The following is a 55740-nucleotide window of genomic DNA, read 5'->3' as shown; positions in this document are numbered from 1 at the left end:
ATCCGGTAGCTGCCTCCCGTCGCCCACTGCCAGGGCAGCGACCAGCGCCCTTCGGGCGAGAGAGTGGGGTGCACGTGTCGAAAGTAGGCGCCATCCGCGCGGACGACGATCAGGTGCAGCTGCTTGTCGTGCTCGGTGGCGAAGTCGGTGACCGCGGCCCCGGCGGCGTCGAGGATCTCAAAGCTCAGCGGTGCTTGCATCCCGGGCGCATGGGGTGCCACCACATTTCCCAGGATGAAGCCGCCTGCTGCCAGCGAAACCCCGCGAACCTGATCGGCACCGGGGGACGCAGATGATGACGGTTGGGCAGTGTGGCCGACATGGGTGGACTCGGCCGACGACGGTCGTGGCCGATCGGGTGCGACACCCGCGGCGATGGCATAGGCCGCGGCGAAAACTATCAGCAGAGCCGCAGCGAAGACGCCGAGCTTGGTTGGAACATTCATCGCTGGATTCCTGTCATCGGTGGTGGCGACACACACGCCGCCCGGAGAAGGGCTGAAGTCGCCAGTGGGCAGACACTTCAGCCCCTCATCGGCTACTGCGCCAGGTGGTAGCCGGCCTCTTCGACCGCGACGCGGATCGCGTCGGGCTCGATCGGGGCCGAGCTGGAGATGGTGACTTGCCCGCTGGCCACGTCGACCTCGACGTCGGTCACGCCGGCCAGTGCTCCGACTTCTTCACGCACCGACGACGCGCAGTGCCCACACGTCATTCCGGAGACGATCACTGTCGATGTGCTCATGAGATGTGCCCTTTCGGTACAGCAGTGGTGCCGACGACCCTCAGGAGGCCTGTCGCTGTGGCGTCTCGCCACACCACCTTTATACCCTACCCCCCTAGGGTAATCAATGGGTGGAGGTGGGTTGAGCTTCGGTGGGGGCGGAGACGCTGAGCCATCCGCGGCGGTGCAACATCAACAGGGCGGACGCCGCCGCTATGCCGGTGAGGACCAAAGCGATCCACACCAGTTCGGGCATGTCGCGGGTGGTGGCTGCGCTGAACAGCCACCCGGTCGCGGCATTGCCGAGCAGAATCCCGATCCCGACGATGGTGTTGTAGAGCCCGTAGTGGGTGGCGACAAGCGTGCCGCGGGCCAGTCCCACCACAGTGTCCATTTCGAATGGGAACACTGCTGCGGTGGCGGCGGCGAGCAGGGCTGCGGTGAGTAGCAGTGCGGCGATGTTGAGGGCGATGTTGCGCTGATGCGTTGCGGCGCTGGCGACTAGGGGCAGGAAAGCTGCAGCCATCAGTGTCATTCCCACGCTCAGGCTGCCGGTACTGCCCCAGCGGTTGCCGAACCATGCGGTGATGCGTAGCTGTCCGGCGATGGCCACCAGACCGGTCACCACAAACATTGCGGTGACAATGCTGGTGGCGAGGGTGGGGTTGTCCGCTATGCGGTCGGCGTGCAGGGGCAGCGCGAGGTAGACCTGAAAGGACAGCACATACGAGCTGGCCATCGCCACAGCGAAGAGCAGGAATCGCCGGTTACGTACGACGCTGCGCCAGTCCTGAATGATCGAGGTGTTGCTTGGGGCTGGTGTTGTTGCGGGTAGCGCTTTGATCTGCACGAGGGTCAGGACCGCGAAAACTGCTGCCGCACACAGGGAGGTGAGCCGAAAATCCAAAGCGGTCAACGCCAGTCCGACCAGCGGCCCGAGCAGGATGCCGGCCTGGTAGAAGACGTTGAACACGGCGAATGCTTCGATGCGACGTTCACCGGCGTCGGCGGCCAGGTAGGCGCGGACGGCGGGGTTGAACAGCGCCCCGGCGAATCCCGTTGCCGCCGAGGCGATCAGGATCGCGGGCAGCGAACTGGCCAGGGCCAGTAGGATGAATCCGATGACCCGCATCAGGCATCCGGCGATGATGAGCGGTTTGTACCCCCAGCGGTCAGCGAGTGTTCCCCCGATCAGGAACATGCCCTGCTGGGAGAAGTTGCGTATCCCCAGGACCAGGCCCACTGCCCATGCCGCCAGGGCCAGCGGGCCGGCGAGATAGGCGGCGAGATAGGGCATGAGCATGTAGAAGCCGAGGTTGATGGTGAACTGGTTGACCATCAGCACTTGGCTGGGGCGATCGAAGCTGCGGAAACTGCGGTAGAGGCGTCGCATAGGTCAGCTCGTGGGCTCGGTGTGCGGCATGTGAGTGGGGTCGATGATGGTGGGGCACCGGGTCCAGCTACTCGCGACCTGGGTCAGCGGATCGTTGATGGTGTGGGGGGCAGTGGGCGCTGGGGCGTCCATCAGGTCGTGAGCTTGGCAGTACTCGTCGTTGTAGATGGTTCCGTAGTAGCGGGCGGGGCCATCGGGGAAGACCGCCGCGATGCGCGTATCGGCCGAACGAGTGCGAGCCAGCCAGCCCGAGACCAGGGCCACCGCGCCCACGCTCCAGCCGCCGGTGGCGTACTGCGTGGCGGCCAGGGTGCGGCATGCCCAGACTGCTTCGGCCGGCGCCACCCAGTGCACCTCACTGAACTGGTCGTAGGCGACGTTGCGGGGGTAGATGCTCGAGCCGAGTCCCCGCATGATCCGTGACTGTGCGGGCTGGCCGAAGATCGTCGAGCCGATGGTGTCTACGCCCACGACTTCCAGCTCAGGGTTGAACTGCCGCAGAGTATGAGCCACACCGGGGGAGCAACCACCATCACGCCGACGGCCGCACTCACGGCCACCGCACACGAAACAAGCGCCCGCCACGCCTCCCCACCTCGATCCGGCTGGCGGGCAGCGGCGACACCACACGCTACGACCGCACCGAACAGTCCCAGGAGTGTCCCTTGGGCCACAATGTTTGCGATCACCACGCCTCCAACAGCCAACCTTGAAACTATGCTAGATAGTAGTTTAGGTGGGCTGGAGGGCGCTGACGGAGGGGGAGTAGCTCTATCTTCTTCGTCGGTGGGACCGCCGCCTGCATCGATGAGTTGGTCCTCGCCCCCGATTTGGAAGCCTGGGACATCGAACTCGACCACGAATCATGGCTCACGACGCGTTCAACCCGCTGCCACCCGCTACGCGCTGACTTCGTTCCTAGCCCGTCCTACCTCACGATCAACGTTTTCGCGACGTCTCCCCGCGGAGCTGTGACGGCTACGGTTAAGCAATGTCGTCGACGGGCGTTGTGCGGGTATGGCATTTCAGTAAAGGGTGGGGTGTGTTCGACTCACCGGACACTCCCGGCGGGGTGTACGCCGACGCTCAATCGCTCAGACTCCTAGCGGTAGCCGATCTGAACGATCCACTCGCTTCGATGGGTTTGCGTCCGGGGACGGAAGTCGAGTTCGTTTGGTCAGATGCTGCGGATGACCCGCTCGAAGGTTTGCGCTACGAAGTACAGCAGGCGTGGCCGATCGGCGTGGCCGCTACTCCGCCGTCGCCGCCGGCCGGGGCGTTCTCCACCAACCTTTTGGACCAGCGAGGGTGACGCCGGCCCAGATGGTTTGACATCGATGCGCGAGCACCGCCACGAGCAACACTTCAGGTCCCCGCGATCTCTCGATGTTATGTAAGGAGCGCTTGAAAGATACTCTCCCCCAGTGATTTACAAGTGCCGATAATAGTAATTATGTCAAGTAGTCGGTAGCGAGTTGCATCATCCGCGAACTCGAGGTCATGCTCCGATTCGTCCAGTCACTCCTCGTCGACCCCGGCGACCCTCCTCGTTCGCCAGAGGAACTACGCGCATTCCTGCATCGTTGGGTTGGAACGCCCATTGAGGCGAAGATCCCGACGTCCTAGTCGGCTCGCCGATGGCCCGATCAAAGACATTGCCGCAGAGGGGGCTTCACCTCTCTGGACCCAACGCGCCGAAAACACTGTGCTCGCAGTCGTGGCCGACTCCGGCACAGCACCCACGCCACATCAAGCGACGGCCGACGCCGTGATCGCAGCGTCTCTGGCCAACGTTGCTGTCGCTCAGGCGACTCTGGCCGCGGCGCGGGCAGCCGGGATACCGACGCCCACGCCCAACCGACGAGCCTTGAGCCGAATCGCCGCACTCAGGTTCACCGACTCCCTCCCAGGGCTGGGCCGCGACGTCATTGCCGAAATACGTCACATAGTCGCCGGGCAACCGCGTTCGATACTGCTGCGTATCGCCATCACCCTGGCTCTGAGCGCGGCGCTGGTGGTGAGTTACCACACCCTGGGATGGAGACGGTACGACGACGCCGCATCACTGACCCTGTATGTGTTCTCGGTGATCGTCGGAAGCGTGGTGTGCACCAACGCTCTGTGCTTCGAAGCCGGCCGAGTACGCCGCCGGCTGACAGGTGGTCAACGCCTTTGGCAATTGCTGATCGTCAAGAATCTCGCAATGGCGGTCCTGGTGACGGCAGCCGGCACGCCGGTGATGGCCGTGCTCTCCCTCACCGCCGGCACCAACCCCATCGCGATGGTCGACCAGTTCATCACGATGGTCTTCATCTGGCTGGGAGTGGGCAACGTACTCTCGGTGGTCTTCCCCCTACGCCAAGAGCCCTTCTCGGCTCGTCTGCGAGACGGCACCTGGGTCCCGTATCTGCTGTCCTACGGGATCGGGCTCACGGTCAACCTCATGATCTACTGGCGGCTCTAGGCCCGCCACAGCGCCGGCGACCACATCACCGGCGGCAACACCACAGCCTTCGTCGTGGTCGTCGCCAGCGCACTGAGCAGCTGGATACTACTGACACTCCTCGCGGTCGCCTGCAGTCACAATCCACGAATACGCCAACTCCTCTCCCAAGAAATGGTCGAATACCAGGCCCAGCGCACGCGACCCTGACACCACGGCCCGTCCCCTATTCCAGACGCGCCGCGATCCGTTCGATGCGCGGCAACGCAAAGGCCATCACCGGCAGATACGCCGCTGCCCAGACCGGCGCGCCGAAGCTGAGAACGCAGCCGCCCGCCATCGGAATCACCTCGTGCCGCGTCGCGTTCACACCTGCCACCCTCCAGGCCCACAACCGTCCATCCACGAACTCGGTGACCTCGAAAGGCAGCGGCACCCCAGCGATAGTCGTGATCGTCCCGCGTGCCCCGGACGCCAACTCGACGTCTCCGTTCACGCGTGCCCCTGTGACAGTGGGCCCCCATCTCGGCCAGGCGTTCACATCGGTGATCGTTGCCCACACCGCTTCGGGGGGCAGGTTCATCCGCAATTCGGTCGTCGGCATGCCGTGGCGGAACGAAGTGCGGACCCGCAGAGCCGACATCAGCGACGCTGGAGTCGCCGGACAACTCATCGTTCGGCCCGACCGAACAGCTCCCGCGCCCAGTCGACGTCTTGCAGCAGCCGTTTCCACCCCCGCGGTGCAGGACTGCCGTGGTCGAAGGTGTTACGCAACATCGAACCATCGTCGCAGAACGTGGTCGGGACGGCACTCGTCGCCACTCCCGGACGTGGCCGTCCATCTGGGTTGCGCGAGTAGGGTGCGCCTGTGAACGAGCGCCCCGGGTTGTCTACGTGAGTGCCGGCCAAACCTGACGACGAACCGATCGCGCCCAGGCGTCGTCACCGCGATCCCGGGAGGACCCGCAAAGGCTACGCGCGTTTCAACGTGCCCCGGATCAGGGAGCCTGTTTCCACCACGCGACGACATACAGCGCGAGCGACGCGACGAGACCACCGAGGACCCAGAGAACCACCGAGTAGTCGACCCATGATCCGAACGGGGGCGAACCGGGGAAGATGTTGCGCAGGGGTAGCACGGCAAACAGCATCACGGCGAACCAGGTCACCATCGGAGGCTGAAACGCCTTGCGGTGGCGGACCGTCTGGATCGAGACGAACAGGGTGCAGATCGGCAGAACGACCAGCATCGCGCACAACGCGAGATCAAAGGCCAGCGATGCGGCCGCCCTGGACGAGGTGACCGGGAACGCCTTTCCGCCGGCGACGGTGTCCCCGGCTTTGATGTCCCAGCCGATCAGCGAGTCGATCAGCACGACCTCTGTCGGCAACGCGGCATCGTTCGGACCGAACGCCTGTACCGTCACCGACTCCGCGACGTATCTGTCGAACGGCCAGAGCCGGATGTCGCCGTCGCTGTACAACGACACCGGCAGAACCCCGGGGCGTGTACCGGCGGGGAACGTCAGCTCGGTGTCGGAGACCGTCGGCGAAACGTCTACGGTCAGATCCTGTTTGAGGTCGCCTCGACCATCGAGCAGATCACCACCGGCATCGATCGAGACGGTGCCGGCCACCTCGAAGTCGGCGCCGTTGACCGTGTTGATATCGAGGTACACCACGACGCCGTTCGCCACTGGTCTACTTGCTTCCGCACCGTCATCGGTTCCACCTTTGGCGTAGACCACCAGGACGGAGACATAGGCGATCATCAGGCCGACCACGATCGCCAGCGCCACAACCCACGAGAATCTTCTACCGGTCTCCGCCATACTCCAGCCTCCACGCTCATCTCCCGTTCGGCGGCCGTAAGCAGGCGCCGGCTGCCGGAAAGTCTATGGGTGCACGCCAATACCGCTCCGGGCCGGGTGGAATTCGGAATGCAGAGCACGTCAGCAGCAGCAACCGACTATTCCGGGCAAGATCCCGCGGCGGGCGCAGCGGTTCCGAGGAGGCGCCCCAGTGGCACACTGGTCGGAACGCACTACTTCCGACGAAGCGAGCACGCGTGAGGAGTTCACAATGGTCATCGCAGGTTTGGTACTCGCCGCGGTCGCGGGGCTCCTCCACGTCCTCATCTTCTATCTGGAATCCATCGCCTGGACGAGCGAGCGCGCCCGCGCGACGTTCGGCACCGGGACGGTGGAGGAAGCGACAGTTCAGAAGGAACTCGCTTTCAACCAGGGGTTCTACAACCTGTTCCTCGCGATCGCGGTGTTCGTCGGAATCGTGTTGTACGCCATTGGATCTGACGCCGTCGGGGCGACGCTGGTCTTCACGGGCACCGCGTCGATGGTCGCTGCGGCATTGGTTCTGGCGCTTTCGAGCCCCGACAAGATCGCGGCCGCACTCAAGCAGGGCGTGGTTCCCTCGCTCGCAGTGATCGCGCTCGCCGTCGGCCTGATCGTCTGAACCCGGCGAACTCCTCGCCTACGCAGCCGCCGCTCACTTCAGGCCCGACGGAACGACCTTGCCGTTGACCGTCACGATGACGTCGCCGGTTGCTGTGTTCTCCGAGATGGTGCCGTACTCGAAAGTCACCACTTCGAGGTCACCGTCGGTGGTCACGTCGCTCGTGGGCACACCGAGCGGCCCGGCCGAGCCGTTCTTGCCGGTGAGTAAAGGCACGCCGTCCGGGGCACGTTCGGTATTCCATGCATCCCGGATCTTTCCCGAGGTGACGATATACGCGGGTGTCCCGGGGTTGGCGTTCTTCGCGATGATCACGCCGCGTTGGAATTGCTGGTACACGACGCCGCTGTCTCGGGTTCCGGCATTGTGATCCCCGGTCAGCGGTATGCCGATGGCCCGCTTCTGGGCGTCGGTCGCCGCCGCGTATTTGACTGCGAGCGGGCCGACCAGAGTCACCGCGACGTCGTCCACCCCCGTGATCGTCACCGTAGCGGGCGTCCCCGGGGTGCTGGTCTCCGCAACCGTCCGATCGTCGGCGTCTGACGGGGAGACGGAAGCCTCGGCCGATGATGCCTTCGATGACGTGTCGTTCGCGTCGGCACCACCGCAGCCGGCAGCGATCAGCGCGACGACGAACATTCCAGCAGCAAGGTTGGCAAGACGGAGAGCCACACGCGTCATGTTTTCCTCTCGGACATCGACACGTAGCGAATCCGGTACGCGCGAACCAGTGTCGTGTCGGAGTCTAGCGGCTCGACGCCCCACGTCGGCAGGTCCTCATCGTAGGCGGACACGATTCGATGCCATGTCACCAGGTGAGACGTTTTCGATGCAATGTCCCAAATCGGTCATGGCAGGTCGCCAGACCTGCTCCAATGGCGATGAGAGCAATGACTCGTCGACGGTGACTGAGAGGTCGGGATGGCGCACTACTACCCAGAACTGGCGGAGCGGGTCGCACGGCAGGCCGACGAGTTGCCCGAGCTGTATGGCGACTTCGACTTCGACACGACCCCGGAACGTTTCACCACCGACCCCGATGTCGAGTCTGCGCTGCCGAGTCGATTGGGCGATCGCAGCAAGTATTTGAACGACCCGCGTCTGATGGAACTGGTCCACACATCGACGTTTCTGGCCGACGTGCCCGCCGATCGGGTGGCTGCACTGTCTGCGCAGTATCCGGTCTCCGAACTCGTGAGTCTCGTTCGACGCGTATGCCGCGCGGGCGCGGAGAATGTTCCGGACGCTCCCCCGGAGATCGGCGAACTCATCGCCGTGATGCAGGAGAAGCCCGACTGGATCGACTTCGATCTCATCGACGACGGCGCCGCATACTCCCGTCTGTATGCCGCGCTCGTGTCACCCTTCATGACCCGGGGCGCATTCCTCGCGACCTTCACCAACAGCTATGCGGCGCTGCCGATGACGATCACCGGCGCGCTGTCGGGCACCCGAGCCGCACACCGTGTCAACGAGACCACCGCCTACTTCGCGGTCACGGCGCTACCGGGCGGTCTCAGGCGTTTCGGTCCGGGCTTCGAGGCGACCGTGATGGTGCGCCTGATGCATTCGATGGTCCGGTTCAATGCATTGCAGCGGACCGGCCACGGCAACAGCAGGAAACGAACTTGGGACACCAGGATCTACGGCCTGCCGGTCCCCCAGATCGACCAGTTCCCCGCAGGCATGATCGGCCCTTATCAGAAGGCAGACAAGGCAGTCAGGGCCAACCGTGAACTCCCTTACGACGAGCGGGCGATGGTCGAGTTCCATCGCTACCGCGGGTTCCTGCTCGGACTCCCCGAGGAACTGCTGCCCGGTTCCGCGCAGGAGATCGTCGACCTGTTCAACGCGCGGGCCGCAACCCTGCGCCACGGCTACGACGACGACTGCCGCAAACTCGTCAGCTCCACGATGGACGCCTACCTGCGCCCAACGGAGAGCCCCTTCGACCGTGTAGCCGACGCCGTCGAAAAGAGCTACAGCAAGCTCGCTTTCGCGGCCGCCTTCTGCGAGGGAAACCTCAGGAAGGCTGCCGACATGGGCGTCGACCTCTCGATCGCCGACCTCGCGCGTGCAGCCGCGACCGCGCCGTGGTTGACCGGCCGGTTCGCCGCGGTCCGCATCGCCGGCAAACTCCCGGTTCTGCAGAATCTCGCCGATCAATACATCACCGAACTCGTCAGGAGGCGCCTCGACGACTACGGAATCCCTGAGTACACAACCGATTCCCGTGAATACGCACACTGACGGACCCGTGCACAGGGCGGCCGGTCAGCGGTGCCGGGGCGACCGATACCGGACGACTTGCAGAGGCTTCATCGCCAGAGCACCGGGGGCACCCCTTCGGCCGTCAGACTTCCGCCGCCGGCGCGCCACAGTCGGCCATCTCGAGAACCGGTACCAACAAAACCGAAGTCAGGCGAGTTTCAGGACTGCCGGTTCCGCACGCGGGAGTTGGTCGGGACATGGCGTCGTGGCGCCGGCCTCCGACGCCGTGTCGAGCGAGTCGCGTCGCCGATTGCCGCCGGGATACTCCATGCGGCGCTGGAAACGATCCATGCCGACAGTGAACACCGTGAGCCCCACTGGGGCGAACAGTCCCACGATGAGTGCGACCATGCGTCGTTCCTCCTGGTGTTCCGATACGTTGACCGGGAGGGAATATAGCCATTCGTTCGTATCGGTAAACATCGCATCGCCGTCGTCGGCGACCGAAGGTCACCACAGCCCGGCGGCGCGGGTCAGCGGGGGTCGATTCGGAACACCCCACAGCGTCCCGCAACGGCGGCGAAAGCGTCCGGGGTGACGTCGGTGACCACGCCGGCATCCTTCATCATCTTCGGTCCGTCACTGCCCGACAGTTCAGGCCAGGCGCGGAGTACCGGCACCGCCTGGTCGGCGGGCAGTTCGACAAGACGGACATCGGTCACGTCCCCGCGAATCGACAGCTGCGCCAGCCCGTCGGCGGCGCGGACGTTGCGAGCCCAGTCGGCCCCGGGGAATCCTTCGAGGAGGTAGCGGCCCCCGTCCACGGCGACGACGGTCAGCGGCGTCCGCCGAGGCTTCCCGCTCTTTCTGCCGGGCACGATCAGGACCGGCAACTCCTTCATCCCACCGAAGCGTTGCAGGAACAGGAACACCTTGTTCATCGGCTTGAGCCAGCGCGGCGGCGTGACAGTTCGCGGTGACGTGGGCATGCTCGCTCCTTCCGGCGCCTTACTCCGTACACCGTACTAGGTTTACGGCGGCGGGTACACCGGCGGTCAGCGCTGCACGTCGATGACGAGTCGCGTCGGGTTGGTCAGCACGTCGACGGTGAAAGGAGCTCCGCGTTCCGACACCCCGATGAAAGACTGTGTGACACCTTCGAATACGAGCGCGCCCCGCACCTCCACCACCGACCCGCCTGGCTGTGCACGAATCGGATCGGGACCGGCATACGGCTCGACCCCGCTGTCGAAGGGGTACGCCGACCCGGTGATCTGGACTTCCAGGATCGCTCCACCCGCGACATCGACCGGGAAGCCGCTTCCGTCCTGGAGCGCCTCGTCGACATAGGCGACGCGCCAACCGGGCCGGCCGCTGCCCCCGAGCTCGTAGACGACCCGATCGAATCCGTCGTGCGAGCCGGTACGGATGTCGGTGACGGTTAGTCGAGCGCCCTCACCTGCGGGCGCGGTCTTCGGACCGGCGCTCTCGCCATCGGTCGGCACATCGGACGCCGTCGAACCGGTCTCGGACGGCGGCGTCGACGTCACCGTCTCGGTCACCGTCGGGGCGACACCGACGTCACTGTCACGCTCACCGTCGGCAGCCGAACAGCCCGCAACGACGAGAGCAGCGGCGACCAGGACCACCGCGGCGCGCACACGCATCATGAGCGCCCACGCTACCCGGGGATCAGGGCCAGAAGATGGTGCCGTTCTGGAAGTCCTGGGCAAAGCGGCTGCCGATGCGGTACTCGCCGCCGAGCGGAACGCCGTAGTACCCCTTCGCGGCCCCCTGCGCGCGCCACTTCTGCAAGATCCCGCCCCAGACGATCTGGGCGCCGCCGTTCTTGGACCAGGTGATCGTGCCGCCCTGGAAGTCGCTGGTCCGCCCCTTGCCCGACTTGTACTCGTTGGTCGTGGGGAAGCCCAGCGCGCCGCGCTCGGCGCCGATCTTCTGCCAGCGAGTCCGGATCGCGCCGCCGACCTGATGAGCCGTTCCGGCGTCGACCGTCGGGTGCCAGTAGAACGACACGTCGCGGGAAAAGGTTTGGTACCGGCCACGCTTGGCGGACGCCCGTTCGGGACCGGTCGGTGCGCCCCACTTCCAGAAACCGCCGGTCTTGGAGTAGGCCTCCTCGATCTTCCCGCCGACGACGATCCCGTTGATCACCCGATCGGCCTGGGCGTTCGGAGCGAGAACGACGAGAGACATCGCGGTGGCCAGGATCGCCAGTCCCACCGAGGCAAACCGCGACCGGTTACGGCCGGCGGCGGGGCGGGTGTCACGTGAGGCGCGTCGAATCAGGGACGAGAGACCAGACATGGGCGTGATCATACGGATGCAACGGGTACATCGTTAGGGCAGCTCACGAGCGTCGTCACGAATCAGTCGCATGGCGGGGATCACAGCGGGTAACAGAGCAACTGCTCTGTTACCGTTTTCTCGTGCCCCGGCCCAGAACTCATGACCTCGAGCAGTTGCTCGATGCCGCCGAGGCGCTGGCGGTCCAATCGGGCGCTGCTGCAGTCACGGTGCGAGCCCTCTCAGAGTCGACGGCAGTGTCCAACGGTGCGATCTATCACGCCTTCGGCTCGCGAGCGGGTCTCGTCGGGCGGGTATGGCTGCGCGCCGCACAGCGTTTCCTGACCGCGCAACGCGAGGCAGTGGAGGCGACCCTCGACTCCGGGCGGGGCCGGGACATCGCCGTCGAGGCGGTCGTCGTTGCCGCCGACGCCCCGGCGCGCTTCGCTCTCGATCAGCCCCTGTCCGGGCGATTCCTGCTCACCGTGGACCGAAGCGAACTACTCGGGAACGCCGATCTACCCGACGATCTGGCCGATGAACTCCGGGACCTCGATCAAGCTCTCGTCGACCTGTTCCGGACGCTGGCGCACGCGGTCTGGGGACGCACCGACCGCCAGACGGTGGAGGTCATCAGAGATTGCGTCGTCGAGCTCCCGACCGCCCTCCTTCTCCGCGGCCGACGTACCGCCGACGCCGCGGTCCGCGAACGCCTCGCCGCGGCCGTCCGCGCCGTGCTGTCACTCGCCCCTCCTGGAACCAACTGATCAGCCGCTGCGACAACAACTCTCCACGGACAAGGAACCGAACATGACCGCAACACTGGAATTCCACGACGACATCGCAGTCCTGATCCTCGGCGAGGACGAAAACCGTTTCTCCCCCCGCTTTCTCGAGTCAGTCAGCACCCATCTCGACAAGGTCGAATCCGACGCCCGCGGTCTGGTGACCGTGGGCTCGGGCAAGTTCTACTCCAACGGACTCGACCTCGACTGGCTCCTCGCCAACGGCGACAAGGCCGACTCCTACGTCGGACAGGTGCAGGAACTCTTCGCCCGGCTGTTGAACTTCCCGCTGCCGACAGTGGCCGGGGTCAACGGTCATGCGTTCGGCGCCGGCGCCATGTTCGCCCTCGCTCACGACTATCGCGTGATGCGTGAAGATCGTGGCTACTACTGCTTCCCCGAGGTCGACATCCGAATCCCGTTCACCCCCGGCATGGCTGCGCTCATCCAGGCCAAGCTGACACCCCAGGCCGCACTGACCGCCATGACCACCGGACACCGTTACGCCGGACCGGAAGCGGTCGCAGTCGGACTGGCCGACTCGGTGGCCGACGAGCACGCCATCGTCTCCAGCGCGCTCGATCGGCTCAAGCCGCTCGTCGGCAAGGACTCGAACACCCTCGGCGCCATCAAGTCCACGATGTTCCGCTCGGTCACCGAAGTGTTGCGTGAGGGCCACACACACTGACCCGTCCGAGGCCCTCGCTGTTCGTGCACCCGTTCACCGCGTAGGCCGACCGGAGGACGTTTCGGCGTTTTGCGTCGTTCGTGACCGTCGCTGTCTAGGTTTGATCTGACCTGAGCGGCGGAGGCCAGATGAGCAATCAGTCATCCCACAGTGATGCGAACGAGGTGTCCGCCGAGTTCGGCTACACCCCAGAGCTCAAACGCACGCTCGGCTCGTTCCAGGTGTTCGCCGTATCGTTCGCGTTCATCTCCGTCGCCGTCGGGATCTTCGGCACCTACGGCATGTTGCTGAACAACGCGGGCCCGGTGGGCATCTGGACCTGGCTGATCGCGCTGGCCGGTCAGATGCTGGTGGCGTTGGTCATCGCCCAGTTCGCCGCCCGCATCCCGCTCAGTGGATCGTCGTACCAGTGGGCGTCTCGGCTCGCCAACCCTCGCGTGGGTTGGATTTTCGGCTGGCTGACCTTCTGTTACCTCGTTGTGGGACTCATGGCAATCGACTTCGCGATGGCCAGCCAGTGCCTGATGCCATTGTTCAACATGACCCCCGACGAGCAGACCGCCCGCATCCTCACCGTCGTGATTCTGCTGGTGCAAGCGGCGCTCGCGATCGCATCGACCCGACTCGTCGGGCTGATCAACTCGCTGGCAGTGGGCGTCGAGGTGACGATCGTGGTGTTGCTGGTGGTCGCGCTGCTGGTGGCGGTCGCCGTGACCGGCGACGGTTCGGCCGCCAACCTCGGATCACGTGGCGTCGCAGCGGATTCAACAGAATACTTCGCCTTCGGCGGCGGCTTGATGGCCGTGATGATCGTCGGCCTGGCAACACTGGTGGGCTTCGACTCCGCGGCGAACATGGCTGAGGAGGCCAAGGATCCGCACCGCACGGTGCCGCGGGCCATCGTCGGCTCGGTCGCAGCGGCCGGAATCCTGGGAATGCTGTTCCTCATCGGACTGACCGTGGCGATCGACGACATCACCAAGGTGACCGCGTCGGAATCGCCGGTGGCGACCATCATGCGGGATCAGTTCGGAGCTCCGATGGAGCGAATCCTGTTGGTGGTGATCGCGATCGCATTCTTCGGCGGCGGACTGGTGTCGCTGACGTCGTGTGCACGCATGGTGTTCGCGATGTCGCGTGACGGGCGGTTCCCGGCGCATCAGGTGATGCGACGGGTCAACAAGCGGTCCCAGACCCCGATCCCGGCCACCGTGCTCCCGTTGGTCATCGGGATCGTCGTGATGATCGTGCTGCCGGGCGACGCGCTGATCGAACTCATCACCGCGGGCACTCTTTTCCCCGCGATCACCTACGGACTCGTCGTCATTCTCTATCTGGCCGTCCGCAAACGCCTGGACCGCAAGCGCGGTGCCTTCGACCTCGGTCGGTTCGAGTTGCCGGTGGCCGTGGCCGCCCTGGTGTGGTCGGTGTGTGCTGTCGTCATCCTGCTCTCCCCCATCGACGCGACCGTCCCCATGATCATCGTGGGCGGGCTGATCCTGGTCGGCTGTCTGTATTTCGGCTTCATGCTGATGTTCCGGCGGGAAGTCCTCGACAGCGAACCCGGACAGGACGTGTTCTCCGACACCGACCGTCGTACCGACCCCGACCCTCAGGACGCCGAGGTCTGATCCGGCCGGGCGCCCGCGGTTTCGGTCACGATTTCCCCACCCCGAGACCGCCGCCGGCATGATTGAATTCGGCGTGCGCGTACATCATTTGATCGCAACAGCCGCAGCGGCTGTGTTCGTCGTCGGATCCGCCGGATGTTCCACCGATTCCGGCGAATCCCCGCAGCCCTCGTCCACGGCGGCAACCGAGACCACCCACGCGCCCACCGCAGCTCCGCCGGTCCCGCAGGGTTCCGACGGAATCGACATCGAACGCATCGAGTATCTCGATCCCGCCGACGCCGACCCGGCCGAGAACTGGGCCAACCTGTACCTACCCGCGGGCGACCACGGGGACGGAACCGTTCCTCTCGTCACCATCATTCACGGCGGCGGCTGGGAGAGTCGCGCCGGCGCAGAGCAGTTCGACGACATGGCCCGTGATCTCGCCGCCCGCGGACTCGCCGTCTACAACGTCGAGTATCGCCGCGTAGGCACGGGCGGCGGCTGGCCGACGACCTTCCACGACGTGGCCCGCGCACTGGACCACGTACCCGCGATTGCCGAGGCACATCCTCAACTCAGCATCGACGACGAGCTGGTGATCGGCCACAGTGCCGGTGCGCAATTGGCCGTCTGGGCAGGCACGCGACACCGCCTCGACGACGATGAAGTGGGCTCACGTCCGGCATTCGGCCCATCCCGAGTGGTTTCCATCTCCGGCCCCTTGGACATGCGTTACGCCGTGAACCACGGCAACGGACGGGTCATCAAGCAGATCCTCGGCGGCACACCGGAACAGGTGCCCGATCGGTACGCATCGGTGGACCCGATCCAGAACCTGGATCCCGCAATGCCGGTGATCCTCTTCCACGGTCTCGCCGACGACGACGTCGACCCGGACAACTCGCGGCACTACACCGCCGCAGTCCGGGCGGCGGGCGGCAGCGCCGAGTTGCACCTGGTGGCCGGCGAAACCCACACCTCGCTGGTGCATCGACGATCTCCTGCGTACGAGCAGATCCTGGACCGCCTCTCCGTCGTGGCCACGACCGACCTCGACAGGCTTCGCAGCGAGTAGGGCTCGACCGATCTGGCCGCCCCTTCGCCCCCGGGTGCGCGAGTAGGGTTGTCCCCCGGGCAGTCCTGAGGTCACGAGGACCGCAGATATGACCGGGAGGTGCAGATGGCCGCAGAATCGACCCGGCGCGGTCGAGGTAGACCACCGGGACCCCCGGTCGACCTCGACGCGCGACGGGAGATGTTGCTCGACGCCGCAGAGGCGACCATCCGCCAGTCCGGCGCCGCGGTCGGGCTCGCGGAAGTCGCCAAAGCTGCCGGCCTCACCCGCTCCGCGGTGTACGCGGCGTTCAACGACCGCGATGGGGTGGTCGACGCGCTCGCAACCAGACATGCACGACGGATTGTCGAGCGACTCACCTCGGTCGTCGGCGGAACCGCCGATCCCGCCGAACAGACGCGCGCCGCCATCGACATCCTGGCCGCCTGGTTCGACGACGAACCCCAGCTGGCCCACCTACTGACCGGACGGCTCGATCAGACGGCCGAGAACACTCCCGGTGCCATCGTCGAAACCGTCGCAGACATCCTGCGAGCCGGTTTCCGGGCGCGCGGCGCAGACGACTCCCCCGCCGAACCTTGGGCATACGCCCTCGTCGGAGCGGTTTCCTCGGCCGTCGGATGGTGGTCACGAACGCGAAGCATCCCTCGTGCCGACCTCGTCGACCACTTGCATCGACTCATCTGGTCAGGCTTCGAAGGCGCGGGAGGCGCAGCACCGAGCAGCAGACCTTGACCGACGCCCACCTAAAAGACACACTGTATTTTATGACCTCGGTGTGGACAGTCAGTCCCGAACGCGCAGCCGCCATCACCGGCGCGCGCAACTGGACGGACGTGAGAGCCGAGCATCCCGACGCCGTCGACGCGATGGCCGACGGCCTGATGCTCGGCGACGCCGCAGCCGATGCGGTGATCGCGGAGATGTATTCCGGCCGGGGTTGGGCATGGTCGGACATCACCGCGGCCCTCGACAGCCCCACCGAGATCTCCGATGCACCACCCGCATTGCGTCATTTCCTCGAGGTGGCGACGGACCTTCCCTCCTGGTTCGATCCCGCCCTCGCGCGTGCGGGTGCCGAGGCCTGGTGGCGCTTCGGGTCACTCCAGTCGAGCACGTTGTACCAGTCACTGATCTACGGATACCGGGCACGCGGATTCACCCGGCCGCTGGTCGCCACGGGCCGCTTGACCGAGGGCACCTGGGATCGCGTCGTCGCCACCGGCCGATGGGTCACCCTGGCCACCGCCCCGGGGATGATGGACCCCGGCGAACCCGGATGGTCGGAGACGCTACGAATCCGGCTGGTGCATGCGATGGTTCGGCATCACCTCCACATGCACGGCCACTGGGACGACGAGCAGTGGGGCGTCCCGATCAATCAGACCTACTCCCAATTGACCATCACCGCAGGTTTCCTCGTCTTGCCGCTGCGAGTCGCCAAAGACTTCGGAATCCATTACACGCGCGCTGACATGGAAGCGATGACCCACCTCTGGAGGTGGGTCGGCTGGGTGATGGGAATCGAGGAGCACCGACTCCCCCGCAACTTCGGCGACGCTCGCCGCACTGATCGGATCGCGCAGGACTTCCGCCTGGAACCGCCGCCGGAGTCCAGGGAACTCGTCAAAGCGCTTCTCGACGACGGCTATCGCACCAACCTCGGACTACCTGGTCCACTGAACGACATCGTCCACGTCCTGTCGCGTCCGTTCCTACGGACTCTGTTCGAATCGGTGTCCGCGAGATGGGTTGACGACGAGGTCGCCACCGCAATGGGTTTGCGCTCCACACCGATGCACCACCTCGTGACCCTGGCTCGGCCGGCAATCCGGTCCAGGGAGATCGCACGCTGGTTCGGTCTGCTCGGCTCTGAGCACGCGGTGGCCCGCCGCGAACTCCGTTTCGTCACCTCGAGATTGGGGCTCGACCTCCGCCGTATCGCCTCGAACCGTTATGACTCCGCTGACAAAGGACACCTGGAGACCGTTGCATGACCGCCACTTTCACCCTCCGGCAGAACCTCGACTGCACCCCGGAGGCCGCCTGGCATCTACTCACCGACCCTGACCAGATGTGCCGGTGGTCGACCGCGCCGATCACTCCTATCTCACTCGGCCCGCAGGATCGTCCCGACACCGCCGGTGCGCTGCGGATGGTCACGCTCCCCGGCGGAAGGATCCGGCTCCGCGAAGTCGTCGAGTACGCAGAGTTCCCACGAACCTTCCGTTACCGGGTCTACGACGGGGGTCCGCTGCTGGTGGAACATCGGGGCGAGCAGCGCGTCGTCGAGACCTCGGAGGGTGTCGAGGTGCAGTGGACGGTGGACATGACGCTCTTCCCCCGTCCGTTGTCGCATCTGATGGCTTGGCAGATCCGACGCGAGGTGCAGCGCTCGCTGACGGAGATGGAGTCGCTGGCCCGAGACCTCGACACGGCGACGCTGACCTCTCCGGACGAACTTCCCCGGAGGACCGCTCACAACCTGGACGACCTCGTCTCCTCAGCCCTCGAGATCCGTGTGTTGCAGCAGGAGATCGCCGACGAGCTCGCCGGCGCGGACGACCCCAAGCAGTGGTTCGCCAGGGTCTATCAGTACGTCACCGAAACCATGATCGAGGCGGCCACCGGAAGACTGGAACTCGGCCTCACACACCCTGATTGGGTCCTCGCCCTGATCCCGGTCTTCCACCGGTACTACGCCGGCAACCTCGACGCCTACCGCAACGGGGGTGTAGTCGAGGACGCATGGCAGGTCGCGTGGTCGACGTGCGAGATCGTCGATCCGGACCGGCCGCACGAGCCGGTCGTGAAAGGACTCCTCGCGGGAGTGGCCGCGCACATCGACGCCGACCTACCGCGTGCGCTGGCCGCGCTTCACCTGGACCGATACCCCGACCGTGACCTTCGCGAGTTCCGTCCCGATTACCTGCGACTCGCACCGGTGTTCACCGTCGCCTCCGACCGTTTGCTCGCGGATCTACCCCGTAGTCACAAGCCGTGGTGGACGAGTATCGCCGGCCGGGTCAACACCGGGATGCGCGACTCACTCCTGGCCAGGACGGGATACGACGTGTCCCGCCACCGGGTTCAAGCGTTCGAAGCGGCAGTGCAACGAGCGTCGTCGCAAACCGGGCCGGCCTAGTCGCGCTCACGTACTACTGGGCCGACATCGCCGAACTCCTGCCGGCTCTGGCGCTTCTGGTCACCTGGCGGTCGGACCACTGCGGATTCGCCGAACGCTCGAGGTCACGAACCCTCCCGGGATCGTCGCCGCTACGACGCCGCCCGAACTGCGGGCCTCAGCGACCGGTACCCGCCGTCAACTCCGGTTCGGTGGGTCGAAAGGGCTGGACGATCTCGGTTCGCCAGCCCGCCGGATCGGTGGAGGGATCACTGAAGTAGACCTCCCAGGGATCGCCGGCCTTCCCGCCGTGCTCGTTCACCCACGTCTCCAGAGCCTTGTACGCCGGCTCCATCGCGTCGTAGGGTCCGGCGTGGGTGGTGACGGCGACCTGCCCGCCCGGTAGTTCGGAGGGCCCGACGTCGCCGACCGGGTCGATCGGCGACGTCGTGGGAAACCCTGCCTCGATCTCGAATCGGCCTTCACCGAGCATGCGATAGCGAGCGAAGGGCGGCCCGGTGGGACCCGCCTGACGTTCCGACAGCACGCGATCGATGTCCCCGTAGGTCTTGTTCAGCCAGGGCCCGATCTCCTCGACTGCCAACGTGGACCTCGCAACGGCTGTCACCTGGGCGGTCCGGGACTCCTCCATGCACTTCATAGTCCTGCATTCTCACAGAATCGCTCTGCGGAGCCCCCTGTCACAGGGCCATTGGTCAACTGTTCGGGAGGTCTTGTCGACTTCGATCGCCAACGAGGACCTCAGCGACATCCCCCGGACACTCGAAATCCCGTACACCAACTGAAAATTCGGTGGGACCGAGCCCGGCCCCGCGTCACCGTTCCGACCGTTTGCGACCGGCGTCAGAACCCTCCGATGGCAGCGCCGCCGAGGACAACAGCGACAGCTTCTCCGCAAGACGTCGTGCGAGCCCACAGCTCGCGGAACCACGGGCTCACCAGGGACGATTCGCCCACCAACTCGACGAACCGTGGGTCGCCGACGTCGGTTCCTGGGGTTACGCTGAGGCATGGTCTTCCAACGCGACGTCGCACCGGGAATCCATCGCCTGGAACACGCGTACACCAACCAGTACCTGGTCGAGGACGGCGACCGACTCGTGATCGTCGACGCCGGACTGCCCCGCTCGTACGGTCCCCTGGTCGACGCGATCCACCATCTGGGCCACGACGTCGATGCGGTGTCTGCATTGATCGTCACCCACGGGCATTTCGATCATGTGGGCACCGCACGACGCCTGGCCAAGCAGTGGCGCATCCCGGTCCACATCCATCGCGACGATGTGTGGCTCGCCGCTCATCCCTATCGGTACGCGCACCAGAACGCCACGCGCGTCGGAGTTCCGCTGCGCAACCCGCCGTCGTGGAAATTGCTCAGTCGCATGGCCTTTGCCGGAGCCTTCAGGGTCCGCGGAATAGACGAAGCCCATGTGTCCGCCTTCGCCGACAACGGCGAGCTCCCGGGAGGGGCCGAGGTGATCCCGACGCCCGGGCACACCTTCGGCCACGTATCCCTCTACTTTCCCGACCGCGATGCGGTCATCGCCGGCGACGCATTGGTCACCCTCGATCCGTATACCGGGGCGCACGGGCCCCGGCTGATCGCCGGGTCGGCAACCGCCGACTTCGAGCGGAACCGTGACTCACTCGACGCACTCGCCGCCACCGGCGCGAAGTCCGTCCTGCCCGGGCATGGCGTCCCGTGGCACCACGGTGTGGCGGCGGCCGTCGAGCGCGCACGCCACACCGACAGTTGACACCGACCGGCGCCTGCGCGACTCAGCCGAGGCGTTCGTAGATCGTCGCGTTCGCGAGACCGCCTGCCTCACACATCGTCTGGAGCAGGAATCGTCCGCCCCGCTGTTCCAGCGCGTTCAGCCCGGTGGTCGCCAGGCGGGCACCGCTGGCTCCCAGCGGGTGACCGAGTGCGATCGCCCCGCCGTTGACGTTCACCTTGTCGAGGTCGACGCCGAGCTCCTGTGTCCAGGCCAGGACAACCGGAGCGAAGGCCTCGTTGACCTCGAACAGGTCGATGTCGGCGAGGTCGAGTCCGCTGCGCGCGAGCACCTTTCGGGTCGCCGGGATGATCGCGGTGAGCATGAGGAGCGGATCGTCGCCGGCGACCGCGATGGTGTGGATCCGTGCCCGCGGCCGCAACCCGAGCTCCGCCGCCTTCTCCTCGCTCATGACGAGGACGGCGGCCGAACCATCGCTGATCTGGCTGGCACTGGCGGCGGTGATCCTCCAGTCGATCTCGGGGAATCGCCGCGCGATCGCCTCGTCGTAATAGGCGGGCCGCAGGGCGGCCAGACTCTCGAGGGTGCCGCCCAACCGGATCCCCTCGTCGGCGGTCAGACCGGAGATCGGTGCGAGCTCGTCGTCGAACATCCCGTTCTTGGTCGCCTGCGCCGCCAATTCGTGTGACCGAAGGGAGAATTCTTCGATCGCGGTGCGGGCGATTCCCCACCGGGCGGCGATGAGTTCCGCGGAGATCCCCTGCCCGACGAGCCCGTCGGGATAGCGCTCGTCGAACGCGACACCGTTCAGGTCCGACGTCCCGGCCGCGGCCGAACCCATCGGCACCCGTGACATCGATTCGACCCCTGCGGCCACGACCACGTCGTAGGTGCCCGCGATGATCCCCTGGGCGGCGAATGCGATCGCCTGCTGACCGCTGCCGCACTGGCGGTCGATCGACACACCGGGCACCGACTCCGGAAGACCTGCTGCCAGCAGGGCGCGCCGTGCGATGTTGAAACTCTGCTCACCCACCTGACTGACGACTCCGGTGATCACGTCGTCGATCTCGGCCGGATCGAGGCCAGTACGGTCGACGATCGCCCGGAGGCTGTGTGCGAGTAAGTCGACCGGATGGACGTCGTGGAGCCCGCCCGACGGCTTCCCCTTGCCGATCGGCGTGCGTACCGCGTCCACGATGACTGCAGTTGCCATGTCTGACCTCCATCGGTGTCGGATCGTCGACGACGATCCCCGTGTGGCTGACTTTTGTCTGCCATAGTCAGAGGTCTACGCCCTGACTATGGACTTGTCAAGTCAGGGTAGGATGGAGCACATGATGAAGCTGGTGGGACCGCTCGCGGAACGAGATCGGTGGGAGGCGACGCATTGCTCGATCGCCAAGGCGGTCGAGCTGGTCGGTACCCGATCAGCGATCCTGATCCTGCGCGAGGCGTTCTACGGCGCGACCCGGTTCGACCAGTTCGCCCGCCGGGTCGGCATCACCGATGCGGTCGCGTCGGCCCGGTTGAAAGAGCTGACCGAGGCGGGCGTCTTCTCGAAGGTCCCCTATCAGGAGCCTGGCCAGCGGGTCCGTTACGAGTATCTGCTCACCGACATGGGCCGCGACCTGTTCCCGGTCGTCATGTCGCTGATGCAGTGGGGAAACGAGCATCTCCAGCCCGACGGCGCACCGCTCACGATCACCGACGCATCCCGGAATCCGGTTCGCGTCGGGGTGGTGACCGGCGAGCAGAAGACCCTCGACCCCGAGGATGTCGAGGTGAGGGTCAACCGCTCGCGGCGATGAGTACCCGATCACGGATTCGTCGGAAGACGAATCCACCTGCTAGTCTCGGGCTCACGTTCACGCGGTGCTGTAACCCGCTTGTCGAACCAGAGGCCGGGGCGCTTACAGGAACCCCCGGTCTTGTCCAAACTTCCGCGGGTTCCGGCGAACTACTTCGCTGCCGTGCGCCGCAGCTTGGTGTTGACGAATTCGCCCAGGCCCCAACGTCCGAGTTCGCGGCCGTAGCCCGACCGCTTGACGCCGCCGAACGGCAGACCCGGCAGCGTGGTGCCGTGCTCGTTCACGTAGGCCATACCCACTTCGAGTCGGTCGGCGACCTCCTCGGCTTTCGCGGTGTCGGTGCTCCACACCGAACCGCTCAGACCGAACTCGACGTCATTGGCCAATGCGACGGCCTCGTCGGCCGAGGACACCTTGTAGACCATGGCCACCGGGCCGAAGATCTCCTCGGCGTAGGCATCCATGTCCGGAGTGATATCGGTCAGCACGGTCGGCTGGAAAAAGGCACCGTCACGATCGAGCGCGGCGCCGCCGGTCCGCAGCGTCGCACCCTGGTCCACCGCGGTCTTGACCTGGTCGGCGACGGTGTCGCGTGCCGAGATCGACGACAGCGGTCCCATGCGCGTCGACGAATCGCCCGGGTCCCCCACCGTCGTCGCCTCGAACTTCTCGACCAGCCCTTGCACGAAGTCGTCGTAGAGCTCGTCGAGCACGATAAATCGCTTCGGCGAGTTGCAGGCCTGGCCCGCGTTGGACAGCCGGGCCCGCGCGGCGATCGTAGTGGTCCGGGCCATGTCAGCGGAGTCGAGCAGGATGAACGGGTCCGAGCCGCCCAGCTCGAGGACCGACTTCTTGAGATTCTCGGCGGCGACCTTGGCCACCGCGGCGCCGGCACCCTCACTGCCGGTCAACGACACCCCGCGGATGGCCGGATGCGCCAAGAGCTCCGCGACCTGGTTGCTGCTCGCGTACACGTTCGCATACACGTCCTGCGGCACCCCGGCATCGTGCAGGATCTCCGCCATCAACGCCGACGACGCCGCGCAGATCGACGCATGCTTGAGGACGATCGTGTTGCCGGCCAGCAGGTTCGGAGCTGCGAACCGGGCCACCTGGTAGTACGGGTAGTTCCACGGCATCACACCGAGCAGCGGCCCGATCGGCGCCGTCTGCACGATCGACGACTCGGCGCCCTGCGGATCGAGTTCCTCGCTGACCAGCAGGTCCGGGCCATGGTCGGCGTACCAGCGATAGATGTCGGCGGCGAGCTGCACTTCACCTGCCGCCTCCTTGGCCGGTTTGCCCATCTCGGTCGTGATCGTCGACGCCAGCTCGTCCGCACGCTGCTCGTACAGATCCGCGGTCCGGGACAGGATGGCCGCACGCTCCGCGACCTGGGTGCGCCGCCAGCTCTCGAAAGCTTCGAGCGACCGTGCCGCGAGCCCGTCGATCTCGTTGTCGGCGAGACCGGGGAACTCCCGGTCGGTGACGCCAGTGGTGGGATTCGCGGTGACGTAGGTGCTCACTGAGAACCGTCCTTCCGATGTCGGTGGTTCAGATCGGCCGCGTTGATGAGCCCACTCGATGGGGCCGGCCCTGGTCACGAACGGGTACCCGCGCGATCTCGACGCAAACACGAGCACCAGGGTCCACTCCAGACGGTCGTGCTAGTCCGTTCGGACGATATTCGGCGAAGCTCAGGTGGCGGACACGCGGACACTCGTCCAATACCTCGGCGGGTCGGCGGCGTCTAGTACATGATTGAGCGGATATCGCCGACGCGGAGCGTGGGGGCGCACCGTCGGAAAGCAGTAGGGGGAGAAATGTCGATCTGGCAGAGAGCCGTCGTACTCGCGTGCGTGGGCGTCGTCGTCATGACCGCGAGCCTGGCCGTCCGAGGATCGGTCGCCGCGGCGCCGAGCACTACGCCGAGTCGTGAGGTGACGCGCGTGCTGTCGGTGTCGCCGACGACGCCCACGCGTTCGACCGTGACGGTCTACTCGGCCGCCATGGAGCGACCCGTTCGGGTGAGCGTGCTGCTCCCCCGAGATCGTGAGAAGCCCCGCCCGACTCTGTACCTTCTCGACGGGATCGACGGCGGCATCTACACCAACTACACGCAGAGCGGCTGGACGTTCCAGACCGACATCGTGAAGTTCATGGAAGACAAACCGGTCAACGTCGTCATGCCCATCGGCGGCATGGCCGCGTACTACACCGACTGGCAGAAGACCGATCCTGTTCTGGGACGGAACAAATGGGAGACGTTCCTGACCGAGGAACTGCCCCCGCTGATGGACAAGCGCTTCAACGGCAACGGTCGCAATGTCATCGGCGGACTGTCGATGGGCGCTCTGGGCGCGATGTCGATCGCCGTCCGCCATCCCGACCTCTATCGCGGTGTCGCGGCGTTCAGCGGTTGCCTCGACCAGGGTTCACCCGAATACCGTCAGGCCACGGCCGCGTCGGTGTCGACCCGCGGCGGTAACCCCGACAACATGTGGGGACCGGTGGGCCACTCGACGTGGGACGACCACAACCCGGCCGCTCATGTGGAGGTACTGAAGGGCAAGCCGATGTACGTCGCCGTCGGCAACGGATTGCCCGATCCATCGCTGGGCATCGCCGGCCTCGCCTCCCCGGTGGGCGGTGTTCTCGAAGGTGTCGTTCTCCAGTGCACGCAGAGTTTCAAGCGTCGGGCCGACGCGGCGGGCGTGAAGGTCACCTACGACTTCAGGTCCGGACTGCACTCCTGGGGCTACTGGAACCAAGACCTCCACCGTGCGTGGCCGACCATCGCCAAGGGCCTCGGCGTCCGACGCTGACCGTATCCGACCAGCGCCGTGCGTGGGACGTGCTCCTCGCGCCCCGTCCCACGCACAGGTGCGCCTATCCGGCGGTGAGGGCCGCGGCTCGTCGGGATCGGCTGCGGACCGGCCGGTGCACTCCCGCCGGCGCTTCCTGGATGTCGAGCGTCCGGCGAGCCACGTCGAGGTGATGGCGGGCGATCCCCAACGCGGCGTGGTAGCCGACCCGGAACTCACTGTCATCGGGGTCGGCGGCCCACCGACCCTCTCGCTCGAGCCGGTCTGCCAGTCCCTGGATGATGTCGAAGTCCCGGCGCAGACCCCCTGAGTACACAGCTGCGCCGACGAACGCGTCGGGACGGAGAGACTCGGTCGTGATCTCGTCGAGGACGCAGACACGTGCAAACGTCATGCCCGCCCGGAATCCGCGAAGGAGCTCCGACTGCGGCCGCTCGACCGCGGCCAGCGTCGAGAAACGGTCGTGGAGATACGTGAGAACCTCTGCGAGGCGCGTGTTCTGATCCACGTCATCCCACATTCTTCCGTTTTCGGATGATCGAGCTGTCTTCACTCGCACGCTTCTTCTCGCGTCGCAATTTCAACTCTTGGCGGCGTTTTTTCGAACTGGAATTCTTCTCTGCCATGATTCCTCGCTGACATGAATGATGAAGTGGGGTTGGGCACCCACTCACCTCCGTGACCATAGCCCAGAAAAAATAAAAGTCCAGTCGCCGAATCTGCTGCTGAACAGCAGATCTCACAGACCGGTCGCCCGGGGTCGGCGCCGACTGGCTTTTATATTTTTTTCGGCTAGAGTCCGTGACACCGGCCCGACAGGCCGGTTTTCAGTGAAAGGGAGAGTCGCCGTGCAAGCGGTTGTCATGGAATGTCGTATCCGAGTCTGCGCATCGAAGAGTCGGGTGAGGAAATTTCTCGACCAGGCGTCGTCGCGCGCATTCAACGCTTTTCCGAAATCGGTGAAGTCTTCGCTTGTCGTCGAGGATTCCGACTCTCTGCTCCTGCGCCGGCAGTGGCATCGGGAAAACGATGTCGACGACTTCGGCGTGCCGGTGGGCAAGGACGCCTGTTTCGCGTTCGCGGATCCGTCGGGCCGGCTCACCGCATCGAAGTTGGAAAGCCTGTCGCGGGACATTCTCGGCGATCTCGAGCTCGATCCGTGGGACTCGAGTTCGGGGGTCGGATCGCCCGCGGGCGGGGCAGCCGAGTCGGTGCCCTGGATTCTGACCCTCAGCACCGACCTGGACCACATCGCGCGTGCGGAGATCGCGGCACGCCATCCGATGCTCGAGCTCCGCGCGAGGCCCCTGATCGCGACGTCCTGACCGGGACGTCAACACTCTCTTGCCACTGAAGCAGAGGAAGCAACGATGACCACCGCAACACCTGCCCCGAGGGCCCGCCTGACCCGACATCTGCTGGAGCGCGAACTGGCCGCCGAGATCCGCGATCGAGCCGTCGTCAGTGCCGAGGTCCTCGATCACCGCGCCGCCGGCGATCTGGACAACAACGACGCCTACCACCGCGCCCTGGCGCGCCTCGAGACCCTCGACCGGCATCTCGCACAGCTGTATGCCGCCCTGTCCACGGCAGACGCCGAACCGGCAGCGGACGGCACCGTGCAGGTCGGCTCGGTCGTCACGGTCGTCTTCGATGACGATCCGACCGACGTCACCACCTTCCTGGTGGGACCTCCGGAGCAGTATGCCCTGCTGGGGATGGACGTCTGTTCACCCGACTCACCGCTCGGACGTGCGGTGCTGGGCGCCGACGTCGGCGATGTTCGGACCTATCGGCTGCCCAACGGGCAGGAGAGCACGGTAGCGGTGAAAGACCACCGGATCGAGCTTCTCTGACGCAGCGTGGCCGTGTGCTCGCGGTCGCGCCCGTCCGGCGGCGCCCCGATGAGGGCCGGCGCACGACCGGCAGAGGTCTCGTCGAGCGACCTTCGGCCGTCCGCGCTTCCGACTCGGAACCCGACGGCGACTGCCGATGTCCTCGTCATCGGACGACCGGGCGCGTTGACCACCAGGCTGTGCCGAACCCTCCGCAACCACGGGTTGAGCATCGAGGTCGTGGACCTCGGGTTCGATGGCCCGGGGGTTCGCGATGACCGCTACGACCCTGTCCCGGCGCGGCGCATACCGGTCGGGGCGAGGTCGTGCATCGCCGTGCTGGGTCGCGCGCCACGGCCGCGGCGCAGATGGTGGGACTGGCGTGGCCGTCGGCTCGAACGGCGGCAGGAGGACGAACTGACAGACGCCGTGCTGACTGCCGCGTCCAACGCCCGCAGGCTCGGTTTGCTCGTGGTCGCCGAGGCATCAACACCGGGTGAGACCGAGGTCGCACGAGAGCGTGCCCGACACGTCGCGCGTGTCGCAGGCTACGAGGCCGCCGTCAATGGAAACGCTCTGACCTCGGCTTTCTATCTTGTGACGAGCGCGTCGGATTGCGCCCCCGAGAACTTCCCGGCGATCGTCGCCTGGGCGCGGCGCCGAGTGGATTTATAGATACTTCCTGCCGCTCGATAGGCTGCGGGGTGGTGACCCGGTTCAGGGTGCACCGGCGTTCCCTGGAGAAATCGAAAAGGAAGTGGTGGCCACCGTGGTCGTGCTCGACGAGAAGATCAGCGATCTGTACGAACAGGTGATTACCCGCAATCCCGGGGAGGCCGAGTTCCATCAGGCCGTTCGTGAGGTCTTCGACAGCCTCGGACCCGTCCTGGCCAAGCACCCGCACTACGCCGACGCCGGCATCATCAAGCGTCTGACCGAACCGGAGCGGCAGATCATCTTCCGCGTGCCGTGGATCGACGACCAGAACCAGGTACAGGTCAACCGCGGATTCCGCGTCGAGTTCAACTCGGCGCTCGGCCCCTACAAGGGCGGCCTCCGCTTCCACCCCAGCGTCTACCTCGGCGTGGTCAAGTTCCTCGGCTTCGAGCAGATCTTCAAGAACGCACTGACCGGCCTGCCGATCGGTGGCGGCAAGGGTGGCTCGGACTTCGACCCCAAGGGCAAGTCGGATCTCGAGATCATGCGGTTCTGCCAGTCCTTCATGACCGAGCTCTACCGCCACATCGGTGAGTACACCGACGTTCCCGCCGGTGACATCGGCGTGGGCGGCCGCGAGATCGGTTACCTGTTCGGCCAGTACAAGCGCATCACCAACCGATACGAGTCCGGTGTCCTGACCGGCAAGGGACTCGCCTGGGGCGGGTCGCAGGTGCGCACCGAGGCCACCGGCTACGGCGCGGTCTTCTTCGTTCGCGACATGCTCGCCGCAGTGGACGACAAACTCGACGGCAAGACGGTTGTCGTGTCCGGCTCGGGGAACGTCGCCATCTATGCCATCGAGAAGATCCAGCAGCTCGGTGGCCGCGTCGTCGCCTGCTCGGACTCGAGCGGTTACGTCGTCGACGAAGCGGGCATCGACCTGGAACTCCTCAAGGAGATCAAGAACGTCCAGCGGGGTCGCATCGGCGACTACGTGAACGCCCGCCCCTCGGCGCGGTTCGTCACCAAAGGCTCGCTGTGGAACGTGCCCACAGACATCGCGATCCCGTGCGCGACGCAGAACGAACTGAACGGCGCCGACGCCGCACAGCTGGTCAAGAACGGGGTCCGCATCGTCGCCGAGGGCGCGAACATGCCCTGCACCCCCGAGGCCGTACGCATCTTCGGCGAAGCGGGCGTCAGCTTCGCGCCCGGTAAGGCGGCGAACGCCGGCGGCGTGGCCACGAGCGCACTCGAGATGCAGCAGAATGCATCTCGCGACTCGTGGAGCTTCGGCTACACCGAGGAGCGCCTCTCCGAGATCATGACCTCCATCCACGATCACTGCCTGCACACCGCCGAGGAGTACGGCGCTCCCGGCAACTACGTGATGGGCGCGAACATCGCGGGCTTCACCCAGGTGGCCGATGCGATGCTGGCTCTCGGTCTGATCTGACCCGGACCGGCCGCTGGTTCGCGAGCTCACCCGCGAACCGGCGGCTTCTTCGACGGCGCTGTCGGCCGCGCGGACTATTGACACCTCGGTGACCACGGGTTTCACTTGGCCAACTCACAGGTCGGCGCGATTGGCAGGTCCCACATGCACATCGAGGTCTCTCCACTTCACCGTCACCCCGTCGCGCGGCTGCGATCCGGGCCCGTTGCCGTGGTCCTCGCAATGGTCGCGGCGCTCGCCCTCACCGTCGGCATCGCCCCGAGAGCAGCGGCGGCCCCGGGGAGTACAACCGGTTTCGACCTTCCGTTCTCGGGCGCTCCGGCCTTCGAGCGCGTCGCGCCACCCAAGCTCACCGACCCGTCGCAATTGAACCGACCACTCGGTCCCGCGGCCGCCGATCGGGTGGCCGCCGCCATCGGTTTGTCGCCGAAAGATGCACTGTCCGAACAGCAGTACCGTGCACTCCTCACCGGCGGCGGTATCGGCGGCAGCCGCGACGCCGCCAAGATCATCGACGCCTGCCTGCTCATCCTGACGAACACCACCGGTCGCCCGATGTTCGGCGACTCCGTCGTCGGCAGCTACGGCCTGTACGTCGACGCGCAGGGCATGCTGCAGAGTCCCGCGAACGCGAGTGCGCCCACGCGACAGGTCAATTCGCTGATCGCCCCCGGGGGCTACGTCGGTACGTGGCTGCGGAACAACGGAGCGACCGACAGCCTGATTGCGCTCTATCGGTCGGCGTACACCATCGAGGTCCCATTCGGCTTTGTCGCGCAACAGATGTCGGGAACCGCGCAGCTGGTGACGAACACCAAGGCCGGGTTGACGAGCACCGTCGGCATGTCGATGGCTCCCCCGCTCTGGATCGTGAACTTCGCGCTGCTCTACATCGTCAAACCGTCGCTGGCTGCCGCGATGCCCGCCTACTGGGCGCCCATCCCGCAGCCGGTGGCCGCCGCGATCACGGCGAGTCCCGACGGCCAGGTGCCCTACAGCAAGTACGCCTCGTACTTCGAGTGAGTCGGTTCGCCAGTACTCGAACCGCAGTACGCCGACGGGTACTCAATTCGTAGTAGATGTGCCCGCGTTCGCGATGAGGGTCGTGGCGACCTCCCGGCCGAGCGTCGACTTCCGTAACGGGTTGTCCCGCAGACGCATCGCGAGTTCGCCGGTGACGACGACGAGGATCTGTTCGGCGAGGTGGTCCGGGTCCGCGCACGGCACTCGTGCGGCGAGATCGCGCAGCGTCTCGCGCATGTAGTCGGTGTCGCGCGAGACCGCCTCGGCGATCTCGGCCGGCGGGTCGGACATCTCGGCCGCGGTTCCGAGAAACGCGCACCATCGCGCGCCGTCCGGCCGCGCGGCGAACTCGTCGATGGCGTCGAAGATGGCGAGCAGTCGGCCCTCGCCGTCGGCCGCGGCGGCGATCGCGCTCCCCCATGTCTCGCGCCAGCGTTCGTGTCGTCGTTCGAGCGAGGCGGCGACGAGCGCCTCCTTGCTGCGGTAACCCCTGTACAGCGTCGCGGCCGACACACCCGCACGCGCGAGGATGGCGTCGACGGGTGTCGTCTCGATTCCACGCGAGAACACCAGGTCATCAACTGCGTCGAGCAGTTTCTCCTCGGAGCTCTTGCGCACCGGCATGGTCATCAGCCTAGTATCGAAAATATGAAACGCGCGTTTTCGTTTGGTCTGGATCGCGAATGGCTGGTCATCGTGACCGGTATCGCGTTCATCGCCGCGACCTACGGGCTGGTGCGACTCGCCTATGGACTGTTCCTGCCCGACATCCAGACAGACCTGGCCCTCGACTCGGCCGGGGCGGGATACATCTCCGCGGGATCGTCGCTGGTCTACTGCCTGGCCGCGCTGTGCGGATTCCTCTTCGGACGACAGTGCCCGCGCATGTTGATCGTCGTCGCCACGGCGACCGCGGCCGGCGGTGTCTGGGGTATGGCCGCAGCGGCGCATCTGGTTGTCTTCGGACTCTGTGCCGTGATCGCGTCGGTCGGGGCAGGCCTGGCGTCGCCCGCGATGGTGAGTGTCGTCAGGCGCAACATCGACGCGAAGCGCATCGATCGGGCGCAGTCGATGGTCAATTCCGGCACCGGCCCCGGCCTTGTCGGCGCCGGCTTGCTGGCGCTGCTGTTCCTCCCCGGATGGCGACTCACCTGGGCCGTCATCGGCGTGATCACCGTGCTCATCGCGATCGCTCTCCTGACGGCCGACCGGCCCGATCCCGCCGATCGGAACGAGCAAGGAAATGCCATGTCCGCGGACTGGGTCCGTCGTCACCGAACGGCACTGACCGCCGCAGTCCTGTTGGGCGGGGCGTCGAGCGCCATGTGGACGTACGGCCGTGCGATCCTCGTCGACACCGGCGGATCATCCCAACGTGGCACGATCATCGCGTGGATCATGATCGGAATCGGCGGCGCCGCAGTGGCTCTCACCGCCACACCGTTGGCGAGGTGGTCGGCGACCTCGGCGTGGACACTCAGCTGCGGAACGATGACGGTCGGGATTCTCCTGGTCGCCGCTGCTCCGGGACAGATGGCGGTCACGCTCGTCGGCTGCCTCTTCTTCGGGTGGGGTTTCACCTCGGCGACATCCGCGCTCATCGCCTGGACCTCGACCATCGATGCGGCACGATCGGCTGCGGGTACCGCACTCCTGTTCATCGCGTTGATGTTCGGGCAGGCAGTGGGTGCCATCGCCCTCGGTGCCACTATCACCGCCGCGGGTTACGGGCTCGCCTTCGTCGTGGCCGCGGTGTTGTCGAGTGCGTCCATCGCCGTGTCCGCACTCGACCGCACCGGTCACCGGGTGCCCGCGGACCGCGCGGACCACTCAGGCGAACCAGGACATGAACCGTCCGCGGGACCAGCACCGGCCGACCGCGTCGCCGGCGACATCGAAGCGCGGCAATGTGGTTGACGGCTCGAACACGGTCAGCCCGATGATGCTGTGCCCAGACGCCGGACGATCCCCGAGGGCCGGAATGGTGGGCGCGACCCCGACCCCTTCGACCGACACCCAGGCAGTCCTCTCGCCGAGGAGAGCTCCTCCAACGCATGCACGAATCGGCGTCGTCTCTCCGGCGAGAACCCCGACAGCGACCAGGCGGTGATGACCAGAGGCAGCGCCCGATCCGGGACACACGAGACCGCATCCGACAGCGTCATGATCGGATCTCCCGAAATCTGTTGCGGTGGAGATGATTCTGCGTGATCGAGCTCGTCGTCGAGATCAGCCCTACGCGCTCGGCGGCGCAGCGTCGGGCCGCCTCGGCGATCGCGGGATAGAGGACCGCGTACCGCCCGGTGTGATCTGAGTGCTTCACCGAGACCATCAGGGAGAGCCCCATCTGACGCGACTCCCCCGGACGCTCGTGCCGACCGCTCCGCCAGCGTCGCGAAGGCCGTCCGCAGCTCTTTCGGGCCGATCACCTCGACATCGGCATCGAATCGCGCGAGCGAAGCGCACAGACCGACAGCGATCCTCGACGTCGCCGTGCAGTACACCGACGCATGACGCTCACGCCTGCTGTCGCTTTATCATCTCGGTGATCCAGGTGGGCGCGAACGGTGAGATACATCCGGGTGACGTGGGGTAGTCCTCGAGGACCCTCAGGCGCTCACCGATGGAGATGGCGCGCGCCCGGTATCCGGGGTGTTCGATGCCGATCGTCGCCAAACAGGTGTTCATCGCCCACTGCAGGCGGTCCGGGGCGTCCCGCATCTCCGATTCGATGATGTCGAGAAGCCCGACGAGGTCGAGTCCGTCGGGCTTCTTGGCCACCCGTTCGGTGGTGAGGACCCAGCCGGCGCTGCGCGCGGCCTCGTCCGCGTCGTCCATCCACGCGACGCGCAGTTCTTCCCTGTGCGGGTTCTTCTTCACGACGTAACCGACGAGCCAGTCGTGCACCTTCGGGCGACCGGCCTCGCGCACCATCGTGTCGAGCTGCGCGACGTCGAAGGCCTTCGGTCGGCAGATGAGCACTGCGACCAGTCGAGCGGCCGTGTCACCGGTAGCCCACAACGCCGAAGCGAGGTCGTGCTGGGTCTTCAGACGTTTGGCGACGGCCCGCAGCTTGGTCAGATTGACGCCGTGGTCGTCTCCGTGCCTCTCGTTGACCGCGCGGATCTTCGGGTCCTCGAGTTCGGCGAGTTCCGCGAGTACCCGGGCGACGGCAGCCTCGGTGTCGGCGGTTTCGGTCACGACGTCTCCGGTCTCCACCCAGATAGGTTATCGGCCCACGGACACCGTTCCACGGGCCTAGTCTGGGCGGATGGCGTTGGTACTGGGTCCGATCCTTCGGCACGTCGACGAGACATCCGCGCTGGTCTGGGTCCAGACGGACGGACCCGCGGAGGTGGAGGTCCTCGGCAGCCGCTCGCACACCTTCGAGGTCGTCGGAAATCACTACGCGCTCGTCGAGGTCACCGGTCTGACGCCGGACACCACGACTGAATACGAGGTGTTCGTCGACGGTTCTCGGGAATGGCCACTGCCGGATTCCGACTTTCCGCCCAGCATCATTCGGACGCGCGGACCCGAAAGCGCCCGCCATCACCGGCTCGTCTTCGGGTCGTGCCGCTACCCCAAGGCGGAGGACCCGAAGGTCGACGAAAAACTCGGACTCGACGCACTGGACTGTTATGCGGTCCGCATGCGCCACCTGCCCGTCGACGAATGGCCCGACACCCTCATCCTCCTCGGCGATCAGGTCTACGCCGACGAACTGACGCCGCAGGTCAAGGAGAAGCTCGAGTCGACCAGGACCTCGACCGCCGGTCCGTCTGACGAGGTGGTGAGCTTCCAGGAGTACGAGGGTCTCTACCGGCACACCTGGGGCGACCCGGAGATACGCTGGATCCTGTCCACCGTCCCGACCGCGATGATCTTCGACGACCACGACATCCGCGACGACTGGAACACCTCGGACACCTGGCGCCGGCAGATGGACGACCAACCCTGGTGGCGTGACCGGATACGCGCCGGACTCGCGTCGTACTGGGTGTATCAGCACCTCGGTAACCTGTCCCCCGCGGAACTGGACGCCTCCGACGGCTACCGCCAGGTGAGGGAGATCGCCGGGGACTGCTGGCCGCATCTGGTCGATCTCGCCGACCGCGCCGATTCCGAAACCGACGGCGTCAAAGGGATCCGGTTCAGCTTCCGGTGGGATCTCGGCGCGACGCGACTGACGATGATCGATTCACGTAACGGCCGCATTCTCGCCGGTGGCGTCCGGAAGATGTTGAGTGACACCGAGTTCGATTGGATCGAAGACCAGGTCAACGACGACGTCGAGTCGGTGGACCACCTGGTGCTCGGGTCGTCGTTGCCGTGGCTGCTCCCGCCCGTCCTCAGCGACGTCGAGACGCTCAACGAGATCGGGGCCCGCCACGACGGCCGGGTCGGACAGCTGGCCGAGAAGATCCGGCAGGGTGCCGACCTGGAGCACTGGCCCGCCTTCTTCGATTCCTTCACCCGGCTGAGTCGGATGATCAGTGGGGTCGCCGGCCTCGGCAACAGCGATCGAACCCTCGGTCCGGCGACCATCAGTGTCCTGTCGGGCGACGTCCACCACAGTTATGCCGCGCGAGCGGATTTCGCCGAAACCACCGGTGCGGTGGTCTATCAGTTGGTGTGCTCACCGGTGCACAACGCCATACCGCCGTACATGAAGGGCGTGTTCCGGCTCGGCTGGTCGCCGCGTCTTGCCAAGATCGTCCGACGCTGGGCCGGTTCCCGCGGAGCGCCGCAACTCCCCGTCACGTGGCACAACGCGCTCGGCCCCCTGTTCGGTAACACCATCGCCTCCCTGATCGTCGACGGACGGGACGCGCGGGTCACGTTCGAACAGCCCGACCTGGACGGCAAGCTGCACGTCGCAGCCGACATGTCGCTGACGGACGAATCCGTCGACCGCGTGGGGACATAGCGTCGTCGTCTGCTACGAAATGCGCTCAGTCCAGGCAGAATTCGTTGCCCTCGGGATCACGCATGACGATGTGCCCGGCACCGAGAGGCGGTTCCGGCTCAACTCGTCGAACGCGAGTTGCACCCAGGACCACGAGGCGGGCCGACTCCGCCTCGAGCGCGGCGAGGCGGTCGTCACCGGTCAGGCCGGATGCGGCCCGGACGTCGAGGTGTACCCGGTTCTTGGCTGTCTTGCCTTCCGGCACGCGCTGGAAGAAGATCCGTGGACCGCGACCGTCGGGGTCGGTGACCGCAGACGCGTCGTTCCTGCGTTCCGGCGGGACACCCATCGCATCGAGCGCGGCGTCCCAGCTGTCGAACCCCGTGGGCGGCGCCTGGATCCGGTACCCGAGCACCTCGGCCCAGAACGCCGCAAGGGCCGCGGGAGCAGCACAGTCGAATGTCACCTGCATCTCTCTGGTCATATCTCCACTGTGGCCTACATCGAGGACAGCCACGGTCCTCATCGCAAGGAAGCCCAGGCGTGGATCAGCGAAGCCGCTCGCCGTACACCCGCTTGACCGACATCACCATCAACACGCGCCGATCCGACACCATCACGCTGCGGTACTCATCCCAGTCCGGGTGCTGGCCGGCGGCCTTCCGGTAGTAGTCGACCAGTGCCTCCACCTCGGGGCCGTGGGGATCGGCGCCCGGCCCGATCAGCGTGACATCGCCCTCTGCGGTCGCCCAGGTGTAACGGTCGGGTCCGGTGACCTCGAGCGCCGCGCGCGGATCGCGGCGGAGGTTGACCGTCTTGGCCCGTCCCTCGGTCATCGACACGTAGATCGTGTCCGCGTCGCGGTCGTAGAACGGGGTCACCGGCGAAAGCTGCGGCAGGCCGGAGGACTTGATGGTGGCGAGAACACCGAGACGTGATTCGGCGAGAAGGTCGCGCGGGTCGTACTCAGAGGTGGTCATGGTCTGGGCAACTGCCCTCGGTCGGCGACTATTCCGGCGCGACGGACGCACCGGACCCGGCGCGGAACCCGGACATCGGACCACGAGGGCCTATACCTTCATACGGTGTTCACGATCGGAATAGTGGCGGCATCGCTTGCCGCGGTGGCCTATGGACTGTCGACGGTCCTTCGCGCACTCGGCGCCCGGAACGCCGCCGGACCCGACGCCGCCGGTGTCACGGCCAAGGGCGGGCCGTCGTTGCGTTCGACGCTCGACACCTTCCGCGACCCGGCCTTCCTCGTCGGCACCCTCATGGTGGTCCTCGGTTTCGCCGGTGGCGCCGTCGCCGCACGCTGCTCCCGCTCTTCCTCGCACAGACGATTGTCGCCGGGAACCTGATCGTCACCGCGCTTCTCGGCAGCGTCCTGCTCGGGACCAAGCTGCGTGGCCGGGACCTGGCCGCGATGGGCATCGTCGTCGCTTCACTCTGCATGCTCGGCGCGTCGGCGTCGCATGAGGCCGCGACCGCCCACGACATGGCCTTCCACTGGGCTCTGTTCATCGTGTCGACGGTGGTCGCGGTCGTGGGCCTGATCGTCGTGCACCTCCTCGGAAGGCGCGGCGCGATCCTCGCGGGGGCGCTCGCCGGCGCGATGTACGGCGCCCTCGCGGTGGCGGTGCGCGTCCTCGACGGCGTGCACCCATTCGACCCCGCGGCGCTGCTGACCGATCCGGCGGCCTGGACCATCGCCCTCGCCGGTGCCCTTGCGTTCTACGTGCAGACGGTCGCGCTCCAGCTCGGTCCGGTCAACGCCGTCACCGCCGTTCTGGTGGTGGGCGAGGTCGGCATTCCGTCGGTGATCGGTGTGCTGTTCCTCGGTGACCGCGCCGTCGACGGACTCGGGTGGCTCGCCTACGTCGGTTTCGTCGGTGCGATCGCGGGCGCCTTCGCGGTCGCGTGGCTCACCTCCCAACCCGACGGCAACGACGCGCAGCGCGGAGTTGCCGCAGGTTCGACCTCCTGACATTGCAACATTCTTCTCTATTTGTGTCTTTGGCCGTAGGATCGGCGACATGGACGTGCGCGAGATCCTGACCACCATTCCCACCGACACCGCCGAGGCACTCGAGCTGTTCGACTCCTGCGACGCGATCGACCCGGAGTTCATGATCGGCACCTGGCGTGGCGCGGAGCTGCCGACGGGCCATCCCCTCGACGGCTTCCTCGCCGCCAGCGGATGGTGGGGCAAGCAGTTCGTCGACGCCGAGACCGTCCACCCGCTGCTCTTCCCCACCCGCGACCACACCGCGCTCTGGGCGATGAACCCGGCGATCGCCTTCAGCGGGCTCTCCGTCGCGGAGAAGACTCCTCAGGTCAAGGCCATGTCGTTCGCGACACCGATCGCTGCCACCCGACTGCTGAGCCAGACCCGCAAGGCGCGCGCACGGCTGCGCACCACTCGCTATCGCGGCACCGACAACGCAACCATGGTCTACGACCAGTTGCCGATCAACGATGTCTTCCACCGCATCTCCGACGACGCGGTGATCGGCGCCATGGATCTCAAGGGTTCGCCGGCACCATACTTCTTCGCACTTCGACGCGACGATTCGTTGCGGTTGATCTGAACACTCAGAGATCGGCGAGCGCCGCTCTCAGCGTGTTCGCCTCGGAGACCGCGTCGCGGAGTGCGAGCTTGGCCTCCGATCGGCCCTGCTCGGCGGTCGACAATCGCTGACGCGCGAAGCGCAGTGAGTCCTCGACGCGGGACAACTGCTCGCGGAGTTCCCGTGCCCGAGAGACGAGTTCGTCGACCTCCGCGGACGCCTCGTCCACCGCGGAGGACGCGTCGCCGAGACCTTCGCGCGCGGACTGCTCGTCGTCCTCGGCCCGGGCGATCCGGGCCTCGAGTTCACGCCTGGTCTGGTCGTCCTCATCTGTACTCCCGGCCTCGTCGGCCGACTCCTCGCCGACATCCTCCGGGCCGGCACCGCGACCATGCCCGGCAGCGCGCTTCGACTCGGCCGGCGGGTCGGGAACGACGAAGACCCCTGCGGGGCCGAAACCGCTGTACTCCGCAGAGGTGACGAGGCGTCCGCGTCGGAGATCGTCCAGGATCTCGGCGTCGGCGATCGCGGCGCGCAGCGTCGTCGCGACCTCGCGAACCGCGCTGTCGGACAGCTGCACTCCGAGCGAGGAGGCGGTGCCGGCCACGCCGTCGGCGGAGTCGTTGATCAACTCCTGGCGCCGACGGGACAGTTCGCGCATCGTGTCGACCGCCGAACGCCGTTGCGCCGCAGACAGGTCCGCGGCCAGCGAGGTGACCTGGTCGCAGTCGTCGGGATTCGCGCGCACCCACTGGTTGATCGCCCAGGCGGCCTGCGTCGGCCTGCGCAACTTCGAGATGTCCTTGGCCAGAGAGGTTTCGCCATCGGCCTTGACCTCCTTGGCGATCTCGTTTCGTCGCTTCACGAACAGGTCCGGCGTCAGGCCGTAGAGTTCGTCGACGGTTTCGTCGTACCGGGACATCACATCACCCGCGACCGGCAGGATGTCGCTTCCACATGAGCCGATCGTACGTCTCCGACTGCCCGTCATCCGACACATCACGGCGGCCTAAACTTGAACAGTTCCAGAAATGGGTGCATACTCGTCCACATGCTCACCGACGACGACTGCGCCACCCGGCTGCGCTCGGCTCGACTCCGCGTCACCCGCCCGCGGGTCGCGGTCATGCGTGCGGTGCATGCACACCCCCATGCCGACACCGACACCGTGCTCGGCTCCACGAGAGCCGAACTCGCCGACGTCTCCCAGCAGACCGTCTATGACGTGTTGGCCGCGTTGACATCTGCCGGTCTCATCCGGCGGATCCAGCCGTCGGGGCACGTGGCTCGCTACGAGTCCCGGATCGGCGACAACCACCACCACGTGGTCTGCCGCTCGTGCGGTGCGATCGGGGACGTCGACTGTGCCGTCGGCGCAGCTCCGTGCCTGACCGCGTCCAACGACCAGGGCTTCGTCATCGACGAGGCCGAGGTCGTCTACTGGGGCCTCTGTCCCGACTGCCAGGCCTGAACCACCGAAGATCCGACCACACCTGACCGCCCGGTCCACATCTGTGGACCGGGCGGGATCAAGGCTGCGCCCAGCCACCATCACCATTTCCCGAAAGGAATGACATGGCGCAAGAACACCCGCCGATCGCCGAGGCCAACACGCAACCGCCCGCCGGCGGTTGCCCGGTCATGCACGGCCAGGCCAAGCAGCCCACCGAGGGCGGCGGAAACCGTGACTGGTGGCCGAACCAGTTGAATCTCAAGATACTGCAGCACAATCCGGATGTCGTGAACCCGCTCGACGCCGACTTCGACTACGACGAGGCCCTCAAGGGCCTCGATGTCGAGGCCCTCAAGGCAGACCTGATCGCCCTGATGACCGATTCGCAGGACTGGTGGCCCGCGGACTTCGGCCACTACGGCGGCCTGATGGTGCGCATGTCGTGGCACGCGGCGGGCACCTACCGCGTCCGGGACGGACGCGGTGGCGCCGGGGCCGGTATGCAGCGCTTCGCGCCGCTCAACAGCTGGCCGGACAATGCCAACCTCGACAAGGCGCGTCGTCTGCTGTGGCCGATCAAGAAGAAGTACGGCCAGGCCGTCTCGTGGGCCGACCTGCTGGTCTTCGCCGGGAACGTCGCACTCGAGTCGATGGGATTCGAGACCGCGGGCTTCGCCTTCGGCCGCGTCGACGAGTGGGAACCCGATGACGTCTACTGGGGTCCCGAACTCGAATGGCTGGCCGATCAGCGGTACTCCGGTGACCGCGAACTCGAGAAGCCGCTGGCCGCTGTGCAGATGGGTCTCATCTACGTCAATCCCGAAGGACCCGAAGGCAATCCAGACGTCCTGGGATCGGCCGCCGACATCCGGGACACCTTCGCCCGGATGGCGATGAACGACGTCGAGACCGCGGCACTCATCGTCGGCGGTCACACTTTCGGCAAGACGCACGGCGCCGGGGATGCGAGCCAGGTCGGTCCCGAGCCGGAGGCCGCCGCACTCGAGGACGCCGGTCTCGGCTGGCGGAGCTCGCACGGCGAGGGCAACGGTGCCGACACCATCACGAGTGGTCTCGAGGTGACCTGGAACCCGACCCCGACCCAGTGGGACAACGCCTTCCTGGAGACCCTCTACGGCTACGAGTGGGAGCTGTACAAGAGCCCGGCGGGCGCCAACCAGTGGCGTCCCAAGGACGGCGCCGGCGTGGGCACCGTGCCGATGGCCTTCGGTGACGGCAAGACCCACCCGTCGATGCTGACCAGCGACCTCGCACTCCGTTATGACCCCGAGTACGGGAAGATCACCCGCCGCTGGCTGGATCACCCGGAGGAGCTGGCCGAGGAGTTCGCCAAGGCCTGGTTCAAGCTGCTCCACCGCGACATGGGACCCGCGATCCGCTACCGCGGACCGCTGGTTCCCGACGTCACCTACGACTGGCAGGACAACGTGCCGGTGCACGAGGGACCGCTCGTCTCCGAGGCAGACATCGCCGCACTGAAGGTTGCGCTACTCGGGTCGGGCCTGTCGGTCTCGCAGCTGGTGAAGACCGCATGGGCGGCCGCATCGTCGTTCCGCGGCAGCGACTTCCGCGGCGGCGCCAACGGAGGTCGCCTCCGTCTGCAACCGCAGGCGAGCTGGGAGGCCAACGAGCCCACCGAACTCGCCGACATCGTCGCGACGCTGGAGGGCATCGCCGAGTCGTTCACCGGTGAGGCGGGCGCGAAGATCTCCTTCGCCGACCTCGTCGTCCTCGGTGGCGTCGCCGCCATCGAGAAGGCAGCTCGCGATGCGGGAGTCGACGTCACCGTGCCGTTCACGCCGGGCCGCACCGACGTGGCGCAGGACGACATCGACGTCGACTCGTTCGCATACCTCGAGCCCACCGCGGACGGTTTCCGCAACTACCTCGGCAGTGACAACGGCAAGCGGGGTGCCTCACAGCCGGCCGAGTTCACGCTGCTCGACCGGGCGAATCTGCTCACCGTGAGCGCGCCGGAGATGACCGCCCTCATCGGCGGCCTGCGCGTGCTCGGTGCCAATTACCAGAACTCGGCACTCGGTGTGCTCACCGACAAGCCGGGCGTGCTGACGAACGACTACTTCGTCAACCTGCTCGACATGTCCACCAAGTGGTCGAAGACCGACGACGAGAACGTCTTCGTCGGCACCGACCGCGCAACCGGTGAACAGACCTGGACCGGCAGCCGCGTCGACCTGGCGTTCAGCTCGAACTCGCAGCTGCGCGCCCTGGCCGAGGTGTACGCCTCCGACGACGCCGAGGAGAAGTTCGTCAAGGACTTCGTCGCGGCGTGGGACAAGGTCATGAACCTGGACCGGTTCGACGTCTGAGCCGATCCGTCGGTCAGCTGACTCGCTGATCGCCTCTCACACGACGATGCGGTGTTATCCGACCCGGGTGTCACCGCATCGTCGTCTCCGAGGAACGCAGTCGTTCCGCCCGGCACGATCGCGAATTCGGAACTATGCTGGCGCTTTCCTCGAGGTGGCGGATGACCGTCGTGACAGAAGGAGATCGCGATGTCCGGCGAGCACAAATCCCTGGGGCACATCCGACTGACCTCGCACAGCGGCGGAGTCGACGCCCCGCCCATCCACTGGGGGGCACCCACCGCGGCCGAGCGCGGGCCGGTCATCGGGACGACCGGAGTTCGCGCTCACCGCAACGTGATCGGCACCCACAGCGGGTCGTACAGCGTCTACCGTGCGCTGGCGGTGGCCGCCGGTGCGCTGGCCCGCGACCATCGCGCGGATCTGACCAACACCTCCCCGACCGACCACATCGGACCGTATCCGCAATGGGGAGATCCGAAGGCGATCGTCTCGCTCGATCCCTGGGGAGCGACGGTCGCCGAGAGCTTCCCCGACAAGATCGCCGCCGGCTACGACATCCGACCGACCATCGCGGTCACCAAGGCGCACGTCATCCTCCCCGAGATCGCCGAGGCCATCGAGAAGGGGCGGCTCGTCCCCGACGGCAAGCTGCTGCTCCCGAGCGGCGCCGCCCTGGTCACCAAGGCCGCGGTCGAGCCGGTGTGGCATCTGCCCGGTGTCGCCGAGCGCTTCGGCTGTTCCGAGGCCGAGCTGCGGCGGGTGCTGTTCGAGGAAACCGGGGGCATGTATCCCGAACTCGTCACGCGATCGGACCTGGAGGTCTTCCTGCCACCCATCGGCGGCCAGACCGTCTACGTCTTCGGCGATGCCCGTGATCTCGCCGATCCAACGGTCGAGCTGACCGCCCGCGTCCACGACGAGTGCAACGGCTCGGACGTGTTCGGATCGGACATCTGCACCTGTCGCCCGTACCTCACGCACGCGATCGAGGAGTGCATCCGCGGCACCCAGCGCGGAGGCGTGGGCCTGGTCGCCTACTCCCGCAAGGAAGGGCGCGCACTGGGCGAGGTGACGAAGTTCCTCGTCTACAACGCCCGCAAGCGACAGGAAGGCGGCGACACCGCCGACCAGTACTTCGCCCGCACGGAATGTGTTGCCGGAGTTCAGGACATGCGCTTCCAGGAACTCATGCCCGATGTGCTGCACTGGTTCGGGATCACCAAGATCCACCGGCTCGTCTCGATGAGCAACATGAAGTACGACGCGATCACCGGCTCGGGCATCGAGGTCGGCGAGCGGGTCAACATCCCCGATGAGCTGGTCCCGGCCGATGCCCGGGTGGAGATCGACGCCAAGATGGCCGCCGGCTACTTCACCCCGGGACCCGTGCCCGACGCCGAGGCGTTGCGAAAGGTCAAGGGCCGGGGGCTCGAGTGAGCGGCACCGTGCGGAACGGCACCGCCGACCGGTCCGCGAGGACACCCGACAATGACGTCGCCGCGGCCGCGCTGCTGCGAACGAGCACCGCGGTTCGCGAGCGTTCGCGCCGGCTCCTCGAGCGTGCCCGCGACGGCCGGTCCCCCTGGTTCACGGTTCACGACGATGCCCTCGGTGTCGCTGCGGACATCGTCGTCGAGACGACCCGCGGTCGCTATCCCGACGGCACGATCCCATTCCACAGTCGCTGGCGCCATTTCGAGGCCGGCGGCGTCGACCGGCTCGGAGCGCTTCGTGACGCACTACCGTCGACGAACTCCCCCGACCACACCCGTGCACTCATCGACGTCGTCCTGGTCAGCGTGCTCCTGGACGCCGGGGCCGGTCCCGAGTGGTCCTATCGTGAGGAGTCGAGCGGCCTGGTCCTGACCCGCTCGGAAGGACTCGGCGTCGCCAGCTGGCAGGCGTTCACCGCCGGGTTGTTCTCCGACGATGCGGCGCAACCCCTCCGCGTCGACGCGGCCGGCCTCCGTGCGGTGACGATCGAGAGTTTGGGCGGCGCCTTCCAGGTCTCCCCCACCAATCCGCTCACCGGATTGGCGGGTCGCGTCGAACTGTTGCGTCGGCTGGGCGACGTCCTCGCCGATGAGCCGACGGTGTTCGGCCCCGACGGCCGGCCCGGACGGCTGTTCGATCACCTGACCGCGGACGGTCGCGGAACGGTGACCGCTGCCGAGATCCTCGGCGCCGTGCTGACTCACCTCGGCCCGATCTGGCCGTCGGACAACAGGATCGGGTCCGTGCCGCTGGGCGATTGCTGGCCTCACCGCGCAGTGACCGGACCGGGTCTCACCGCCGGGTGGATCCCGTTCCACAAGCTGTCCCAGTGGCTGACCTACTCGCTGCTGGAACCGTTCCTCTGGTCCGGCGTCGAGGTCACCGGCCTCGACGAGCTGACGGGTCTCCCCGAGTACCGCAACGGTGGACTCTTCCTCGACACCGGCGTGCTCACACTTCGGGACGAGGACTGGGCCGACGTCGAATGGGAGGTCGGCGACCAGATCGTCATCGAATGGCGTGCCCTCACCGTCGCCCTGCTCGACGAGATCGCCGGACTCGTCCGCGAACGGCTCGGGACCGACGCGGCGACGATGCCGCTGGCCTGCATCCTCGAGGGCGGAACCTGGGCGGCCGGCCGGGTCCTGGCCACCCGCCTGCGGAACGGGCTGCCGCCCTTGTCGATCCGCAGCACCGGAACCGTCTTCTGAGAACCACGATAGGGGAACCCATGGGCACCGTCGCCGTCATCGACCATCCACTGGTGCAGCACAAGCTCACCCTGATGCGCCGGAAAGACACGTCCACCAACGACTTCCGGCGCCTGCTGAACGAGATCTCCACCCTCATGGCCTACGACGTGCTGCGGGACATCCCCATGCACGAGATCACCATCGACACACCGCTGGAGACCACCACGGCGAGCGTGATCGACGGCAAGAAGCTGGTGTTCGCGGCGGTCCTGCGTGCCGGCGCCGGGATCGCCGACGGCATGCTCACCGTCGTGCCGGGCGCGCGGGTCGGCCACATCGGCCTCTATCGCGACCCCAAGACGATGGTCGTGGTCGAGTACTACTTCAAGATGCCGCCGGATTTGGACGAGCGCGATGTAGTGATCGTCGATCCCCTTCTCGCGACCGGCTTTTCGGCGGTCGCGGCGATCGACCGGATCAAGGAGTACGCGCCGCGATCGATCAAGTTCATGTGCCTCGTCGCCTGTCCGGAAGGCATCGACGTCCTGCACCGGGCACATCCCGAGGTTCCCGTCTACACCGCCGGGATCGACCGCGAACTCGACGCCGACGGATTCATCCGACCCGGCCTCGGGGATGTGGGTGATCGGGTCTTCGGGACGGCGTGAGCGCACGCCGGTCAGGAGACCTGCCACGCCACCGCGGCACCGATCGCGCCGGTGGCGTTGAGGGCCCAGTGCAAGGCGATGGGGGCGAGGAGACTCGTGGTGCGCTGCCGTAGCCAACCGAGAACGAAGCCCGCGAGGCCGGTCGCGACAACCGCACCAGCGATCCCGGCGACCTGCGCGACGGTGCCCGACCCGAGGGTGTCGCTGAGTCCTTCGTTTCCTTCGGTGAGTCCCGTCGAGGACAGGATGTGCCACAGTCCGAAGGCGACGGCGCCGTAGACAAGGGTCCCGGTCGGACCGCACAACCGGCCGAGGGTTCCCTGCAGGACGCCGCGGAACATCAGTTCCTCGGGGATGGCGGTCTGTAGCGGGATGACGACGAACGCGGCCAGCAACGCCTCGGATGTGTCGTCGTAGCGGTCCGAGAGGAAGAAGTCACGGGTCGCCGGGATCGCGACGGCGGTCGACACGATCGCCGCCACGACGATCACCGAGGCGACGGCGAACGGGACACCCGCGCGCAGTTCGGCGCGGCTCAGTCCCAGTTCGCGCCAGTCGAGTCCGCCGAGCCGCGCTATGAGCAGCAAGAGGATCGCCGCCACCGGGATGATCAGCACCGCGAACACGCCACTCGAGCGGTGAGCCGCGACGTTGACCGCGATCAGGGCCGCGACGATCACGACGAGCAGAGCCACGTCGTGGCGTCGGGACGGTGCGGTCATCCGTCGAGTGTCGCGCAGTACCGCGGCCCGTGGCGCCGATCGACGCCCGGTGGCCCAGAATGGTGCCGTGCCCGACACCGTCCGCGTTCCCGAACGTCTCGAACGACATCAGGTCGCGCTGTATCTCCTCGCGATCGGCGTGGGCCTGACGTTCGGGCTGACGGTGCCGTCGGCGGCCGAGTCGATGGACGTGGCGGTCACCCCGTTGCTGGCCGCTCTCCTCTTCGCCACCTTCCTCCAGGTCAGGGCGACAGATCTCGTTGCCTCGCTGCGCGACCGAAGGTTTCTGGCGGTGGTGCTGGCGGTGAACTTCGTTCTCGTGCCGCTCGTGGTCTGGGCGTTGTCTCCCCTTCTACCGGCTGATGACGCCATCCGGATTGGTGCGCTGCTGGTGCTGTTGTGTCCGTGCGTCGACTACGTCGTCGTCTTCGCCGGTCTCGCCGGGGGTGACCGGCAGCGCCTGCTCGCGGCGACGCCGCTGCTGTTGCTCGCCCAGATGCTCATCGTCCCGGTGTATCTGACACTCCTGCTCGGCGAGGACCGGGCAGCGCTCGATCCGGAGCCGTTCCTGTGGGCATTCGCGGTTCTCATCGCCCTCCCCCTGGTCTTGGCCTGGCTCTCGCAGGCATGGGCCGTCCGGAGCGATGTCGGGCGTCGTACCGGCGACGCGGTGTCGGTGACGATGGTCCCGCTGATGATGGCGGTGCTTGTCACCGCTGTCGGATCGCAGGTCCCGCGGATCGATTCCCGTTTCGACGACATCGCCGGCGTCATCCCGGTCTACGTCCTGTTCCTGATCCTCATGGCGATCGTCGGGCTCGGCGTCGCCCGCGCCCTTCACCTCTCACCGGCGTCCGGGACAGCCGTCGTGTTCTCTGGCGCGACCCGCAATTCGCTCGTGGTGCTCCCGCTGGCACTGGCGCTTCCGGTCGGCGCCGAGCTGGCCGCGGCGACGGTGATCACCCAGACGCTCGTCGAGCTGATCGGGATGGTGCTCCTCGTGTGGGCGTTCAGCCGTGCGGCACGTCGGGGCGCTCTCAGACCACTCCGGCGTCGTGCATGAGGATCGCGACCTGGACGCGGTTCGAGGCGTCGAGCTTGGTGAAGATGTGCGAGATGTGCGCCTTGACCGTCGCGAGGCTCATGTAGAGCCGGTCGGCGATCTCCGCGTTCGACGCCCCCCGCGCGAGTTCGACGGCGACGTCGTGCTCCCGGGCGGTGAGCGACTCGATACGGGTTGTGGCAGAGAATGATCGGGCTCCCCCGCCGTCAACAACCTGCTTGATCAACGCGGCGGTGACCGAGGGACTCAGCGCGGGTTGCCCGGCGAGCACGTTGTGGATGGCTGCGACGATCTGGTCGGGCGCGGTGTCCTTGAGGAGAAAGCCGTCGGCGCCCATGGCGAGCGCGCGTACCACGAAGTCGTCGGCGTCGAAGGTGGTCAGCACGATCACCGCCGGCGGCGCCGGCAGTGCCTTGAATCGTCCGGTGGCCTCGATGCCGTCGAGAACCGGCATGCGCAGGTCCATCAGGATCAGGTCGACCGGATCGTCGCGATGGCTGTCGAGGGCTTCCTGCCCGTTGCCTGCTTCGGCGACGATGTCGAGCTCGGCGTCGCCCCCGAGGAGGAGCCGGAGTCCCGATCGGACGAGCGGGTCGTCGTCGACGATCATGATGCGTGCGGTCATGACTGCCACGGTAGCCAGACGTGCAGCAAGAATCTCTTGTCGTCGCTGACGGTCGCCGACTGCCGCCCACCGTGCAGGCCGACGCGCTCGGCGAGTCCGACCAGGCCGTAACCCGGGGCGGGTGAGGCGGCTCCGGCCGTCAGCGGCAACGGGTTCTCGACGAGGAGGTCGACGCCGTGGTCGGGGCCACCGCGGATGTGCATCGTGACCGGCGCGCTCGGCGAGTGTCGGCGGGCGTTGGTCAGGGCCTCCTGCACACAGCGGTAGAGCGTGCGGGCGATCGCCGGAGACAGTGCGGCGACATCGATCTCACACCTGGCGTCGACCCGCATCCCCAGCCGCTGTGCCTCGTCGACGAGCGCCATCAGGTCGGGTGCGTTCTGCGGTTCTTCCGGCGCGGCGTCGCCCGGGCCCTCCCGTAGTACTCCGAGCACTTCGCGCAACTCGGTGAGCGCGAGGTGTGAGGTCTCCTGGATCGTGCGTGCCGTCTCGCGCACCTGCTCACCGGTCAGGTCCGTCCGGTAGGCCAGTGCCCCGGCCGACATGCTCATCGCCGAGATCCGGTGGGCGAGAATGTCGTGCATCTCGCGCGCGATCCGCGCACGCTCCAACGATCGGGCCTGCTGCACCTTGGCCTGTTGCTCGGCTTCCGACGCGAGAGCCCTGGCCCGCCAGCTCGCGAGGAGTTCGCGTCGCGAGCCGATGTACATACCCCAGGACACCATCGCCGCGGTGATGGCGACGACGACGGCGAACACCACGATCGCCGGGTCGTTCTGCTCGGCGGGGGTCGAGAAGAACTGCGACGCGACCACATTCGCGACCACGCACAGGAGCGTCAGCGGGATGATCTCGACCCACCGCCGGCGGGTCGCCATCGACACCAACGAGAGGGTCGCCGGTCCGAGCGACGTCGTCGACACGATCCCCGCGAGGTTGGTGAACACGGTCACCGCAACGGGATACCGACGCCGCCACCAGACCGCCGTGTACGACGCCACGCCGAGTGCGAGGTCGGCGAAAAACCACCAGCGCACCTCGTTCCACAGGTATCCGGCGCGGGTGCTGAACACGGCCGCGGACACCAGCAGCATCAGCGCGAGTCGCCACGCGTGACCGGCCCAGGTGAGCGGGGGTTGGTACTGCTCGGGTTTCACATCCGTTCACGCTAGTCGGACAGTTCCGGCGCGACCTCCGACCATCGGATACGACACGTCTACGACTTTCGGCTGATGTAGCTGTGGACCGGTGACCGATGCGGGTGATCACCTGCGCCGACGACCATGAGACCCATGATCACAGTGCAGAACCTCACGAAAAGGTATGGCGACCACGTAGCGGTCGACGACGTGTCCTTCACCTGCCGACCGGGACAGGTCACCGGCTTCCTCGGCCCGAACGGCGCCGGCAAGTCGACGACCATGCGCATCATCGCCGGGCTCACCCCGGCGACCTCCGGGGTCGCGCACCTCTACGGCGTCGACTACCGGACCATCCCGAACCCGGCCACGCAGGTCGGCGTCCTGCTCGACGCGTCGGCACAGCATGCCGGACGGACCGGCGCCGAGATCCTCCGCCTCGCCGCGATGACGATGGGCATCAACCGGGACCGCGTCGACGAGATGCTCGAGATGGTCAGCCTCACGCCGGAGGAGGCGGGCCGTCGGGTCCGCAACTACTCCCTGGGCATGCGCCAGAGGCTCGGTATCGCAGCGGCCCTGCTCGGCGATCCCAAGGTCCTGATCCTCGACGAACCGGCCAACGGGCTCGACCCGGCCGGAATCCACTGGATGCGAACCCTGTTGCGCGACTACGCCGATCGAGGTGGCACGGTTCTGCTGTCCTCGCATCTGCTCCACGAGATCGAGATCATCGCCGACGACATCGTCGTCATCGGCAACGGCCGGATCGTCGCGCAGGGCACCAAGGCCGAACTGCTCGCCGGCGCGGGGTCGCGTGTCCACTCACTCGACGACGAAGCGCTGTTGCGAGCACTGACCGCGGCCCAGATCATCGCCCGCCCCCATGCATCCGGAGGACTCGACGTGGACGCCGAGCCCGTGGAGGTCGGCCGCGCCGCGGCTGCGGTCGGCGTCGTCCTCACCGAGTTGCGTCCCGCCGACGGTGCACAACTCGAAGCCATGTTCTTGCAGCTGACCTCCGATACGCAGCGCGAGCAGCCCACCCTCGAAGGAGCCCTCCGATGACCATCGCCGACTTCAGCACACCGCTCGCACCGACGGCGGGTATCGACGTCACGCGCCCAGGAATCCCGTTCGCGCGCCTGGTGCGGGTCGAACTCCGCAAGCTCGTCGACACCCGGGCCGGCTTCTGGCTGACCGCGTCGATCGGCGTCCTCGCGGCGATCGTCATGGTCGCGATGCTCATCGCCAACCGGAACAACCCCGAGAACCTCAACCTCGGAGAGTTCTTCGGGATGATGAACATTCCCACCGCGATCATCCTGCCGATCCTGGCGATCCTCCTGGTCACCGGCGAGTGGAGCCAACGCACCGCGCTCACGACTTTCACACTCGAACCCCGACGGGAAAGGATCATCGGCGCGAAACTGGTCGCGTCGCTGATCACCGCGGTGGCCGCGGTCGCGGTGGCGCTGGTCCTCGGGATCGTCGGGAACGGTATCGCCGCCATCGCCTTCGCCGACCCGGCCGGGTCCTGGGGGCTCAGCATGGCCGGCTTCGTCAATTCCTTTGCGATCCAGGCGTTCGGGCTGCTGCTCGGTTTCGGTTTCGCAGCGCTGATCCTCAACACCCCGGGAGCCATCGTCGCGTACTTCGCGCTCCCGACCGCCTTGTCGGTGGTCAGCGAACTGGTCCCCTGGTTCAAGAACAACCTCGGCCAGTGGGTCGACACCACCCTGACCAACATGCCCTTCCAGTCCGGCGAATGGGCCACCGGCGGCGAATGGGCCCGACTGCTGGTGTCGGGCCTGATCTGGATCGCTCTGCCCCTCGGCGTCGGAGTGCTGCGGGTCATGCGGTCGGAGGTGAAGTAGGACAACTCGCCCGGATCAGGCACGCAACGACCAACCGCCGGCGGCTCGACGTCGCCGGCGGTAACCGTGCGGGAGCAGTATTGGGCCGAAGTGGGCACAGCCCGTGTCGCGGATGATGATTCGCTGCTAGGTTTGCCAGGTTCTCGAGAAATGAGGAACCCACGTGTCGTCGTCGACCCCCACCAGCGACCCGGTCGCAGAACTCCCGGCCGAACCTCCGGTCGAGGCACCTGCGGACCTCGGCGCGGAGTCGCCGGCAGACGTCGAGAGCGGCGATGCCGCCCGCCCGGCCTGGTGGCGACGCCGCCTCGACCGCTTCTCCTGTGTCGGGCTGGCCGTCGCCCTGGTCTTCCTCTGGCTGTCGATGACACCGTCGCTACTGCCCCGCGGCGCGCTGTTCCAGGGCGTGGTCAGCGGTGCGTCCGCAGCAGTCGGATACGCGCTCGGCGTGTTCTTCTCATGGCTGATCCGCTTCATGATCTCGCGCGACAAGCCCTGGCCGGCCCCGATGCACCGGGTCTGGGCGGCCCTCGGACTCGCCGCGATCGCCGGCACGGTCGTCATGCTCGTGATGTTCCAGCGATGGCAGGACGACATCCGCACGATGATGAGCGTCGACCTGTTGTCCTGGACCGCATACCCGCAGATCGCAATCATCTGTGTGGTGGTGTTCTTCCTGCTCATCCTGATCGGACAGGCATGGGGCGACGGGGTTGTCTGGCTCGTCCGGACGATGAACCGCTTTGCGCCGCCGCGAATCTCCGCGGTCGCGGCGATCGTCGTCGCGATCCTCGTCACCGTCTTCGTGCTCAACGGCGTGGTCGCGAACTACGGTATGAAAGCTCTGAACTCGTCGTTCGCCGCGGTCAACGACGAGACGACCGCCGATTCGAAGCCTCCGACCTCGCCGCTTCGCTCCGGTGGTCCGGGCTCCCTGGTGACCTGGGATTCACTGGGACGTCAAGGACGGATCTTCGTCTCGGTCGGTCCGAGCGTCGAGGAACTCTCCGCGTTCAACGGCGCGCCTGCAATCGAACCCATCCGCGCCTACGTCGGACTCGGCTCGGGCGACGACCTGCGCGCCAACGCGAAACTGGCCGCCGAAGAACTCGAACGCACCGGCGGGCTGCAGCGAAAGGTCGTCGCGGTCGCCTCGACCACCGGCACCGGTTGGATCAATCAGGCCACCGTGGACTCCCTGGAGTACATGTACAACGGCGACACGGCCACGGTCAGCATGCAGTACTCCTACCTTCCCAGTTGGCTCTCCTTCCTCGTTGACAAAGAGCGGGCCCGCCAGGCCGGTCAGGCGCTGTTCGAGGCCGTCTCAGAGCGGGTGCGCGCGATCCCGGAGGTCCAACGGCCCAAGCTCGTGGTCTTCGGCGAGAGTCTCGGTTCGTTCGCCGCCGAGTCGGCCTTCGGCACGATTCCGTCCCTCAACGCCCGGACCGACGGCGCCTTGTTCGTCGGCCCGACGTTCAACAACTCGCTGTGGGTCGACACGACCACCAACCGCGACCCCGGCACGCCCGAGTGGCAACCGACCTATGACGAAGGCCGACAGGTCCGCTTCATCGCCGACGCTCCGGATCTGTACAACGCCAAGGGCGAGTGGGTCCCGGGTCGCGCGGTCTACCTGCAGCATGCCTCCGACCCGATCTCGTGGTGGTCCCCGCGCCTGATCCTGCGCGAGCCCGACTGGCTCAACGAAGCGCGTGGACGGGACGTCCTGCCGGCGATGCACTGGATTCCCTTCGTGACCTTCCTGCAGGTCAGCGCCGACATGGCGGTGTCGACCGGAGTCCCGGACGGTCATGGACACTTCTATCTGGCAGCCATCCCGGCGGCGTGGGCAGAGATCCTGCAGCCACCGGGCTGGACCCCGGAGAAGACCGAGAAGCTCATCCCGCTGCTGAATCGCGACTGAGCGGCACCCGAGGCGGTTCTGCGAACGAGCAAGATCGGTCGGGTCGGGAAGGCCTTAGGCGTTCCATACTCGATGGGTGAGCCCAACCCCCAACGACCGTGATCGTCTGCGCGAGTTGCTCGACGCCGTGCTGGCCGACGAGCACTCGAACCTCGACGAGATGGCGACCGGCGCATTCTCGTCGCCGTTCCACTTCTCCCGGCAGGTGAGCCGAGGTGCGGGCGAGTCGCCGGTCGCGCTTCGTCGGCGCGTGTTCCTGGAGCGAGCGGCATGGTTGCTGCAGCACGGCAAGACGGTCACCGAGGTGGCCTTCGACTCGGGCTACGAGTCCGTCGACGGGTTCGCCCGGGCCTTCACACGCGCCTTCGGGCACAGTCCCGGACGAGCGGCGTCGACCGCCGCACCGGCCGAGCACAGCCACTGGCTGCCGGCGCCCAACGGCATCCACTTCCATTCGCCCACTGTGCTCTACGTCGACAGCGGCACTCCCACCACGGAGAGCGCCGGCGACGTCCTGATGCTCATGGTGCGACACGACCTCGACGACGTCGAGGTCCTGCTGGACGCCGCCAAGGGGGTCGACGACGACGAGTGGACCCGGCGACGACTTCCCGGTCACGAACCGCTGCACTGGAACGGCCCGGAAGAGTCGCTCGCGCAGGTGATGTCACATCTCGTCGCCGACAAGCAGCCCTGGCTGGCGACCATCGAGGGCGCCGACATGCCGCCCGATCCGCCGTCGGATCTGTGCGCACTCGTCGAACTCCACCGCGAACTGACACCGAGGTGGCTGGCGCTGATCCGCGACATCGACCGGCGCAGCGCCTGGCAGGACCGCGTCATCGACGCACTGTGTGATCCGCCCGAATCGTTTCTGCTCTCCCAGATCGTCGCGCATGTACTGACCTTCTCCGCTCATCGTCGCCAACTCGCGCGGTGGATGCTGCGCGACGCCGGCGTCGATGTCGGAGTCGCGGCCCTCGACCCCGATCCGATCATGTGGCACCGCAAACACTCCGGAGGTTTCTAGATGGCGTTCCGCTACTACACCGCGACCACTCTCGACGGTTATCTCGCCGACGACCACGACAGCCTCGACTGGCTGCTGACCCAGCCGCTCGATGAGGGCGGTCCGATGAACTACGACGACTTCTACGCCGGGGTCGGCGCCGCGGTCATGGGATACACCACCTACCAGTGGCTCCTCGACAACGAACTCGCCGACGGCAAACCGTGGCCGTACGAGATCCCGTCCTTCGTGTTCACCCATCGCACGATCACTCCGGTGGCCGACTCCATCACCGTCCTCGACGGGGACCCCGCCGACCACCGCGACCGGCTGACGGAAGCAGCAGGCGGCAAGGACGTGTGGGTCGTCGGCGGAGGTGATCTCGCCGCGCAGTTCGCCGAGGCCGGGATGCTCGACGACATGATCGTCTCGATCGCGCCGGTCACCCTCGGGGCCGGACGCCCCCTCTTTCCGCGACGCTACGATCTCGAACTACAGGATTTCGCCCGCAACGGCGCATTCCTCTGCGCGCGTTACTCACTCATCGGAGCACGGACTCGGCTCGGCGAGGTCTGAGGCACTACGCGCAGTTCCGGACACTCAGCCCTCGCCCACCGACTTGCGCAACACGTCGGACACCTCACCGCGAGCCCACTTGGGCAGGATGAAGATCCCCTCCGCTTCGGCGCTGACCTTGCCGTTGCTCGAGATCGTGCCGGTGACAAAGGTTTTCACACCTTCGACGCGGTCGACCCGCGCCTCGCCACGGATCTTGCCGAGCGGCGTCGCACTCCGGTAGCGGACGCTGAGGGTGCCGGTCATTCCCGGGACGCCCTGGAACTCGGCGGTCGAGCCGAGGAGCTGGTCGAGGATCAGGGCCAGGACACCACCGTGGACGAGCCCGGCCGGGCCCTCGTAGGCGGCCCCGAGTTCGACCTCGGTCCAACTGAACTCGGACTCGTGGTGCAGCTCGACGGGCGGTGCGATCGGATTGCGCCGCCCCAGAATGGCATTGCCCCACGAGCGCTTGGTGCCGTCGGAGTTGAACCGGATGCCGTAGGCGCCGGGCAGCTGGTCCCTGCGGAGGATCTCGGTGGCGGCCTCGATGAGCCGGCGCGCCTCGGCGATGTCGGCCTCCCCGACCTCGGTGCGCACGGTCGCGTCGATCAGTTCGCGCACGCTCCCGGCGATCGACGACGCGAGCTCGGAACGATGCGCGAGCTCCTCGGGGTCGATGTCCTCCTGGATGTATCCGCTCATGGGTTTCATCTAACAGGGCGGCTCCGGCAGTCCGCCCATCGGACGTCCTGACTGCCGAGTAAGCTCCCTCGCATGACAGCGCAAGCCTGGAATGAACGCGACTGGACCGCGTTCGACGTCACCGTTGCCGACCACATCGCGGAGGTCGTGCTCACCGGCCCCGGCAAGGGCAATGCGATGGGCCCCGACTTCTGGCGCGAGCTCCCCGAGATCTTCGGCCACATCGACACCGATCCCGAGGTGCGCGCCGTCGTGCTGACCGGCGCCGGCAAACACTTCTCCTTCGGACTCGACCTCGTCGCGATGGCCGGCACCCTGGCCAACGTCCTGGCCGACAACGCCAAGGCCGCCGCGCGCACCGAGTTCCTGGAGTCGCTGCGCAAGCTGCAGGCCGGGATCACCGCGGTCGCGGACTGCCGCAAGCCGGTCGTCGCCGCGGTCTCGGGCTGGTGCATCGGCGGCGGCGTCGACCTGATCTGTGCCGCCGACGTCCGCTACGCGAGCGCCGATGCCAAGTTCAGCATCCGTGAGGTCAAGGTCGGCATGGTCGCCGACGTGGGCACTCTCGCCCGACTGCCCTACATCATCGGCGACGGCCACATGCGTGAACTGGCGCTGACGGGCAAGGACATCGACGCCGCGCGCGCGGAGAAGATCGGGCTGGTCAACGACGTCGCCGACGATCAGGACGCCGTGCTCGCGCTCGCCCGCGCGACCGCCCGCGAGATCGCCGACAACCCGCCGCTCGTCGTCCACGGCATCAAGGACGTCCTCGACCATTCCCGCAGCGCCGCCGTGCACGACAGCCTGCGCTACGTCGCGGCCTGGAACTCGGCATTCCTCCCCAGCGAGGACCTCTCCGAGGCAATCACCGCCGTCTTCGAGAAGCGCAAGCCGGAATTCAAGGGGCGCTGACCTCACAACTGGCTGCGGTGGACCTCCGCGGCCAGCGGGTGCGACTCGGCCAGCCCGGCCAGCAGCCGCACGCCGTCGAGGGGTTGCCCGTGCGGCGCCCCGATGTCAACACCGGGCGCAGCCTCGCCGATCACGACGACGAAGCGCCCGCGGAGTCGGTGGTTGGCCGTCATCACCGTGCCCATCCAGCTGATCCGCGCCTTCTCGCCGGGTCGGTGACCATTGCGTTCCAGCGCGGTGAGCGCCGACCCGGCGAGTTCGTCCGCGGCGTCGTCGATGATCTGTTGCGCGACCACGTCGCCATCCCGGGCGGCCGCGTCGACCGCGCGGGCGAATCCGGCCACCCGCGCCACGCGGTCC

Annotated in this window: 57 protein-coding genes and 2 pseudogenes (2 of these 59 only partly in view); 33 read left to right on the top strand and 26 right to left on the bottom strand. The window is 66.7% G+C overall.

Annotated elements, in window-relative coordinates; translation table 11 throughout:
• The 4 genes and pseudogenes from GKZ92_RS10860 to GKZ92_RS10845 form a co-directional block, all read right to left on the bottom strand.
• Positions 1-446, bottom strand: partial view of a hypothetical protein gene (locus GKZ92_RS10860; RefSeq protein WP_006357624.1) — the 5' portion only. It extends 505 nt beyond the left edge of the window; the window shows 446 of its 951 coding nt (coding positions 1-446); it begins with the start codon at positions 444-446; its stop codon lies beyond the left edge, outside the window.
• Between the two features lie 92 nt (positions 447-538).
• Positions 539-745: a heavy-metal-associated domain-containing protein gene (locus GKZ92_RS10855; protein ID WP_006438347.1), complete on the bottom strand. Its 207-nt coding sequence runs from the start codon at positions 743-745 to the stop codon at positions 539-541.
• 103 nt (positions 746-848) lie between these two features.
• The gene (locus GKZ92_RS10850) at positions 849-2117 is read right to left on the bottom strand and encodes an MFS transporter (protein WP_006357626.1); all 1269 of its coding nucleotides are present in this window, start codon (positions 2115-2117) and stop codon (positions 849-851) included.
• A 3-nt stretch (positions 2118-2120) separates the two neighbouring features.
• A pseudogene (locus GKZ92_RS10845) lies at positions 2121-2648 on the bottom strand (pyridoxal-5'-phosphate-dependent protein subunit beta); the annotation flags it as partial.
• 1237 nt (positions 2649-3885) lie between these two features.
• Here GKZ92_RS10845 and GKZ92_RS10835 point away from each other — a divergent pair.
• Positions 3886-4581 (top strand): hypothetical protein, encoded by a 696-nt coding sequence (locus tag GKZ92_RS10835; RefSeq protein WP_155225241.1) that lies wholly within the window; start codon positions 3886-3888, stop codon positions 4579-4581.
• Positions 4582-4786: 205 nt separating this feature from the next.
• Here GKZ92_RS10835 and GKZ92_RS10830 read toward each other — a convergent pair whose 3' ends face one another.
• The gene (locus tag GKZ92_RS10830; protein WP_040003998.1) at positions 4787-5164 is read right to left on the bottom strand and encodes an SRPBCC family protein; all 378 of its coding nucleotides are present in this window, start codon (positions 5162-5164) and stop codon (positions 4787-4789) included.
• Between the two features lie 394 nt (positions 5165-5558).
• Entirely contained in the window at positions 5559-6392 is an 834-nt protein-coding gene (locus GKZ92_RS10825; protein ID WP_035752376.1) for a DUF4436 family protein, read from the bottom strand.
• 250 nt (positions 6393-6642) lie between these two features.
• Between GKZ92_RS10825 and GKZ92_RS10820 the strand changes: the two genes are divergently transcribed.
• Positions 6643-7032: a DUF1304 domain-containing protein gene (locus GKZ92_RS10820; RefSeq protein WP_035752373.1), complete on the top strand. Its 390-nt coding sequence runs from the start codon at positions 6643-6645 to the stop codon at positions 7030-7032.
• A 33-nt stretch (positions 7033-7065) separates the two neighbouring features.
• Here the strand turns inward: GKZ92_RS10820 and GKZ92_RS10815 are convergent, their stop codons facing one another.
• Entirely contained in the window at positions 7066-7713 is a 648-nt protein-coding gene (locus GKZ92_RS10815) for an LGFP repeat-containing protein (protein WP_035752370.1), read from the bottom strand.
• 240 nt (positions 7714-7953) lie between these two features.
• Between GKZ92_RS10815 and GKZ92_RS10810 the strand changes: the two genes are divergently transcribed.
• Positions 7954-9282 (top strand): oxygenase MpaB family protein, encoded by a 1329-nt coding sequence (locus GKZ92_RS10810; protein ID WP_035752367.1) that lies wholly within the window; start codon positions 7954-7956, stop codon positions 9280-9282.
• Positions 9283-9450: 168 nt separating this feature from the next.
• Here the strand turns inward: GKZ92_RS10810 and GKZ92_RS10805 are convergent, their stop codons facing one another.
• The 4 genes from GKZ92_RS10805 to GKZ92_RS10790 all read right to left on the bottom strand — a co-directional run bounded on the left by GKZ92_RS10805 (position 9451) and on the right by GKZ92_RS10790 (position 11568).
• Positions 9451-9654: a hypothetical protein gene (locus GKZ92_RS10805; RefSeq protein ID WP_230461933.1), complete on the bottom strand. Its 204-nt coding sequence runs from the start codon at positions 9652-9654 to the stop codon at positions 9451-9453.
• A gap of 122 nt (positions 9655-9776) precedes the next feature.
• Positions 9777-10232 carry a nitroreductase/quinone reductase family protein gene (locus tag GKZ92_RS10800; RefSeq protein WP_035752364.1) on the bottom strand — a complete coding sequence of 152 codons (456 nt, stop codon included), beginning with the start codon at positions 10230-10232 and terminating at the stop codon, positions 9777-9779.
• A 66-nt stretch (positions 10233-10298) separates the two neighbouring features.
• Positions 10299-10913, bottom strand: a complete 615-nt coding sequence (locus GKZ92_RS10795) for an AMIN-like domain-containing (lipo)protein (RefSeq protein ID WP_035752361.1) — start codon at positions 10911-10913, stop codon at positions 10299-10301.
• 22 nt (positions 10914-10935) lie between these two features.
• The gene (locus GKZ92_RS10790; RefSeq protein WP_035752551.1) at positions 10936-11568 is read right to left on the bottom strand and encodes an LGFP repeat-containing protein; all 633 of its coding nucleotides are present in this window, start codon (positions 11566-11568) and stop codon (positions 10936-10938) included.
• 122 nt (positions 11569-11690) lie between these two features.
• Between GKZ92_RS10790 and GKZ92_RS10785 the strand changes: the two genes are divergently transcribed.
• The 7 genes from GKZ92_RS10785 to GKZ92_RS10755 all read left to right on the top strand — a co-directional run bounded on the left by GKZ92_RS10785 (position 11691) and on the right by GKZ92_RS10755 (position 18856).
• Positions 11691-12314, top strand: a complete 624-nt coding sequence (locus tag GKZ92_RS10785; protein WP_035752359.1) for a helix-turn-helix domain-containing protein — start codon at positions 11691-11693, stop codon at positions 12312-12314.
• Between the two features lie 43 nt (positions 12315-12357).
• Positions 12358-13020 (top strand): enoyl-CoA hydratase-related protein, encoded by a 663-nt coding sequence (locus tag GKZ92_RS10780; protein ID WP_035752356.1) that lies wholly within the window; start codon positions 12358-12360, stop codon positions 13018-13020.
• 128 nt (positions 13021-13148) lie between these two features.
• A complete protein-coding gene (locus tag GKZ92_RS10775) occupies positions 13149-14651 on the top strand; it encodes an APC family permease (protein WP_035752354.1) in 1503 nt (500 codons plus the stop codon).
• Between the two features lie 58 nt (positions 14652-14709).
• The gene (locus GKZ92_RS10770) at positions 14710-15711 is read left to right on the top strand and encodes an alpha/beta hydrolase (RefSeq protein WP_006357554.1); all 1002 of its coding nucleotides are present in this window, start codon (positions 14710-14712) and stop codon (positions 15709-15711) included.
• A gap of 105 nt (positions 15712-15816) precedes the next feature.
• Positions 15817-16446 (top strand): TetR/AcrR family transcriptional regulator, encoded by a 630-nt coding sequence (locus GKZ92_RS10765; protein WP_035752350.1) that lies wholly within the window; start codon positions 15817-15819, stop codon positions 16444-16446.
• 32 nt (positions 16447-16478) lie between these two features.
• Positions 16479-17708, top strand: a complete 1230-nt coding sequence (locus tag GKZ92_RS10760; protein ID WP_035752347.1) for an oxygenase MpaB family protein — start codon at positions 16479-16481, stop codon at positions 17706-17708.
• Complete coding sequence (locus GKZ92_RS10755; RefSeq protein ID WP_035752344.1) at positions 17705-18856, top strand: SRPBCC family protein; 1152 nt, start codon at positions 17705-17707, stop codon at positions 18854-18856. Before GKZ92_RS10760 ends, GKZ92_RS10755 begins: the two co-directional genes overlap by 4 nt.
• 157 nt (positions 18857-19013) lie before the next feature.
• Here GKZ92_RS10755 and GKZ92_RS10750 read toward each other — a convergent pair whose 3' ends face one another.
• Positions 19014-19487, bottom strand: a complete 474-nt coding sequence (locus tag GKZ92_RS10750) for a GyrI-like domain-containing protein (RefSeq protein ID WP_230461931.1) — start codon at positions 19485-19487, stop codon at positions 19014-19016.
• 379 nt (positions 19488-19866) lie between these two features.
• On the opposite strand from GKZ92_RS10750, the gene GKZ92_RS10740 reads away from it, so the two are divergent.
• A complete protein-coding gene (locus tag GKZ92_RS10740; protein WP_035752339.1) occupies positions 19867-20613 on the top strand; it encodes an MBL fold metallo-hydrolase in 747 nt (248 codons plus the stop codon).
• Positions 20614-20635: 22 nt separating this feature from the next.
• Here the strand turns inward: GKZ92_RS10740 and GKZ92_RS10735 are convergent, their stop codons facing one another.
• The gene (locus GKZ92_RS10735) at positions 20636-21808 is read right to left on the bottom strand and encodes an acetyl-CoA C-acyltransferase (protein ID WP_006357548.1); all 1173 of its coding nucleotides are present in this window, start codon (positions 21806-21808) and stop codon (positions 20636-20638) included.
• A gap of 121 nt (positions 21809-21929) precedes the next feature.
• On the opposite strand from GKZ92_RS10735, the gene GKZ92_RS10730 reads away from it, so the two are divergent.
• Complete coding sequence (locus GKZ92_RS10730) at positions 21930-22403, top strand: winged helix-turn-helix transcriptional regulator (RefSeq protein ID WP_035752544.1); 474 nt, start codon at positions 21930-21932, stop codon at positions 22401-22403.
• A gap of 149 nt (positions 22404-22552) precedes the next feature.
• Here GKZ92_RS10730 and GKZ92_RS10725 read toward each other — a convergent pair whose 3' ends face one another.
• Positions 22553-23929: an NAD-dependent succinate-semialdehyde dehydrogenase gene (locus GKZ92_RS10725; RefSeq protein ID WP_155225240.1), complete on the bottom strand. Its 1377-nt coding sequence runs from the start codon at positions 23927-23929 to the stop codon at positions 22553-22555.
• A gap of 297 nt (positions 23930-24226) precedes the next feature.
• Between GKZ92_RS10725 and GKZ92_RS10720 the strand changes: the two genes are divergently transcribed.
• Positions 24227-25228 (top strand): alpha/beta hydrolase, encoded by a 1002-nt coding sequence (locus GKZ92_RS10720; protein WP_035752334.1) that lies wholly within the window; start codon positions 24227-24229, stop codon positions 25226-25228.
• Between the two features lie 64 nt (positions 25229-25292).
• On the opposite strand, the gene GKZ92_RS10715 is transcribed toward GKZ92_RS10720, so the two are convergent.
• Positions 25293-25736 carry a hypothetical protein gene (locus tag GKZ92_RS10715; protein WP_230461930.1) on the bottom strand — a complete coding sequence of 148 codons (444 nt, stop codon included), beginning with the start codon at positions 25734-25736 and terminating at the stop codon, positions 25293-25295.
• Between the two features lie 451 nt (positions 25737-26187).
• On the opposite strand from GKZ92_RS10715, the gene GKZ92_RS10710 reads away from it, so the two are divergent.
• The 4 genes from GKZ92_RS10710 (at position 26188) to GKZ92_RS10695 (ending at position 30202) form a co-directional block, all read left to right on the top strand.
• A complete protein-coding gene (locus tag GKZ92_RS10710) occupies positions 26188-26553 on the top strand; it encodes a hypothetical protein (RefSeq protein ID WP_006357543.1) in 366 nt (121 codons plus the stop codon).
• Between the two features lie 45 nt (positions 26554-26598).
• Positions 26599-27084, top strand: a complete 486-nt coding sequence (locus GKZ92_RS10705) for a GreA/GreB family elongation factor (RefSeq protein WP_035752330.1) — start codon at positions 26599-26601, stop codon at positions 27082-27084.
• A 736-nt stretch (positions 27085-27820) separates the two neighbouring features.
• Positions 27821-29179 carry an NADP-specific glutamate dehydrogenase gene (gene gdhA, locus GKZ92_RS10700; RefSeq protein WP_006357540.1) on the top strand — a complete coding sequence of 453 codons (1359 nt, stop codon included), beginning with the start codon at positions 27821-27823 and terminating at the stop codon, positions 29177-29179.
• A gap of 144 nt (positions 29180-29323) precedes the next feature.
• Complete coding sequence (locus GKZ92_RS10695) at positions 29324-30202, top strand: hypothetical protein (protein WP_075863417.1); 879 nt, start codon at positions 29324-29326, stop codon at positions 30200-30202.
• A 42-nt stretch (positions 30203-30244) separates the two neighbouring features.
• Here the strand turns inward: GKZ92_RS10695 and GKZ92_RS10690 are convergent, their stop codons facing one another.
• Complete coding sequence (locus GKZ92_RS10690; RefSeq protein WP_035752543.1) at positions 30245-30826, bottom strand: TetR/AcrR family transcriptional regulator; 582 nt, start codon at positions 30824-30826, stop codon at positions 30245-30247.
• Positions 30827-30850: 24 nt separating this feature from the next.
• Here GKZ92_RS10690 and GKZ92_RS10685 point away from each other — a divergent pair, with 24 nt between their 5' ends.
• Positions 30851-32119 (top strand): MFS transporter, encoded by a 1269-nt coding sequence (locus tag GKZ92_RS10685; protein WP_155225239.1) that lies wholly within the window; start codon positions 30851-30853, stop codon positions 32117-32119.
• A gap of 14 nt (positions 32120-32133) precedes the next feature.
• On the opposite strand, the gene GKZ92_RS10680 is transcribed toward GKZ92_RS10685, so the two are convergent.
• A complete protein-coding gene (locus tag GKZ92_RS10680; RefSeq protein ID WP_230461929.1) occupies positions 32134-32631 on the bottom strand; it encodes a DUF2332 family protein in 498 nt (165 codons plus the stop codon).
• Between the two features lie 88 nt (positions 32632-32719).
• On the bottom strand, positions 32720-33403 hold the full coding sequence (locus GKZ92_RS10675; RefSeq protein ID WP_040003991.1) for a DNA alkylation repair protein: 684 nt from the start codon (positions 33401-33403) through the stop codon (positions 32720-32722).
• 70 nt (positions 33404-33473) lie between these two features.
• Here GKZ92_RS10675 and GKZ92_RS10670 point away from each other — a divergent pair, with 70 nt between their 5' ends.
• Entirely contained in the window at positions 33474-35132 is a 1659-nt protein-coding gene (locus GKZ92_RS10670; RefSeq protein ID WP_006357523.1) for an alkaline phosphatase D family protein, read from the top strand.
• Between the two features lie 25 nt (positions 35133-35157).
• Here the strand turns inward: GKZ92_RS10670 and GKZ92_RS10665 are convergent, their stop codons facing one another.
• Complete coding sequence (locus GKZ92_RS10665; protein ID WP_035752321.1) at positions 35158-35595, bottom strand: VOC family protein; 438 nt, start codon at positions 35593-35595, stop codon at positions 35158-35160.
• A 64-nt stretch (positions 35596-35659) separates the two neighbouring features.
• A complete protein-coding gene (locus GKZ92_RS10660) occupies positions 35660-36091 on the bottom strand; it encodes a PPOX class F420-dependent oxidoreductase (protein ID WP_035752319.1) in 432 nt (143 codons plus the stop codon).
• Between the two features lie 105 nt (positions 36092-36196).
• On the opposite strand from GKZ92_RS10660, the pseudogene GKZ92_RS10655 reads away from it, so the two are divergent.
• Positions 36197-37098: pseudogene (locus GKZ92_RS10655) on the top strand (hypothetical protein).
• Between the two features lie 49 nt (positions 37099-37147).
• Positions 37148-37702 (top strand): DUF4334 domain-containing protein, encoded by a 555-nt coding sequence (locus tag GKZ92_RS10650; protein ID WP_035752317.1) that lies wholly within the window; start codon positions 37148-37150, stop codon positions 37700-37702.
• A gap of 4 nt (positions 37703-37706) precedes the next feature.
• Here GKZ92_RS10650 and GKZ92_RS10645 read toward each other — a convergent pair whose 3' ends face one another.
• Entirely contained in the window at positions 37707-38603 is an 897-nt protein-coding gene (locus GKZ92_RS10645; protein ID WP_035752315.1) for a hypothetical protein, read from the bottom strand.
• A gap of 129 nt (positions 38604-38732) precedes the next feature.
• Between GKZ92_RS10645 and GKZ92_RS10640 the strand changes: the two genes are divergently transcribed.
• The 5 genes from GKZ92_RS10640 to upp all read left to right on the top strand — a co-directional run bounded on the left by GKZ92_RS10640 (position 38733) and on the right by upp (position 44843).
• The gene (locus tag GKZ92_RS10640) at positions 38733-39152 is read left to right on the top strand and encodes a Fur family transcriptional regulator (protein WP_035752313.1); all 420 of its coding nucleotides are present in this window, start codon (positions 38733-38735) and stop codon (positions 39150-39152) included.
• Between the two features lie 104 nt (positions 39153-39256).
• The gene (gene katG / locus GKZ92_RS10635; protein WP_035752311.1) at positions 39257-41485 is read left to right on the top strand and encodes a catalase/peroxidase HPI; all 2229 of its coding nucleotides are present in this window, start codon (positions 39257-39259) and stop codon (positions 41483-41485) included.
• 189 nt (positions 41486-41674) lie between these two features.
• A complete protein-coding gene (locus GKZ92_RS10630) occupies positions 41675-42925 on the top strand; it encodes a GTP cyclohydrolase II (protein WP_006357515.1) in 1251 nt (416 codons plus the stop codon).
• Complete coding sequence (locus GKZ92_RS10625) at positions 42922-44193, top strand: URC4/urg3 family protein (RefSeq protein WP_006357514.1); 1272 nt, start codon at positions 42922-42924, stop codon at positions 44191-44193. The genes GKZ92_RS10630 and GKZ92_RS10625 overlap by 4 nt, the downstream gene beginning before the upstream one ends.
• A gap of 20 nt (positions 44194-44213) precedes the next feature.
• Positions 44214-44843 (top strand): uracil phosphoribosyltransferase, encoded by a 630-nt coding sequence (gene upp, locus GKZ92_RS10620; RefSeq protein ID WP_035752308.1) that lies wholly within the window; start codon positions 44214-44216, stop codon positions 44841-44843.
• A gap of 11 nt (positions 44844-44854) precedes the next feature.
• Here the strand turns inward: upp and GKZ92_RS10615 are convergent, their stop codons facing one another.
• On the bottom strand, positions 44855-45565 hold the full coding sequence (locus GKZ92_RS10615; protein ID WP_006360947.1) for a CPBP family intramembrane glutamic endopeptidase: 711 nt from the start codon (positions 45563-45565) through the stop codon (positions 44855-44857).
• A 67-nt stretch (positions 45566-45632) separates the two neighbouring features.
• Here GKZ92_RS10615 and GKZ92_RS10610 point away from each other — a divergent pair, with 67 nt between their 5' ends.
• A complete protein-coding gene (locus GKZ92_RS10610; protein WP_196222041.1) occupies positions 45633-46628 on the top strand; it encodes an arsenic resistance protein in 996 nt (331 codons plus the stop codon).
• On the opposite strand, the gene GKZ92_RS10605 is transcribed toward GKZ92_RS10610, so the two are convergent.
• Together GKZ92_RS10605 and GKZ92_RS10600 are read right to left on the bottom strand one after the other, a co-directional pair.
• Positions 46603-47253, bottom strand: a complete 651-nt coding sequence (locus GKZ92_RS10605) for a response regulator (protein WP_006360945.1) — start codon at positions 47251-47253, stop codon at positions 46603-46605. The genes GKZ92_RS10610 and GKZ92_RS10605 overlap by 26 nt on opposite strands.
• Positions 47250-48410, bottom strand: coding sequence for a sensor histidine kinase (locus GKZ92_RS10600; protein WP_155225238.1), 1161 nt, complete (start codon positions 48408-48410; stop codon positions 47250-47252). The genes GKZ92_RS10605 and GKZ92_RS10600 overlap by 4 nt, the downstream gene beginning before the upstream one ends.
• Positions 48411-48545: 135 nt before the next feature.
• Here GKZ92_RS10600 and GKZ92_RS10595 point away from each other — a divergent pair, with 135 nt between their 5' ends.
• From GKZ92_RS10595 to GKZ92_RS10575, 5 genes are all read left to right on the top strand, one after another.
• Positions 48546-49460, top strand: a complete 915-nt coding sequence (locus GKZ92_RS10595; RefSeq protein WP_196222040.1) for an ABC transporter ATP-binding protein — start codon at positions 48546-48548, stop codon at positions 49458-49460.
• Positions 49457-50269 (top strand): ABC transporter permease, encoded by an 813-nt coding sequence (locus GKZ92_RS10590; RefSeq protein ID WP_035752301.1) that lies wholly within the window; start codon positions 49457-49459, stop codon positions 50267-50269. The genes GKZ92_RS10595 and GKZ92_RS10590 overlap by 4 nt, the downstream gene beginning before the upstream one ends.
• Positions 50270-50432: 163 nt before the next feature.
• Positions 50433-52196, top strand: a complete 1764-nt coding sequence (locus tag GKZ92_RS10585) for an alpha/beta hydrolase (RefSeq protein WP_155225237.1) — start codon at positions 50433-50435, stop codon at positions 52194-52196.
• Between the two features lie 76 nt (positions 52197-52272).
• Entirely contained in the window at positions 52273-53226 is a 954-nt protein-coding gene (locus GKZ92_RS10580) for a helix-turn-helix domain-containing protein (protein ID WP_042375727.1), read from the top strand.
• The gene (locus tag GKZ92_RS10575) at positions 53227-53781 is read left to right on the top strand and encodes a dihydrofolate reductase family protein (protein ID WP_035752296.1); all 555 of its coding nucleotides are present in this window, start codon (positions 53227-53229) and stop codon (positions 53779-53781) included. It abuts the gene before it with no gap.
• 24 nt (positions 53782-53805) lie between these two features.
• On the opposite strand, the gene GKZ92_RS10570 is transcribed toward GKZ92_RS10575, so the two are convergent.
• Positions 53806-54465 (bottom strand): PaaI family thioesterase, encoded by a 660-nt coding sequence (locus GKZ92_RS10570; protein WP_035752541.1) that lies wholly within the window; start codon positions 54463-54465, stop codon positions 53806-53808.
• Positions 54466-54537: 72 nt separating this feature from the next.
• On the opposite strand from GKZ92_RS10570, the gene GKZ92_RS10565 reads away from it, so the two are divergent.
• Positions 54538-55380 carry a crotonase/enoyl-CoA hydratase family protein gene (locus tag GKZ92_RS10565; protein ID WP_006360937.1) on the top strand — a complete coding sequence of 281 codons (843 nt, stop codon included), beginning with the start codon at positions 54538-54540 and terminating at the stop codon, positions 55378-55380.
• Positions 55381-55382: 2 nt separating this feature from the next.
• Here GKZ92_RS10565 and GKZ92_RS10560 read toward each other — a convergent pair whose 3' ends face one another.
• On the bottom strand, positions 55383-55740 hold the 3' end of the coding sequence (locus tag GKZ92_RS10560; RefSeq protein WP_006360936.1) for an N-acetylglucosamine kinase. 572 nt of this gene lie beyond the right edge of the window; the window shows 358 of its 930 coding nt (coding positions 573-930); its start codon lies off the right edge, out of view — the gene reads right to left on this strand; the stop codon is at positions 55383-55385.

Origin of the sequence: Gordonia sp. 135 (assembly GCF_009720185.1) — a bacterium.
Taxonomy (GTDB): Bacteria; Actinomycetota; Actinomycetes; order Mycobacteriales; family Mycobacteriaceae; genus Gordonia; species Gordonia alkanivorans.
The sequence above is the reverse complement of the archived record's forward strand: the minus strand, read 5'-3'. Positions and strand labels throughout refer to the sequence as shown.

What these genes read in the sequence shown, in the direction of transcription:
- upp (WP_035752308.1), top strand. Translation starts at nt 44,214, where the DNA reads ATGGGCACCGTCGCCGTCATCGACCATCCACTGGTGCAGCACAAGCTC.
- GKZ92_RS10685 (WP_155225239.1), top strand. Translation starts at nt 30,851, where the DNA reads ATGAAACGCGCGTTTTCGTTTGGTCTGGATCGCGAATGGCTGGTCATC.
- GKZ92_RS10615 (WP_006360947.1), bottom strand. Translation starts at nt 45,565, where the DNA reads ATGACCGCACCGTCCCGACGCCACGACGTGGCTCTGCTCGTCGTGATC.
- GKZ92_RS10790 (WP_035752551.1), bottom strand. Translation starts at nt 11,568, where the DNA reads ATGTCTGGTCTCTCGTCCCTGATTCGACGCGCCTCACGTGACACCCGC.
- GKZ92_RS10590 (WP_035752301.1), top strand. Translation starts at nt 49,457, where the DNA reads ATGACCATCGCCGACTTCAGCACACCGCTCGCACCGACGGCGGGTATC.
- GKZ92_RS10735 (WP_006357548.1), bottom strand. Translation starts at nt 21,808, where the DNA reads ATGGCAACTGCAGTCATCGTGGACGCGGTACGCACGCCGATCGGCAAG.
- GKZ92_RS10660 (WP_035752319.1), bottom strand. Translation starts at nt 36,091, where the DNA reads ATGACCACCTCTGAGTACGACCCGCGCGACCTTCTCGCCGAATCACGT.
- GKZ92_RS10750 (WP_230461931.1), bottom strand. Translation starts at nt 19,487, where the DNA reads ATGGAGGAGTCCCGGACCGCCCAGGTGACAGCCGTTGCGAGGTCCACG.
- GKZ92_RS10755 (WP_035752344.1), top strand. Translation starts at nt 17,705, where the DNA reads ATGACCGCCACTTTCACCCTCCGGCAGAACCTCGACTGCACCCCGGAG.
- GKZ92_RS10730 (WP_035752544.1), top strand. Translation starts at nt 21,930, where the DNA reads ATGATGAAGCTGGTGGGACCGCTCGCGGAACGAGATCGGTGGGAGGCG.
- katG (WP_035752311.1), top strand. Translation starts at nt 39,257, where the DNA reads ATGGCGCAAGAACACCCGCCGATCGCCGAGGCCAACACGCAACCGCCC.
- GKZ92_RS10565 (WP_006360937.1), top strand. Translation starts at nt 54,538, where the DNA reads ATGACAGCGCAAGCCTGGAATGAACGCGACTGGACCGCGTTCGACGTC.
- GKZ92_RS10815 (WP_035752370.1), bottom strand. Translation starts at nt 7,713, where the DNA reads ATGACGCGTGTGGCTCTCCGTCTTGCCAACCTTGCTGCTGGAATGTTC.
- GKZ92_RS10810 (WP_035752367.1), top strand. Translation starts at nt 7,954, where the DNA reads ATGGCGCACTACTACCCAGAACTGGCGGAGCGGGTCGCACGGCAGGCC.
- GKZ92_RS10595 (WP_196222040.1), top strand. Translation starts at nt 48,546, where the DNA reads ATGATCACAGTGCAGAACCTCACGAAAAGGTATGGCGACCACGTAGCG.
- GKZ92_RS10570 (WP_035752541.1), bottom strand. Translation starts at nt 54,465, where the DNA reads ATGAGCGGATACATCCAGGAGGACATCGACCCCGAGGAGCTCGCGCAT.
- GKZ92_RS10825 (WP_035752376.1), bottom strand. Translation starts at nt 6,392, where the DNA reads ATGGCGGAGACCGGTAGAAGATTCTCGTGGGTTGTGGCGCTGGCGATC.
- GKZ92_RS10650 (WP_035752317.1), top strand. Translation starts at nt 37,148, where the DNA reads ATGGACGTGCGCGAGATCCTGACCACCATTCCCACCGACACCGCCGAG.
- GKZ92_RS10705 (WP_035752330.1), top strand. Translation starts at nt 26,599, where the DNA reads ATGACCACCGCAACACCTGCCCCGAGGGCCCGCCTGACCCGACATCTG.
- GKZ92_RS10690 (WP_035752543.1), bottom strand. Translation starts at nt 30,826, where the DNA reads ATGCCGGTGCGCAAGAGCTCCGAGGAGAAACTGCTCGACGCAGTTGAT.
- GKZ92_RS10830 (WP_040003998.1), bottom strand. Translation starts at nt 5,164, where the DNA reads ATGCCGACGACCGAATTGCGGATGAACCTGCCCCCCGAAGCGGTGTGG.
- GKZ92_RS10765 (WP_035752350.1), top strand. Translation starts at nt 15,817, where the DNA reads ATGGCCGCAGAATCGACCCGGCGCGGTCGAGGTAGACCACCGGGACCC.
- GKZ92_RS10760 (WP_035752347.1), top strand. Translation starts at nt 16,479, where the DNA reads ATGACCTCGGTGTGGACAGTCAGTCCCGAACGCGCAGCCGCCATCACC.
- GKZ92_RS10805 (WP_230461933.1), bottom strand. Translation starts at nt 9,654, where the DNA reads ATGGTCGCACTCATCGTGGGACTGTTCGCCCCAGTGGGGCTCACGGTG.
- GKZ92_RS10855 (WP_006438347.1), bottom strand. Translation starts at nt 745, where the DNA reads ATGAGCACATCGACAGTGATCGTCTCCGGAATGACGTGTGGGCACTGC.
- GKZ92_RS10630 (WP_006357515.1), top strand. Translation starts at nt 41,675, where the DNA reads ATGTCCGGCGAGCACAAATCCCTGGGGCACATCCGACTGACCTCGCAC.
- GKZ92_RS10645 (WP_035752315.1), bottom strand. Translation starts at nt 38,603, where the DNA reads ATGTCCCGGTACGACGAAACCGTCGACGAACTCTACGGCCTGACGCCG.
- GKZ92_RS10665 (WP_035752321.1), bottom strand. Translation starts at nt 35,595, where the DNA reads ATGACCAGAGAGATGCAGGTGACATTCGACTGTGCTGCTCCCGCGGCC.
- GKZ92_RS10800 (WP_035752364.1), bottom strand. Translation starts at nt 10,232, where the DNA reads ATGCCCACGTCACCGCGAACTGTCACGCCGCCGCGCTGGCTCAAGCCG.
- GKZ92_RS10775 (WP_035752354.1), top strand. Translation starts at nt 13,149, where the DNA reads ATGAGCAATCAGTCATCCCACAGTGATGCGAACGAGGTGTCCGCCGAG.
- GKZ92_RS10720 (WP_035752334.1), top strand. Translation starts at nt 24,227, where the DNA reads ATGTCGATCTGGCAGAGAGCCGTCGTACTCGCGTGCGTGGGCGTCGTC.
- GKZ92_RS10795 (WP_035752361.1), bottom strand. Translation starts at nt 10,913, where the DNA reads ATGATGCGTGTGCGCGCCGCGGTGGTCCTGGTCGCCGCTGCTCTCGTC.
- GKZ92_RS10850 (WP_006357626.1), bottom strand. Translation starts at nt 2,117, where the DNA reads ATGCGACGCCTCTACCGCAGTTTCCGCAGCTTCGATCGCCCCAGCCAA.
- GKZ92_RS10575 (WP_035752296.1), top strand. Translation starts at nt 53,227, where the DNA reads ATGGCGTTCCGCTACTACACCGCGACCACTCTCGACGGTTATCTCGCC.
- GKZ92_RS10695 (WP_075863417.1), top strand. Translation starts at nt 29,324, where the DNA reads ATGCACATCGAGGTCTCTCCACTTCACCGTCACCCCGTCGCGCGGCTG.
- GKZ92_RS10740 (WP_035752339.1), top strand. Translation starts at nt 19,867, where the DNA reads ATGGTCTTCCAACGCGACGTCGCACCGGGAATCCATCGCCTGGAACAC.
- GKZ92_RS10820 (WP_035752373.1), top strand. Translation starts at nt 6,643, where the DNA reads ATGGTCATCGCAGGTTTGGTACTCGCCGCGGTCGCGGGGCTCCTCCAC.
- GKZ92_RS10780 (WP_035752356.1), top strand. Translation starts at nt 12,358, where the DNA reads ATGACCGCAACACTGGAATTCCACGACGACATCGCAGTCCTGATCCTC.
- GKZ92_RS10670 (WP_006357523.1), top strand. Translation starts at nt 33,474, where the DNA reads ATGGCGTTGGTACTGGGTCCGATCCTTCGGCACGTCGACGAGACATCC.
- GKZ92_RS10770 (WP_006357554.1), top strand. Translation starts at nt 14,710, where the DNA reads ATGATTGAATTCGGCGTGCGCGTACATCATTTGATCGCAACAGCCGCA.
- GKZ92_RS10640 (WP_035752313.1), top strand. Translation starts at nt 38,733, where the DNA reads ATGCTCACCGACGACGACTGCGCCACCCGGCTGCGCTCGGCTCGACTC.
- GKZ92_RS10605 (WP_006360945.1), bottom strand. Translation starts at nt 47,253, where the DNA reads ATGACCGCACGCATCATGATCGTCGACGACGACCCGCTCGTCCGATCG.